Annotated in this window: 55 protein-coding genes, 1 other RNA gene and 1 riboswitch (1 of these 57 running past the window's edge); of the genes, 28 read left to right on the forward strand and 28 right to left on the reverse strand. The window is 61.6% G+C overall.

Annotation, left to right across the window (positions count from 1 at the left end; translation table 11 throughout):
* The 6 genes from VMH22_01525 to VMH22_01550 all read right to left on the reverse strand — a co-directional run.
* The coding region (locus VMH22_01525; GenBank protein ID HTW90376.1) for a hypothetical protein at positions 1-223 on the reverse strand (223 nt) is incomplete at its 3' end.
* 96 nt (positions 224-319) lie between these two features.
* Positions 320-2197: a 1-deoxy-D-xylulose-5-phosphate synthase gene (gene dxs, locus VMH22_01530; GenBank protein ID HTW90377.1), complete on the reverse strand. Its 1878-nt coding sequence runs from the start codon at positions 2195-2197 to the stop codon at positions 320-322.
* Positions 2194-3057 carry a polyprenyl synthetase family protein gene (locus VMH22_01535; GenBank protein ID HTW90378.1) on the reverse strand — a complete coding sequence of 288 codons (864 nt, stop codon included), beginning with the start codon at positions 3055-3057 and terminating at the stop codon, positions 2194-2196. Before VMH22_01535 ends, dxs begins: the two co-directional genes overlap by 4 nt.
* Positions 3054-3935 (reverse strand): bifunctional 5,10-methylenetetrahydrofolate dehydrogenase/5,10-methenyltetrahydrofolate cyclohydrolase, encoded by an 882-nt coding sequence (locus tag VMH22_01540; GenBank protein ID HTW90379.1) that lies wholly within the window; start codon positions 3933-3935, stop codon positions 3054-3056. The genes VMH22_01535 and VMH22_01540 overlap by 4 nt, the downstream gene beginning before the upstream one ends.
* Before the next feature lie 297 nt (positions 3936-4232).
* Complete coding sequence (locus VMH22_01545; protein HTW90380.1) at positions 4233-5735, reverse strand: Do family serine endopeptidase; 1503 nt, start codon at positions 5733-5735, stop codon at positions 4233-4235.
* Positions 5736-5871: 136 nt separating this feature from the next.
* Positions 5872-6531: a hypothetical protein gene (locus tag VMH22_01550; GenBank protein ID HTW90381.1), complete on the reverse strand. Its 660-nt coding sequence runs from the start codon at positions 6529-6531 to the stop codon at positions 5872-5874.
* 69 nt (positions 6532-6600) lie between these two features.
* Between VMH22_01550 and xerC the strand changes: the two genes are divergently transcribed.
* Positions 6601-7542, forward strand: a complete 942-nt coding sequence (gene xerC, locus VMH22_01555; GenBank protein ID HTW90382.1) for a tyrosine recombinase XerC — start codon at positions 6601-6603, stop codon at positions 7540-7542.
* Positions 7543-7547: 5 nt separating this feature from the next.
* Here the strand turns inward: xerC and VMH22_01560 are convergent, their stop codons facing one another.
* From VMH22_01560 to VMH22_01575, 4 genes are all read right to left on the reverse strand, one after another.
* Positions 7548-8420 (reverse strand): 2-oxoacid:ferredoxin oxidoreductase subunit beta, encoded by an 873-nt coding sequence (locus tag VMH22_01560; GenBank protein HTW90383.1) that lies wholly within the window; start codon positions 8418-8420, stop codon positions 7548-7550.
* 166 nt (positions 8421-8586) lie between these two features.
* Positions 8587-10350: a 2-oxoacid:acceptor oxidoreductase subunit alpha gene (locus tag VMH22_01565; protein HTW90384.1), complete on the reverse strand. Its 1764-nt coding sequence runs from the start codon at positions 10348-10350 to the stop codon at positions 8587-8589.
* The gene (locus tag VMH22_01570; GenBank protein ID HTW90385.1) at positions 10347-11309 is read right to left on the reverse strand and encodes a thiamine pyrophosphate-dependent enzyme; all 963 of its coding nucleotides are present in this window, start codon (positions 11307-11309) and stop codon (positions 10347-10349) included. Before VMH22_01570 ends, VMH22_01565 begins: the two co-directional genes overlap by 4 nt.
* A gap of 153 nt (positions 11310-11462) precedes the next feature.
* Entirely contained in the window at positions 11463-13235 is a 1773-nt protein-coding gene (locus VMH22_01575) for a 2-oxoacid:acceptor oxidoreductase subunit alpha (protein HTW90386.1), read from the reverse strand.
* Positions 13236-13545: 310 nt separating this feature from the next.
* On the opposite strand from VMH22_01575, the gene VMH22_01580 reads away from it, so the two are divergent.
* The 8 genes from VMH22_01580 to VMH22_01615 all read left to right on the forward strand — a co-directional run bounded on the left by VMH22_01580 (position 13546) and on the right by VMH22_01615 (position 19181).
* Positions 13546-13890, forward strand: a complete 345-nt coding sequence (locus tag VMH22_01580; protein ID HTW90387.1) for a hypothetical protein — start codon at positions 13546-13548, stop codon at positions 13888-13890.
* Between the two features lie 174 nt (positions 13891-14064).
* Complete coding sequence (locus VMH22_01585; protein ID HTW90388.1) at positions 14065-15516, forward strand: hypothetical protein; 1452 nt, start codon at positions 14065-14067, stop codon at positions 15514-15516.
* A 75-nt stretch (positions 15517-15591) separates the two neighbouring features.
* Positions 15592-16188, forward strand: a complete 597-nt coding sequence (locus tag VMH22_01590; GenBank protein ID HTW90389.1) for a hypothetical protein — start codon at positions 15592-15594, stop codon at positions 16186-16188.
* A 150-nt stretch (positions 16189-16338) separates the two neighbouring features.
* Complete coding sequence (locus VMH22_01595) at positions 16339-17577, forward strand: cysteine desulfurase family protein (GenBank protein HTW90390.1); 1239 nt, start codon at positions 16339-16341, stop codon at positions 17575-17577.
* A gap of 26 nt (positions 17578-17603) precedes the next feature.
* On the forward strand, positions 17604-18065 hold the full coding sequence (gene nifU / locus VMH22_01600) for a Fe-S cluster assembly scaffold protein NifU (GenBank protein HTW90391.1): 462 nt from the start codon (positions 17604-17606) through the stop codon (positions 18063-18065).
* Positions 18066-18081: 16 nt separating this feature from the next.
* A complete protein-coding gene (locus tag VMH22_01605; protein HTW90392.1) occupies positions 18082-18363 on the forward strand; it encodes a glutaredoxin family protein in 282 nt (93 codons plus the stop codon).
* Positions 18360-18878 carry a DUF1868 domain-containing protein gene (locus tag VMH22_01610; GenBank protein ID HTW90393.1) on the forward strand — a complete coding sequence of 173 codons (519 nt, stop codon included), beginning with the start codon at positions 18360-18362 and terminating at the stop codon, positions 18876-18878. The genes VMH22_01605 and VMH22_01610 overlap by 4 nt, the downstream gene beginning before the upstream one ends.
* Positions 18879-18887: 9 nt before the next feature.
* A complete protein-coding gene (locus VMH22_01615; GenBank protein HTW90394.1) occupies positions 18888-19181 on the forward strand; it encodes an MTH1187 family thiamine-binding protein in 294 nt (97 codons plus the stop codon).
* Positions 19182-19247: 66 nt separating this feature from the next.
* Here the strand turns inward: VMH22_01615 and VMH22_01620 are convergent, their stop codons facing one another.
* Positions 19248-19733 carry a Crp/Fnr family transcriptional regulator gene (locus tag VMH22_01620; protein ID HTW90395.1) on the reverse strand — a complete coding sequence of 162 codons (486 nt, stop codon included), beginning with the start codon at positions 19731-19733 and terminating at the stop codon, positions 19248-19250.
* A gap of 112 nt (positions 19734-19845) precedes the next feature.
* On the opposite strand from VMH22_01620, the gene VMH22_01625 reads away from it, so the two are divergent.
* Positions 19846-20208, forward strand: a complete 363-nt coding sequence (locus tag VMH22_01625) for a hypothetical protein (protein ID HTW90396.1) — start codon at positions 19846-19848, stop codon at positions 20206-20208.
* 41 nt (positions 20209-20249) lie between these two features.
* On the opposite strand, the gene VMH22_01630 is transcribed toward VMH22_01625, so the two are convergent.
* Complete coding sequence (locus tag VMH22_01630) at positions 20250-20939, reverse strand: hypothetical protein (GenBank protein HTW90397.1); 690 nt, start codon at positions 20937-20939, stop codon at positions 20250-20252.
* Positions 20940-21156: 217 nt separating this feature from the next.
* On the opposite strand from VMH22_01630, the gene VMH22_01635 reads away from it, so the two are divergent.
* The 5 genes from VMH22_01635 to VMH22_01655 are packed head-to-tail and all read left to right on the forward strand — an operon-like array spanning position 21157 to position 26172.
* Entirely contained in the window at positions 21157-22308 is a 1152-nt protein-coding gene (locus tag VMH22_01635) for a trypsin-like peptidase domain-containing protein (GenBank protein ID HTW90398.1), read from the forward strand.
* On the forward strand, positions 22305-23615 hold the full coding sequence (gene purB / locus VMH22_01640) for an adenylosuccinate lyase (protein HTW90399.1): 1311 nt from the start codon (positions 22305-22307) through the stop codon (positions 23613-23615). The genes VMH22_01635 and purB overlap by 4 nt, the downstream gene beginning before the upstream one ends.
* Positions 23616-23619: 4 nt before the next feature.
* Positions 23620-24816: an acyl-CoA dehydrogenase family protein gene (locus tag VMH22_01645; protein ID HTW90400.1), complete on the forward strand. Its 1197-nt coding sequence runs from the start codon at positions 23620-23622 to the stop codon at positions 24814-24816.
* A gap of 12 nt (positions 24817-24828) precedes the next feature.
* On the forward strand, positions 24829-25020 hold the full coding sequence (locus VMH22_01650) for a hypothetical protein (protein ID HTW90401.1): 192 nt from the start codon (positions 24829-24831) through the stop codon (positions 25018-25020).
* A gap of 42 nt (positions 25021-25062) precedes the next feature.
* Entirely contained in the window at positions 25063-26172 is a 1110-nt protein-coding gene (locus tag VMH22_01655) for a DUF362 domain-containing protein (GenBank protein HTW90402.1), read from the forward strand.
* On the opposite strand, the gene VMH22_01660 is transcribed toward VMH22_01655, so the two are convergent.
* From VMH22_01660 to VMH22_01690, 7 genes are all read right to left on the reverse strand, one after another.
* Positions 26111-26791, reverse strand: coding sequence for a uracil-DNA glycosylase family protein (locus VMH22_01660; protein ID HTW90403.1), 681 nt, complete (start codon positions 26789-26791; stop codon positions 26111-26113). The two genes, VMH22_01655 and VMH22_01660, sit on opposite strands and share 62 nt — an antisense overlap.
* Before the next feature lie 181 nt (positions 26792-26972).
* Positions 26973-29012 (reverse strand): excinuclease ABC subunit UvrB, encoded by a 2040-nt coding sequence (gene uvrB / locus VMH22_01665; protein ID HTW90404.1) that lies wholly within the window; start codon positions 29010-29012, stop codon positions 26973-26975.
* A 289-nt stretch (positions 29013-29301) separates the two neighbouring features.
* Entirely contained in the window at positions 29302-30993 is a 1692-nt protein-coding gene (locus VMH22_01670; protein HTW90405.1) for a TIR domain-containing protein, read from the reverse strand.
* 182 nt (positions 30994-31175) lie between these two features.
* Positions 31176-32180, reverse strand: coding sequence for a hypothetical protein (locus VMH22_01675; protein ID HTW90406.1), 1005 nt, complete (start codon positions 32178-32180; stop codon positions 31176-31178).
* A gap of 262 nt (positions 32181-32442) precedes the next feature.
* Positions 32443-33174, reverse strand: coding sequence for a helix-turn-helix domain-containing protein (locus VMH22_01680; GenBank protein ID HTW90407.1), 732 nt, complete (start codon positions 33172-33174; stop codon positions 32443-32445).
* A gap of 79 nt (positions 33175-33253) precedes the next feature.
* Positions 33254-33634, reverse strand: a complete 381-nt coding sequence (locus tag VMH22_01685; protein HTW90408.1) for a hypothetical protein — start codon at positions 33632-33634, stop codon at positions 33254-33256.
* 68 nt (positions 33635-33702) lie between these two features.
* Entirely contained in the window at positions 33703-33855 is a 153-nt protein-coding gene (locus VMH22_01690; protein HTW90409.1) for a hypothetical protein, read from the reverse strand.
* Positions 33856-33864: 9 nt separating this feature from the next.
* On the opposite strand from VMH22_01690, the gene VMH22_01695 reads away from it, so the two are divergent.
* The gene (locus VMH22_01695; protein HTW90410.1) at positions 33865-34176 is read left to right on the forward strand and encodes a type II toxin-antitoxin system RelE/ParE family toxin; all 312 of its coding nucleotides are present in this window, start codon (positions 33865-33867) and stop codon (positions 34174-34176) included.
* Positions 34154-34468, forward strand: coding sequence for a type II toxin-antitoxin system Phd/YefM family antitoxin (locus VMH22_01700; protein ID HTW90411.1), 315 nt, complete (start codon positions 34154-34156; stop codon positions 34466-34468). The genes VMH22_01695 and VMH22_01700 overlap by 23 nt, the downstream gene beginning before the upstream one ends.
* A 14-nt stretch (positions 34469-34482) precedes the next feature.
* On the opposite strand, the gene VMH22_01705 is transcribed toward VMH22_01700, so the two are convergent.
* Positions 34483-37047, reverse strand: a complete 2565-nt coding sequence (locus VMH22_01705; protein HTW90412.1) for a hypothetical protein — start codon at positions 37045-37047, stop codon at positions 34483-34485.
* Positions 37048-37185: 138 nt separating this feature from the next.
* On the opposite strand from VMH22_01705, the gene VMH22_01710 reads away from it, so the two are divergent.
* Together VMH22_01710 and VMH22_01715 are read left to right on the forward strand one after the other, a co-directional pair.
* Entirely contained in the window at positions 37186-38424 is a 1239-nt protein-coding gene (locus VMH22_01710) for an MFS transporter (GenBank protein ID HTW90413.1), read from the forward strand.
* A 12-nt stretch (positions 38425-38436) separates the two neighbouring features.
* A complete protein-coding gene (locus tag VMH22_01715) occupies positions 38437-39072 on the forward strand; it encodes a hypothetical protein (protein ID HTW90414.1) in 636 nt (211 codons plus the stop codon).
* 133 nt (positions 39073-39205) lie between these two features.
* Here VMH22_01715 and VMH22_01720 read toward each other — a convergent pair whose 3' ends face one another.
* Complete coding sequence (locus VMH22_01720; protein HTW90415.1) at positions 39206-39865, reverse strand: DUF559 domain-containing protein; 660 nt, start codon at positions 39863-39865, stop codon at positions 39206-39208.
* A gap of 288 nt (positions 39866-40153) precedes the next feature.
* Between VMH22_01720 and VMH22_01725 the strand changes: the two genes are divergently transcribed.
* From VMH22_01725 to VMH22_01750, 6 genes are read left to right on the forward strand one after another with little or no spacing between them, the layout of a single operon-like run.
* Entirely contained in the window at positions 40154-41113 is a 960-nt protein-coding gene (locus VMH22_01725; protein HTW90416.1) for an ABC transporter ATP-binding protein, read from the forward strand.
* Positions 41110-42039, forward strand: coding sequence for an ABC transporter ATP-binding protein (locus VMH22_01730; GenBank protein ID HTW90417.1), 930 nt, complete (start codon positions 41110-41112; stop codon positions 42037-42039). Before VMH22_01725 ends, VMH22_01730 begins: the two co-directional genes overlap by 4 nt.
* On the forward strand, positions 42032-43216 hold the full coding sequence (locus tag VMH22_01735; protein ID HTW90418.1) for an ABC transporter permease: 1185 nt from the start codon (positions 42032-42034) through the stop codon (positions 43214-43216). The genes VMH22_01730 and VMH22_01735 overlap by 8 nt, the downstream gene beginning before the upstream one ends.
* The gene (locus VMH22_01740; protein HTW90419.1) at positions 43213-44328 is read left to right on the forward strand and encodes an ABC transporter permease; all 1116 of its coding nucleotides are present in this window, start codon (positions 43213-43215) and stop codon (positions 44326-44328) included. Before VMH22_01735 ends, VMH22_01740 begins: the two co-directional genes overlap by 4 nt.
* 36 nt (positions 44329-44364) lie before the next feature.
* Positions 44365-45234, forward strand: a complete 870-nt coding sequence (locus VMH22_01745; GenBank protein HTW90420.1) for an efflux RND transporter periplasmic adaptor subunit — start codon at positions 44365-44367, stop codon at positions 45232-45234.
* 2 nt (positions 45235-45236) lie between these two features.
* Positions 45237-46343: a DegT/DnrJ/EryC1/StrS family aminotransferase gene (locus VMH22_01750; GenBank protein ID HTW90421.1), complete on the forward strand. Its 1107-nt coding sequence runs from the start codon at positions 45237-45239 to the stop codon at positions 46341-46343.
* An 8-nt stretch (positions 46344-46351) separates the two neighbouring features.
* On the opposite strand, the gene VMH22_01755 is transcribed toward VMH22_01750, so the two are convergent.
* The 4 genes from VMH22_01755 to arcC all read right to left on the reverse strand — a co-directional run bounded on the left by VMH22_01755 (position 46352) and on the right by arcC (position 49334).
* Positions 46352-46615 carry a HypC/HybG/HupF family hydrogenase formation chaperone gene (locus VMH22_01755; GenBank protein HTW90422.1) on the reverse strand — a complete coding sequence of 88 codons (264 nt, stop codon included), beginning with the start codon at positions 46613-46615 and terminating at the stop codon, positions 46352-46354.
* 39 nt (positions 46616-46654) lie between these two features.
* Positions 46655-47026, reverse strand: coding sequence for a four helix bundle protein (locus VMH22_01760; GenBank protein ID HTW90423.1), 372 nt, complete (start codon positions 47024-47026; stop codon positions 46655-46657).
* A 70-nt stretch (positions 47027-47096) separates the two neighbouring features.
* Complete coding sequence (locus tag VMH22_01765) at positions 47097-48332, reverse strand: asparagine synthetase B (protein ID HTW90424.1); 1236 nt, start codon at positions 48330-48332, stop codon at positions 47097-47099.
* A 63-nt stretch (positions 48333-48395) separates the two neighbouring features.
* Positions 48396-49334, reverse strand: coding sequence for a carbamate kinase (gene arcC / locus VMH22_01770; protein HTW90425.1), 939 nt, complete (start codon positions 49332-49334; stop codon positions 48396-48398).
* 211 nt (positions 49335-49545) lie between these two features.
* Here arcC and rnpB point away from each other — a divergent pair.
* Together rnpB and VMH22_01780 are read left to right on the forward strand one after the other, a co-directional pair.
* Positions 49546-49985, forward strand: an RNA gene (gene rnpB / locus VMH22_01775) — RNase P RNA component class A.
* A gap of 478 nt (positions 49986-50463) precedes the next feature.
* Positions 50464-51147 (forward strand): transposase, encoded by a 684-nt coding sequence (locus tag VMH22_01780; GenBank protein ID HTW90426.1) that lies wholly within the window; start codon positions 50464-50466, stop codon positions 51145-51147.
* A gap of 126 nt (positions 51148-51273) precedes the next feature.
* On the opposite strand, the gene VMH22_01785 is transcribed toward VMH22_01780, so the two are convergent.
* Together VMH22_01785 and VMH22_01790 are read right to left on the reverse strand one after the other, a co-directional pair.
* Positions 51274-53181 carry a hypothetical protein gene (locus VMH22_01785; GenBank protein ID HTW90427.1) on the reverse strand — a complete coding sequence of 636 codons (1908 nt, stop codon included), beginning with the start codon at positions 53179-53181 and terminating at the stop codon, positions 51274-51276.
* A 101-nt stretch (positions 53182-53282) separates the two neighbouring features.
* Positions 53283-54437, reverse strand: coding sequence for a kelch repeat-containing protein (locus VMH22_01790; GenBank protein ID HTW90428.1), 1155 nt, complete (start codon positions 54435-54437; stop codon positions 53283-53285).
* Positions 54438-54846: 409 nt separating this feature from the next.
* Positions 54847-55109: riboswitch (cobalamin riboswitch) on the forward strand.
* 26 nt (positions 55110-55135) lie between these two features.
* Between VMH22_01790 and VMH22_01795 the strand changes: the two genes are divergently transcribed.
* A complete protein-coding gene (locus VMH22_01795) occupies positions 55136-57289 on the forward strand; it encodes a TonB-dependent receptor (GenBank protein ID HTW90429.1) in 2154 nt (717 codons plus the stop codon).
* Here VMH22_01795 and VMH22_01800 read toward each other — a convergent pair.
* Positions 57286-57671, reverse strand: partial view of a M23 family metallopeptidase gene (locus VMH22_01800; protein HTW90430.1) — the end only. Its footprint extends 940 nt past the window's final position; the window shows 386 of its 1326 coding nt (coding positions 941-1326); the start codon falls outside the window, past its right edge; the stop codon is at positions 57286-57288. The genes VMH22_01795 and VMH22_01800 overlap by 4 nt on opposite strands.

A 57671-nucleotide genomic window follows, 5' to 3' on the forward strand; every position in this document is an offset into this window, starting at 1 on the left:
GCACCTGATCCTGACAGGCGTCGCGGACCGACTGAGCAAGCTGGTAGTCGAGATACTCGCTTATTGGCAGCACCTGCTCCACGCCGATGAGATAGTCCCCCCGCCAACGCTCAAGATAAACGAGACCCAGCGAGTAGTCCACGCGAGGCTCTATTCGCGGCGGGTCATAAAGCGAGTAGGCGGACGCAAGCGACGAGGCCAGCAGCAGTACGCCAATTCCCACCCCCAGGTGAGCAATCGGTCCGCAATCGGCCGAGCAACGACGACCCGCGGACTTCGGTGACTCGCTGCTAGCCGGACGCCGGGACTTGGTCAATGGTCATTTCCTGCTGAAGCACTCTTGCAGCCTTTCGGCGAGCTTGCCGGGCGACAGCCCGGCCTGGTCAAGGAGCCAACCCCTCGGGCCCTGTTCGTAGAAGCGGTCGTCAAGTCCAAATGAGGTGACGTGAACGTTATCGCCTGACTGCTCTATCAGCTCGCGAACGCGAGTACCGAATCCGCCGGCGAGCACATTCTCTTCGACCGTGACGATGGCGCGGTGCCGGCGTGCGAGCGACAGAATCAAGTCCTGGTCCAGAGGCTTGACGAATCGGGAGTTGACCAGGGTCACGCTCAGCCCCTTTGCGCTCAGGATATCGACAGCGCGGGCGGCAACGCTGGACATGTACCCGACCGCCAGCACGCAGCCGTCGTCTCCCTCACGCAGGACCTCGGCCCTGCCCAGCTCGACCGGCGCCAGGCCCGGCCGCGGCTGTGAGCCCGATCCTCCGCGCGGGTAGCGGATGGCCACCGGACCGTCCACGTACCCGATGGCGAACTCAAGCATCGCACCGAGTTCGGCTTCGTCCATCGGCGCCGCCAGCACCAGGCTCGGCACCATGCCAAGGTAGGACAGGTCGAAAACTCCATGATGGGTTGGACCGTCTTCACCTACCAGCCCGGCCCGGTCGACTGCCAACACAACAGGCAACTTTTGCAGACTAACGTCCTGGACCACCTGGTCCAGACCGCGCGTCAGGAAGGTGGAGTATATCGCGACCACCGGCCGCACACCGCTCATCGCCAGTCCCGCTCCAAGAGTAACCGCATGCTGCTCACAGATGCCGACGTCGAACAGCCGGTCCGGGAACTTCTCGCGAAATTGCGAGAGCCCGGTCCCGAGGCACATCCCGGCCGTCACGGCGACCACACGCTCGTCTTTACCGGCGAGTTCGGCCATCTTGGTTCCGAATGCATCGGTGAACGTCGGTCCGGCCGACGCTAGCGGCAGACCGGTGGCGACGTCGAACGGGCCCGTGCCGTGAAACATCTCCGGGCGCCGCATCGCCGGATCGTAACCTTTGCCTTTGCGCGTCACCGCGTGCACTATGACCGGCCCGTGCAGTCTGCGCACCCGTCTAAACGTATCAATCAGCTCGGCGAGATTGTGCCCGTCTACCGGTCCGATGTACCGGAATCCCAGCTCTTCGAACAGGATGCTCGGAACGACCAGATTCTTCAGCCCTTCCTGGAGTTTGTGCGCAGCAACGCGCGACTTGCCGCTCAAGTCATCAGGCAACAGCCCGAGCAGATTCCACGTGTCGGCGCGCAACCGGTTGTACATCTTGCCGGTTATCATGCGGTTCAGGTAGCCGGCCATCGCGCCGGTGCTGCGAGCGATGGACATCTCGTTGTCATTCAGAACGACGACGACGTCCTGCTTGAGGCAGCCGGCGTTGTTCAGGGCTTCGAATGCCATACCGGACGTTATCGACCCGTCGCCGATGACCGCGACCGAGCGCCGGTTCGAGCCTCTGAGCCGGTCCCCAATCGCGGCCCCCAGGGCGACGCCGATCGAGTCACCGGAGTGGCCGGTGTCGAACGTGTCGTACTCGCTCTCCGACTTCTTGGGAAACCCGGAGATGCCGTCCTTCTGGCGCAGCGTCTCGAATCGGTCTCGCCGGCCGGTGATTATCTTGTGCGCGTAGCACTGATGACCGACATCCCAGACGATCTGGTCACTGGGTGTGTCGTACACGTAGTGGAGAGCAAGCGTCAGCTCCACGACACCGAGACTCGGAGCCGTGTGCCCGCCGTTCCTCGCCGTCGTGCTCACTATCAGATCACGTATTTCGCCAGCCAGATCGTGCAACTGATCGAGTGACATCCTGCGGATGTCTGCGGGCGAACGGACACTATCGAGCAGAGCCATAGTCATGATCTCCTATGCAGAACCAGCTCGGGGAACGCAGCCAGCAGATGGTACTTCGTACCCAAAGTCCGAAACCCACGTTCGGCCTTGCGGGCCTGGAACTCAGCCAGCCCCCTGGCCCGAGTCGTACCGCAGGTTGAGACAGTAGTGACCCGCCCGGCATCGCTGGTCTGCTCCGCGTCAAGCAAGTCATCGGTCATCTGGAACAGCATTCCGAGTGCAAGCCCCGCCTGCCGCAGCCGGCGCTGAGCCGCCGGTTTCGCGCCGCCCAGGATCGCACCCGCGACCACTGCCGCAGCTATGAACTCCGCCGTCTTCTTCCGATGGGTCACGAGGACGCTATCTGTCGTGCCTCGGACTTTCGCGCCTCGCACCTCACCGATGATGTCCAGCATCTGGCCGCCGGTCATTCCCGCTGGCCCCACTGCACGGCATATCACGTTCGTGGCTGCGAGCTTCGGTTCGGCCTCACCGGGCACACCGGCGAACAGCTCAAATGCGAAAGCGAACAGCCCGTCGGCGGCCAATATGGCGGTCGCCTCGTCGAACTTACGGTGAAGGCTTGGCCGTCCCCGTCTGAAATCATCGTCGTCCATGCTGGGCAGATCGTCGTGTATCAGCGAAAACGTATGGATGAGCTCGATCCCTGTGCAAAAAGGCAGTACGGCTGCGACGTGACGGCCGCCGGAAGCCCTGAAAGCCTCAAGGGCCAGGATCGGCCTTATCCGTTTCCCCGGGCCCAGCACGGCGTAGCGCATCGCCGCGGCCAGCCGTGGCGGGACTTCGCGGCCGAACCTGAGGGATCTGCGCAGTTCGGCCTCGACCAGCTTCCGGTCCGCGCCAATGACCTGACTGAGACCGTTCATCCCGGCTCCATACTCCCGGCCGCCAACTCCGCGGCTCTGACAACGTTTGCCAGAAGCATCGCAACCGTCATCGGCCCGACGCCACCCGGAACCGGCGTGATCGCCGACGCCTTGGCGGCGACGGACTCGAAATCGACGTCGCCGACAAGCCTGCCGCCGACGCTGTTCGTGCCCGCGTCGACGACGACAACTCCCTGGCTCACCATGTCGCCCGTGACCAACCTGGGACGCCCCACTGCCACCACCAGGATCTCAGCCGCACGACAAACTGCTCCCAGGTCCTCGGTGCAGGAGTGACAGACGGTAACGGTCGCGTTCCCTCGCTCGCTCCGCAGCAACAGCATGCTGGCGAGCGGCCTGCCCACCAACTCGCCGCGACCGACTATGACTACTCTCTTGCCGGGGATGGTGATACCGTTCCGCAGTAGCAGTTCGATGATGCCGGAAGGTGTCGCCGGCGTGAAGCCCGGCCGTCCAGCGGCAAGCAGACCCAGACTTGCGGGACTGAGGCCATCCACGTCCTTCCCCGGGCTTATCCGCCCCATGACGGCACACGCGTCAATGCCGCAGGGCAACGGCAACTGAACTATGAAGCCATGGACCGCCGGGTCTCGATTCCACGTCTCCACCACGTGGACGATTGAGGCCAGGCCGGCGCTCTCGGACAACCGCTCCACCGCCGCGTCGATGCCAATCTCGGCTGATGCCTTCACCTTGCTGTTGACGTAGATGGTAGACGCAGGGTCGCCGCCGACCTGCAGGATACGCAGACAGGGACGTAGGCCCCGCCCCTGAAGCGCGAGGACGCGCTGACAGAGCTCGGTTCGTATTGCCTTTGACGCGGCCTTGCCGTCAAGCAGGATTGGTTGTGTCAGCATTGTCGGGAAGGTTAATGTAGCAGCATAGTCGGAAGCATAGACTTCCGACTATCTCGTTGAACATGCACCTGAGGAGCGGCGGAACCGCTGTCCTTGGTGCGCAGTCTGCATCAAGCAACATTCAGAACAGAATGCTCGCTAGGCGCTCCTTTCAAAGTACATCATTCTGACATAAAACCCCACCCCGGTCAATAGGTGAATTCGACTGGATAGCGGTTGGGACTCCCGACGCAAGTTCCTGATATCAGAACCCTTGCCGGGAGTCCCGCGACCCGAGTCTCCTGGTTGTCTTCGACCCTACTGCCCCGGCTCGACCGCGATGTAAAGCATTGAACCGCCACGGTTGATTCGGAACAGGACCGGGCTGGTGCTGTTCTTGAACTGGCGTGCCGCGTGGTTGTAGTCATTCATGCCGTTGATCCGGTTCTTGCCGACTTCAAGCACTATGTCCCCGCGCTCAATGCCGGCATCGTCGGCGTTGCTCCCAGGTTCGACGCTGTCGACCAGCACACCACCCGAGACCTTGGCCTCCGCTCGCTCATCCGAGGTCAGGCTCCGTACTGTGAGGCCCAGCCATGCAGTCGGCTGCTCCTCACCGGAAACGGACGCCTGCTGCGCGTTTTCCGGGAAGGTCACCAATGTGACGCTCTTGGTCATCGGTTTTCCGTCACGGACAATCCCGACCGAAATCGTAGTCCCCGGGGCAAACTCAGCGACCTGGTTCCGGAACTGCTCGACGCCGTCGGTCTTCACGCCGTTCACTGCTACTATCACGTCTCCGGATTCGATACCAGCCTTGTCGGCGGGCTGTGCGGCAATGACATCCGCGACCAGCACGCCCTTGCTGTCATCAAGCCGCATCGCCTTCCGGATGGCGTCCGTAACCGGCTGAGGCCTGATTCCCATATACCCGCGGACGACTTTGCCGGTCTTGATGAGCTGGTCAGTGACCGACTTCACGATACTGACCGGAACGGCGAATCCGATACCAACGCTGCCGCCGTTCGAGACCGGGGTCCGGATTGCGGCGTTGATACCCATGAGTTCACCCTTGATGTTCACAAGCGCACCACCCGAATTACCCGGGTTTATGGAAGCGTCGGTTTGGATATAGTCCTGATAGCTCGGTCCCTCAGGCAGCGGCAGACCCGATCGCCCCTTGGCGGAAACTACGCCGACCGTCACTGTCCCGTTCAGGCCGAAAGGATTCCCCACCGCAATCGCCCAGTCACCGACCTCGATATCGTCTGCATTGGCCAGCGCAATCGACGGCAGCGACTTCTTGGTGTCCACCTTGAGCACAGCCAGGTCGCTCTGCGGGTCGCGACCGACGACCTTCACGGCGCTGCCCTTGAACTCGGTGTTATCCGAAAGCATTATGTCGATCTTATCGAATCCGGCCACAATATGGTTGTTGGTCACTATGTACCCGTCCGGGCTGATGATGACGCCCGAGCCGAGCGCGTTCTCCGGCAGTTCCATCGGCAATCCCGGCATCCCGCCCCCGAATTGACGCAGGAACTGCTCGAGCGGACTTCCCTGCAGCGGTGACTGCGATATCTTCACCGTCTTCTCGGCCGATATGTTTACGACCGCGGGCTGCACCTCTTTGGCGACCTCCACGAACGGGCTATGATCTCCGACAGTTAGTCCTTGACCCGTGCGTGGAAGCGCGTTGGGCTGAGCGCCGGCCGGCCGCAGGTCCAGCACCCCGGCCAACACTAACCCGATAACGAACGCAATCAGAACTGCCGGCGCCAGTATCACGCCGACCAACTTAAGCGATATCCGATGGCTCACTTATCCTCCATGGTACTACTACAATGTCCTTTGACCCCGACTGTTGCTACCAACGCTTCTAACTTGTTAAGACGCCGGAATATCGGCTGGGGTTCGCAGTCAGCTCATGCCGTCTGCTGCGCCCGGCACCAGAGTCTCACGGTTCGGTGTTGCCACCGACCAGACCTTCCGGTTCACGCAGCAGAAACTCCCGGGTAACGGTCTGGGCGAACAGGTCGAGTAGCAACGTAGCACCCCGCGCCTGGGACGCGGCTGCCGCAGCCTGCTTCTCCAGGTATTTCAGGCACTGCATCAGGGTCGCCACATCAGTCTTCGTCATCCCCTTCTCTCCTCGCTCGTGCAGGGAGGCAACAGACAGCAACTCATCGACCATCACCTGTACCCGGGGGTCGGCCGACCGGAACTCATAGATGAGCCCGCTTGACTTGGTCCGCATCGTCTCGGACAGGTTCGCGAACGCCTGACGCGCCTCGCCGTCTCTCAGGTCAGGCAGCCGGGTCCGGCGGATCCGCGTCGCCGCCAGACGCAGATTGTGAAGCACCTCACCCTGGCGGATCTCCATCTCCGGATTCCCTCCCAACTCCGCGAGCTTTATCAGCGCGGCACGGCCCCCGGCCCGGAAATGCGGACAGGCATCCGGGCAGTCGATTGTCCGCCGCCGGCTCTTTCCGCAGCACTGAGAACAGATGCGTCGAGTGGCGGCCTCTCCTGCCGGCTCACGACCCGGTTCGAGCATCGACCCGGCCGGGCACTCGCGCGTAGCCTTCCGGCCGCAGACAAAACAGGCTTGGCTCATCGCCTAATCATACTCGCCGCCTCGCCGTTCCGCAAGTTGACGCTTCCGAACCGCGCTGTATCCTGACCTGTGACCGAATCTGAAAAGCTGCTCTCCGCACGCGGCGGCCGGCTCCAAAGCGCTGCCTACGAACCGGCGAGGAACGACTTCCTTGCCTGGCTGGAGAGAGAGAAGCAGTATTCGGATCACACTCTCCGCTCCTACGCGAGCGACCTGGACCAGTTCTTCGAGTTCTGCTCCGACCGACTCGGTACCAAATCGCTCGGTGCGCTGACGCACGCCGATGTGCGCGACTTCCTCGGCGCGCTGCTTCGCTACGGATACGAGAAGCGTTCCGCCGCGCGCAAGCTCTCTTCCGTGAAATCATTCCTGCGTTTCCTGGTTAGGAAGGGTACGCTCGCGAGCAACCCGGCGACCGCGGTCAAGGGCCCGCGGCTCGAGCAGCGTCTGCCCGGCTTTCTATCTCAGTACCAGGTACGCGAAGCCCTCGAAATCAAAGGTGACGCCGAAACCGTGGTACGCGAGAGAGCGATACTCGAGACTCTCTATGGTTCCGGCCTTCGCGCCGCGGAACTGGTTGGATTGAACCTTGCCGACGTCGACTTCGTCGCCGAGACGATTAGAGTACGCGGCAAGGGGGGGAAGGAGAGAATCGTACCACTGGGCCGCGCCGAAAAACACGCCCTCGACGAATGGCTCGCCCGCCGCGCCCACCGGGCGGCAGAACCGATATTCACGAACAGCCGGGGTGACCGCCTCACGACGCGCAGCATCCAGAACATAGTCCGCAAGGCGCTCTCCCGCGTGGCGGATGCGACGGCAACGAACCCGCATTCCCTGCGCCACGCATTTGCCACGCACCTGCTGGAGCGCGGTGCCGACCTCCGCGCGGTCCAGGAACTGCTCGGACACGCCTCGCTCTCGACGACGCAGATCTACTCGCACGTCACCATGGAGCGGCTCAAACAGGTATACAACCGCGCCCATCCGCGGTCCGGTTTCCAGAAGTAGGGAATCTAGCGGAACTGGTCGAGCAGCCGGTCGAGCACGGCCGGGGCCCGATCCGGGTCGGTGTTGCGTGACGCGAGACCATCCCCCAGCAGTTCGTCGTAGCTCTTGCGGCTTGACGTGTAGATAACACCGAGCGGAATCCGGTCTCCCCACTCCAGTGCCTTGTGATAGGCCTTCTCGCGGTCAGCCGGGTCGTGCTTCTCCTCGGCCAGGTCGTAGACGCGGTGGCTGTACCACTTGGCCGTATTGACATGATTGAAGCTGACGCAGTTCTGCAGAATCTCGACCAGCGCGAACCCGCGGTGCTGGACTGCCAGCTTGATGATGTCGGCAAGCTGACGCGGCTTTGCGCAGAACCCTCGCGCCACGAACCCGGCATCCATCATTACCGCCAGGGCCAAAGGTCTGAAAGCAGGCTCAATCGCACCGCAGGGCGTAGTCCTGGTCTTCATCCCGCCTTCGCTGGTCGGCGAAGTCTGTCCCTTGGTCAGTCCGTAAATCTGGTTGTCGTGAACAAGATAGGTCATGTCCAGATTCCGGCGCAGGGCGTGCAGGAAGTGATTCCCGCCCTCTGCGTAGCCGTCACCGTCACCACCCTCGGCGAACACGACAAGGCCAGGGTTCGCAAGCTTGATCCCGGTCGCGACCGGCAGGGTCCGACCGTGCAGGCCGTTGAACAGGTTGCAGCGGATGTAGTGCGGAGCCTTGGCCGCCTGCCCGATGCCCGACACAAAACAGGTCTGCTCCGGCCTCAGGCCAAGCTCGGACAGAGCGAGTTTCGTCGCCTCCCGGATGCCAAAGTTCCCGCAGCCCGGGCACCAGGCGATTGGGTCCTTGCTCTCGAAATCTCTAGGCTCCAGAGGCTTCTCGTCAGGCATATCTTCGCACTCCAGCGCGCAAATGACCAATGACCAGTTCCCAGTGACCAGTCAAATCCCAATGTCGCAAGACCCAATCTGGAATTGGGGCTTTGTTCCTTCGACATTGATTGGTCATTGACGCTTGGTCATTGGTGCTTGTCGCCACCTGATATCCCATCTTGACTCAGCTAGCTTCCTCGGCAATCATGCTCTCCAGCCCGGCCTCGACTTCGGCAACCGTGAACTGCCTGCCGTCATACCGCCGAACCGTCCCGGCGGTTTGCACCCCGCACTCCTGCGACAGAAGCTGAGCCAGTTGACCCGAGTAGTTCTCTTCCACAGTCACGACCTTGCGATCCTTACTCACCATCGAGGCAACGGCCTCGGCCGGGAACGGCCAGACGTGGTCGAGGTACACCATGGCGACACTGACGCCTTTGGCGCGCAGGCGGCCAAGCGCCTCAGCCACCACCCCACGACTCGACCCGAAGCAGAACACGAGTGTCTCAGCCTCAGCCTCAACCTTGACCTTCCGTTCCTCAACCTCCTGCCTGATACCCTCAATCTTCGAGTTGCGTTTGTTCACCATCAGGACACGCATCGCGGCATCCTCGGTTATGTGCCCTTCCTCGGTGTGCTCGTCCGAATCGGCATAGACAAGCTGTTGCTCGGTTCCCGGCAGCACGACCGGCGATACCCCGTTCTCCGTGACCTGATAGTGCCGATATGTGTACGGCTCGGATCCGTCCGCCACTTGGCGCTCTTGGCGTCCTTGGCGGTTATCCAGTTTCAGGTCGCTCCGCTCAATGGTCCACAGCGCGTCGGCCATGACCTGGTCAAACAGTATGATGACCGGCGTCTGGTACTTCTCGGCAATCCGGAACGCGTCCTGCGCTGCTCGGAATGCCTGCTCTGCGTCTGCCGGTGTCAGCACCGCACGCGGGAACTCGCCGTGTCCGGCGTTGATGGCAAACAGAAGGTCGGCCTGCGCCGTCCGAGTAGCCAGACCGGTTGCCGGGCCCGGCCGCATGCCCACGCACATTACCAGCGGGACCTCGGTCATGCCGGCCAGGCTCAGGGCCTCGTTCATCAGGCAGAACCCGCCGCCGGCAGTGCAGACCATAGCCCGCTCTCCGGCGAACGCTGCGCCGATAGCGAGGTTGGCTGCCGACACCTCATCCTCGGTTTGCTCCACAATCAGGCCTGCCTCCTCCGCGTTGCGGAAGCAGTATTCGACAATCGGGGTGGCCGGTGACATCGGATACCCGGTAACCACGCGCACATTAGCGGCAATTGCGCCCAGCGCCAGCGCCTCTGCGCCGGAAATCAGAAGCCGTTCTCTCGGTACACGATCCGTTTCCTCGGCGGAAACGGTCATGTCCCTCGACGCCTGCAGCCGGTGCGGGCAGCATCGTTTATGGTCATCCAGCACAGCATTGTACCCGGCCTTGGCTGCAGCCACATTGCGCTCAACTACCTCTTTGCCCTTGTGTCCGAACTGGCTCTCGAACACTCCATCGAGACCGGCCGGCTCCAGCCCGACCAGAGCCAGTGCCGCACCAGTGGCAACCGAGTTAATCATGACCGGGTCCTTCCCGTGCTCCAGCGCGAGGTCTGCAAGCGGAAGTCGAACTACATTCAGTCCTTCGGGCAGATCGCCGACCGCCTCGGTCAACACGACGGCGTCCTCAGCCAGGTCGGGAACGTGCCGCTCTACCAGCGTGTGGTCCAGCGCGACGAGGATCTGGGCTTTGTCGCCGTCCGCAGCCACCGGCACATCGCTGACCCGCACCCGCGCGAAGTTATGCCCTCCCCGTATCCGCGACATCACGTCCTGCGAAACGAACACGTAGCGGCCGGCCCTGACCAGCAACCGGCCAAGCGTGCGCGAGATGACCTGGAGTCCCTGCCCTGCCTGCCCGGCGACAATCAGGTTGAGCTCTCTCACACGAATTCTTCCAGTGCCCGCTTCACCACATCCACAGCGTCCGCCTGCAAATCCCGGTGCTGCGAGAGCGCCTGTCGCAGCCACCCCCTCCCTTCTGTTCCCTCCCCCTTGAGGGGGAGGGAAGGGTGAGGGTGGTCCGGACTGACCGCCGCAGGTTGTTCGGACGCCCCGCAGGCCTCATAGGCCTGACGGTGCGACCGGTAGAAGATACCGATAGGAATCTGTTTGGCTTCCCCCTCACATGGCCATTCCAGCACCCTTGCCCGGGCCTTATCCTCATCCGACGCGTCGTGCGCCTCCAGGGCGAGATCGTAGACTCGCGTCCGGTACCAGTCGAACGTATTGACAAGGTTGTAGGTCACGCACGGCTGCAGGATATCGATGAACCCGAAGCCCTTGTGCTTCAGTGCCTCGCCTATCAACCGCGAGAGGTGCTTCACGTCCCCGGCAAAACCCCTGGCGACGAAACTGCCGCCCAGCGCCAGCCCGGCCGCCAAAGGGTTGAACGCGGGTAATACCGTACCGGTTGGGCGGTTCTTCGTGGCAAAGCCGTAGCCGCTGGTCGGCGCTGCCTGGCCCTTGGTCAGGCCGTAGACACCATTATTGTGTACGAGGCAGACGATATCCGGATTGCGCCGGAACGCGTGCAGCAGGTGGTTCCCACCCTCGCCGTACATGTCGCCGTCACCACCGACCGCGATGACCTTGAGCGCGGGGTTGGCCAGCTTCACGCCCAGCGCGTGCGGCAACGCCCGGCCGTGCAGGCCGTGCAGGAAGTTGGCGCCCACATACTGCGCCACCTTTCCTGACTGGCCGATGCCACCCACGACAACGACCTGCCACGGCTCGAGTCCGGACTCGGTCAGCGCCTGCCTGAGTGCGTTCAGAATGCCAAAGTTCCCGCAACCCGGGCACCAGGTCACTTCAGCGCTTGAGGTCCAGACCTTGTCTTCCGCCAAACTACGCTCCTCCGGGTGAAGGACAAAGTCGTAAGGACAAAGGACTAAGCAAGCACGAATGGCGGAAAGTCCGAATCGGACTTTGGCCTTTGTACTTTCCTTCTTGCTTTGTCCTTTGTACTTTGTCCTTTGTACTTCGAGTCCTTGCGCCGCTCATCTGCATACGCTCCGCAGCTCTTCCGCCAGCTCCTGTGCGACAAACGGCCTGCCGTCATACTTCAGCACCTGCGCGTCCGCCTTGATTCCGGTCTCGCGCCTCAGCAGGGCGGCAAGTTGTCCGGTCGAATTACCCTCGACCGTGATGACCCGGCGCGCCGAGGAAAGCAACGCCGCCACGCGCTCACGCGGGAAGGGCGCAACCTCACAGAGATGGAGCATCGCCACGCTCACCCGCTGCTCGCGTAGTATGTCAACCGCCTCGCGCGCCGCCCCGTACGTGGAGCCGAAGCAGACCACGACACAGTCGGCGGTCTTCTCCGGGTGGCAGGTGGGATCCTCTATCGTTGTCGACATCGCCGCAAGCTTCCTCATCCGTTTCTCGTGCATCCGCACGCGCACGCCGGCATCCTCGGTCTGCATGCCGCTCTCGTCGCGTTCTGCCCCGAGCATGTGGACCAGTTGGCCCGCGAAGCCCGGCCGCAGCCGCGGCGACACCCCGTCCCTGGTCACCGCGTAGCGACGATAGCTGAACGCGGGCCGCCCCTGCCACTCCAGATCGTCAAGGTCGTCGCTCGCCTTGACACGAGCCAGATTGAATCCCGGTACGGTCCACAGTGAGTCGGAGAGGAACTGGTCAGAGAGGATGATGGCCGGCACCTGAAACCTGCCCGCCAGCTCGAACGCCCGATTGGTGGCGTAGAAAGCCTCCTCCGCGGTCCCGGGCGCGAATACGAAGCGGGGAAACTCGTCCTGCGAGGCGTTGATGGCAAAGAGCAGCTCGGCCTGCTCGGTCCGCGTCGGGAATCCGGTCGCCGGTCCCGGCCGCATCGCAATCACAATCACGACCGGAAGCTCGGCCATACCGGCCATACCGAGCCCCTCGACCATCAGCGAAAAGCCGCCGCCCGAAGTCGCGGTCATCGCGCGGGCACCGGCATAGGCCGCGCCGATAACCATGTTGATGGCCGCAATCTCGTCCTCGGCCTGCTCCATAACCAGACTGGCATCGGCCTGCTTCGCGGCGAGGTACTCCATTATCGGCGTTGACGGCGACATCGGATACCCGGCGTAGAAGCGCACGCCTGAGGCCAGCGCCCCGAGAGCAATAGCATGATTGCCGGTCAGGAGCATTCGCTTCGCCCGTGCGGACTGCTTCGGCAGAGTGCAATCGCAGGTCCCGCCCCAGCTCTGCCTCACATAGTCAGCCCCGGCTCTCAGACACTCCACGTTCTGCTTCACCACCTGCTCACCCTTGGCGATGAACCGCTCCTTGAGCAAGCCCTGCAGTCTATCCAGCGGGTGCCCGGTAAGGGCAAGCAGCGCGCCCAACCCGACCACATTCGCCATCGTCTTCGTACCGCCGTGCTTCTCCGCAATCTCCGCCATCGGAACACGGAAGGTCGTCTTGTCGTCGGCTCGTCCTTGGTCTGTCGTCCCCTGCCCCTCGCCCCTCGTCCCCCGTCCCCCGTCCCTGGTCCTGGTCGGCTCGGCTATGATGACTCCGCCTTCCACCATGTCCTGCCCGTGTTCGCTCACCGACAACTCATCCAGCGCCAGCAGAGCGTTGAACCTGCCCGGCGGCGAATAGACCGGCCGCTCCGAGACCCGCACCGCGGTAAAGTTGTGCCCACCGCGGATGCGGGACATCAGATTGGGATAGGAAAACGTGTAATAGCCGCTCCGCACCAGGGCGCGGGCAAGCAACTCCGATGCGGTGTCGATGCCCTGCCCGGCTTGGCCGGCGATGGTGAGAGCGATGTCGGTCACTGCAGTATGTTAGAATACCACAACGGCAAACGCAAGCGAATTCGACAGCCGAGGGTCAACCTTGGATGAACGGGCGCAGCATGGCCATCCGCAGACTACTCAGCCGAGCTGAACCACGAAAGCACGAAGACATGACCCACCACGGAAGCACCGCCGGGCAGATGCGCCGGTGAGCGAAGCTTCGTCCTCATATAGTAATAACCCGGTTTCCGCGTTTTTGTACAAGAGAGAGTTGAGCTAAGTGCTGATTTCCCGCCCAGGGGTCGTAGGGGGGAGGTCTCCCCCAGACCCTATCCCGGCGCTTAGGGGAGTGCTTATCCCGACGCTTAGGACGGTGCTTATCCCAGCGCTTGTGGGGACGCTTGTCCCGACGCTTGTGAGGGTGCTTGCCCCGACGCTTGTGAGGGTGCTTGTCCCGACGCTTATGGAGGTGCTTATCCCAGCGCTTGTGGGGACGCTTGTCCCGACGCTTGTGAGGGTGCTTATCCCGGCGCTTGTGACGGTGCTTGTCCCGACGCTTGTGACGGTGCTTGTCCCGGCACTTGTGACGGTGCTTATCCCGGCGCTTATTACGGCTCCTATCCCGGCGCTGGGTTTCAGCCGCACCGCCGATGCGGCCATTGGCTTGACCGGGACAGGACCGGGATTACAATAGACGCGACATGGTACTGGGATTGCTGCCGTTCCAGGCGGTTCGCAGTGCGGGATATCCGTGCCCTGTCAGCAGGACGAATGCCGAGTGACGGCTAATGTCTGAAGCTCGGTTGACTTCTCTGCACCCGGCTCGACCTCGAGACGATGTCGAGCCACAGACGTTGAAGGGGGAAACGTGACCAAGAGCGTCTGCGCTCCTCGTCTGATTGCGCTGCTGTCAGCTATCTGCCTCACTTCAATTGCATCTGCCCAGACAAGATGGTGGAGAACCTACGGCGGGGCAAATGAAGATGTGGGCAACTCAGTCCAACAGACCTCGGACGGCGGTTACATCGTCGTAGGCTACACTCAATCCTTCAGTGCGGGGGACAGTGACGTCTATCTCATCAAGACCGATGCCCACGGTGTCATCCTCTGGACCAAGCTCTACGGCGGAACGGGCGACGATGAGGGCGCCTCGGTCCGGCAGACTACTGATGGAGGCTACATCATTGCAGGCACAACGTCCTCGTTTGGTGCAGGCGATGACAATGTCTACCTGATCAAGACTAACGCCTCGGGTGATACGCTCTGGACCAGAACCTACGGTGGGAAGGACGAGGACTTCGGATATTCGGTCCGACAGACCTCGGATGGCGGTTACGTCATCGCGGGCAGGACCGCGTCATTCGGTCCTGGGACACCCGGCTACGACAACGTCTATCTCATCAAGACCAACGCCTCGGGCGATACTCTCTGGACCAGAGTCTATGGAGGAGACAACGAGGATTTCGGTTATTCTATACAACAGACCACTGACGGTGGTTACGTCGCCGTAGGTCTTACCCAGTCCTTTGGTGCAGGGGGGCTCGATGTCTACCTCATCAAGACCAATGCCGCTGGCGATACGCTCTGGACCAGGACGTACGGCGGGACTCATATTGATGCGGGCTACTCGGTCCGACAGACTTCGGATGGAGGCTACGTGATTGCGGGCTGGACTCAGTCCTTTGGTCTCACCAATTACCACGTCTACCTCATCAAGACCAACGCTACCGGCGATACGCTCTGGACAAGGACCTATGGCGGGTCGGGCGGTGACTACGGCGTTTCAGCGCAACAGACCTCGGACGGCGGCTACGTCATGGTCGGCTATACGGGGTCTTTCGGCGCAGGGGGCTACGATGTCTACCTCATCAAGACCAATGGTTCCGGCGATACACTCTGGACGAGAACATACGGTGACACAAGCGACGATGAGGGCTTTTCAGTCCAGCAGACTTCTGACGGCGGTTATGTAATCGCTGGCCTTACGTATTCCTACGGCATAGGGACACCCGACTACAGCAATGTCTACCTCATAAAGACCGACTCGCTGGGGAACGCCGGCGTAGAAGAACCTGCGACTCGGCATCCTGCGAAACCAACCAGTCTGCTGGTTCAGCCCAATCCGTTCACCTCCGTTGCCCGGGTTCCGGGGCATGAGACCGAGCTCTTCACTCTCTCTGACGTGACCGGACGGCAGGTCGCTGTCTGCAAGGGCGACAGAATCGGCGCGGGCCTCCGGCCCGGAGTCTACTTTCTGTCGCCGGCTGGCACCAAAACAGGCAGGACAGCAACAGTGCGCGTCATCAAGGCAGCGAAATGAATCAGCACTGCCCGCGTGTTCAGGAATCCCTCAGTGACCGAGGCACGGCAGACCTAAGGGCGTGAGAATGATGTGATGACACGGAAGACACTCCTGGCTCTGATTGTGCTCTCCGCATCCGTAGCTTCGGCGCAGGACTTGTTGCTGGATCGGCCGCGTGCTGTTGACTATCTTGGTGAGTCAGGCGGGGCGCTGCTGGGCGGCAGTTTGGTCGGAGGCGCGGCAGTGGCCGCGCTTGGTTGGGCCGGATACGCTCTGACTATTCACGATGGAAGCGATTTCCAGGGCGAAGATGGAGCATGGCTCGGCTTCATGGTTGGCGCGGGCCTTGGGTATCCGTCCGGCTGCGGATTGGGCGCCACGATTGCAGGCGGAGTTCTGCACGTGGATGGCAATAGCGGTGCTGCCTATGGCGGCGCATTCCTCGGCATGGGTGTGGGGGCGCTTGGTTTCTTCGTCCCCGACAAACCCGGATACGGCCTGCTGGGCATGGCGGCGCTCACGCCGGCCGGCGCAGCTATCGGCTACTGCATCGGCGCCACGAGGGGAACGGGTGAGCCTTCATTCGGCAGTCGGTTCTATCCGCCGGCGTTAGCGTTGAGTGCGCGACCGAGCCTCGACCATCAACCGCACACGGTTGTCGATTGCCGCCTTGTGACAATGAGGTTCTGATTGCCAGTCCCGGCCGACGTCTGCACAAGCCCGCGTCCTCACTCTTCACTCTCTTCCCTTGGTTGACTTGGGCTGATGCACTTCTAGACTTATGGCGATGACAAATAACGAGCACAGAACCCTGCCCAAGTCCAAGGCCGTCTAAGCCTTATGGTATCTGGGTATTTCGACCACGCCGCCGCAGCACCGCTACTGCCCGAAGCGCGCGAGGCGATGCTGACCTTCCTTGGTGATGAATTCGGTAACCCGTCCAGCCTACACCGTTATGGCAACAAACCCAGGGAGGCGATCGAGAACGCCCGCGCACAGGTGGCCGCGCTCATCAATTCCCGGCCGGATGACATAGTTTTCACCGCATCCGCCTCCGAATCCAACAACCTTGCCGTCAAGGGTCTTGCCCTCGCCCGCCGGGACAAGGGCAGGCACGTCATTATCTCCGCCATTGAGCACGTATCGGTGCTGGAGGCGGCAAAGTCGCTCACCCTGAGCGGCTTCGAGGTCACTCAGGTGCCGGTCAGCCCCGAGGGCGTGGTCGAGCCGGCCAAACTGACCGCCGCCATCAAGACCGACACGGTCCTCGCATCGGTGATGCACGCCAATTACGAAGTCGGCACTATTCAGAACGTCAAGGAGCTGGCCGGAATCGCGCGCCGGTTCCGGGTTTCGTTCCACTCCGACGGCACTGCCGCGGTCGGCCGGATTCCGGTTGACGTGACTGACCTTGGTGTTGACGCATACACGTTCCCGGCCATGTCGGTCTACGGTCCCAAAGGCGCTGCCGCCCTCTACTTGAAACGTGGCACACGAATCCAGTCACTTATCGAAGGTGGTTTCCAGGAGAAGAATCGTCGCGCCGGCACCGAGAACGTAGCCGCCATCGCCGGGTTCGGGGCTGCCGCCGCAATCACGAAGACGAAGTTACCCGAATGGTCGGCGACGATGACGAAGCTGGCACAGCGCATCTTCAGTGAACTGCCACAGAGGCTTGACCACGTCATTTTCACCGGCTCGATGTCGAACCGCATCCCCGGACAGGTCAGCGTCGTGGTCGAGTTCGTCGAGGGCGAATCGATGTTGCTCTTCCTCGACGACGAAGGCATCGCCGCCGCGTCCGGCTCGTCCTGCTCGGCCAAGACCTTGAAGGCATCCCACGTGCTGCTGGCGATGGGACTGCCGCATACGAAAGCCCAGTCTTCGCTGGTCCTGACGCTGGGCAAGGACTCGACCGACGAAGACGTGACCCATTTCCTCGACAAGCTGCCGCCTATGGTCCAGCGACTGAGGCAGATGTCACCTCTCTACGCGAAGTTTCAGAAGGGCGAGGACCCGTACGCAGTGAAGCCCGGCGACTCGTGCGAAGAAGAGCACCACGATGAAGAACACGAATAGGACCTATATGATCTGTAGGAGAGTTGATGTATTCTGAGAAAGTAATGGAGCATTTCCGCAACCCGCGCAACGTCGGTGAGATTGAGAACGCCGACGGCGTGGGAGAAATCGGCAATCCGGTCTGCGGGGACATGATGACGTTCTACGTGAAGATTGAGAACGGCATCCTGACCGACGTGAAGTTCAAGACCTTCGGCTGCGGCGCGGCTATCGCGGTATCCTCAATGGTCAGCGAGATGGCCAAGGGCAAGACCGTCGAGGAGGCGATGAAGATATCGAACGCGGATGTCGCCAAGGAACTGGGCGGCCTGCCCCCGAACAAGCTCCACTGTTCCAACCTCGGCGCGGACGCGCTCCACAAGGCGATTGAGAACTACCAGGCGAAGAAGCCCGGCAACGAGAAGAAGGGCTGCCGCTGCCCGTACTGCGACGCCCCGGTCGAGGGCAGCAGGATATGCGCGCCCTGCAGTGCCCAGGGCCGCAACTAGCTGGAAAGGAGCAGTTGTGAAGTTGACCCATGTACCCGGCAGGAATGCCAAGCACCGTGTAACTCTCTATGCGCTCTCGACCTGCGGCTGGTGCAGCAAGACCAAGGAGTTGCTGAACTCCAACCAGGTTCAGTACGAGTACATCGACGTGGACCAGTGCCAGGGCGATGAACGCACCGAGGTAGCCAACAAGGTGCGCGAGCTGAATCCGCGCGGTTCGTTCCCGACCGTCAGGATCGACGGCGAGGTAGTGGCCGGCTTTGACGAAGACCGCATCCGGGAGCTGCTCGATCTGTGAGCGCCGAGGAACGATTTCCCGACGAGGTCCTCAAGACCTACGAACGCCTGAAACAGGAGGCCGAGTCGACCGGGTATCGCCTCAACCCGGACAAGAGCTTCACCCTTCGCCTCATCCAGGGCCTGCTCGACAACGAGAAACGGTACGGCTATTGGTGCTGCCCCTGCCGGCTCTCGTTCGCGGACAAGGCCAAAGACCTTGATGTCATCTGTCCCTGCTACTACCGGGACTCCGACGTCGAAGAGTTCGGCGCTTGCTACTGCGCTCTTTACGTGTCCGACGACTGGATTGAGGGCAAGAAGAAGCACGGCTCCATCCTCGAGCGCAGGCCGGCCAAGTTCATGCGCGACGGCTATTCCGAATCTGCTCCCCAGCCCCCAGCCCCCGGCCCCCAACCCCTCTCTCTTCCCGTCTGGCGCTGCAAGGTCTGCGGCTACCTGTGCGCCCGGCCCGAGCCGCCGGGCAAGTGTCCAATCTGCAAGGCAGGCAAGGACCGATTTGAACGGTTCGTGTAGGAGGGCCCGATGATCGTCGAAGTGAGCGTGGTCCCGGTCGGAACCGGCAACACCAGTGTCAGCTCCTACGTCAGGGCTGCCGTCAAGATTATCGAGGAAACCGACCTCGATTACGAGATCAACTCCATGGGCACCTGCGTGCAGGGCGAGTGGGATGAGATCTTCTCGACCCTCAAGGCCGTGCACGACGAGCTGGCGAAGCTGGGCTGCAACCGGATAGTCACAACCGTAAAGATCGACGACCGGCGCGACAAGTTCGGCGCCATGGACGCGAAGATCGCCGCGGTCGAAGAAGACCTCTAGCCGAAAGCTACTCAACACAGACGGGGCGCGGTTGCCGCGCCCCGCGTTCATTCTGCCTGACCGGCGTCAGTCCGGTGCCTGTTCAGCCTCGGCTACAGCGCACTGCTGGGCAAGCTGGAGCTGCATCGCCCGCAGCCGCGAAGCGATGGTCTGTGCCACCATCTTCATCATCACGTACCCGAGCCGCGGGTCTTCGTCGAGCGCCGCCTCCAGCTTCGCGACATCGAACTCAAGGAAGGTGCTGTTCACCATTGCCCGGCTGCCCGCGGTGTAGTGCGGGTTGCCCACCACGCCCGAGTATGCGAACATCTGCCCCGGCCCAACCGACGTGACCATGTAGGTCTTCTTCGATACGCCGAAGTCGAGTTCGAGCACGACCCCGAGCCTGCCGCTCACGAGGATGTAGAACTTCGCCGCCGGCTCGCCCTGCACGTCGACCATGCCGCCGGCCTTAACCTCGCCGACCTTCGCCAGTCTTGCCAGCAGTTCGACGCCCGCATCAGGGACGTCCGAGAACTCCGGAATGGTCTTCAGGAACGACTTAACGTCCATCACTATCTCCGTTTCGTTGTGACACTCTGAGCTAAGGTAGCAACGCTCCTGCGCAGAGTCAAGCCTGCCGGAATCTTGACGGGGCGGCAGCAAGGCCTATTATATTGGTGCCATGACTACCCGGCTCGTGTGGGTGATCCTCTTCGCCGTGCTCATCGGGGCAATCGTGCTCTTCTCGCTGAAGAGCCTGCCCGCCGCCCGCGTCACCCGGCAGGTGGCCGAGGCGGAGCAGGTGCGTGCGGTCCTGTCCCGGATGTTCCCCGACAGCCGGTTCCGAGTTCAATTCTCCATCCCCAATCCGCGCATCCACAATCTCGTGGTCACGATTCAGCCGGGCCAGGCCGACTCGACCGCGATTGCGTCTCAGGTGGATTCAGCCGAGGCGGTCATGCGCCGTGGGGTCGACCTCAACGGCTACGATTCCCTGGTCGTCGCCGTCTTCGACCGCGTCTACCGGACCGTTCCCGCCCGCTGACCGGCGGCTCCTCCCGGCCTGATTAGGGTTGTGTCGGAAGACTAGAAGTGGTTGTTCAGCGAAACATCGAGCACGCGGTTCAGGCGCGTCGTCGGAAGGTTGCCGAGTATGTCGCGCAGACCGACAACCATCCTGACCCTGTCCGCCACGGTCCACTCGATGCCGAAGTTGAGGAACCCGCGGTGCCTCAGCGCCTTGTCGTGGTCGTTGAACGCCGGGTCGTACTCCAGCATCAACTCCGCGCTGCCGGGCAGCAACGCATTGAGCGCGAGGAAACCGTCGAACCCGCCCCAGTAGTTGACCCCCAACTGACAATGGGTATCGATGACGTCCAGTGTCTTGCCCACGCAGAGGTATCCGCCCTTCTCGCGCACCGAGTATTTCTGGCTGTCGCAGTCGTCATACCCCTGGCTCTCGAAACCCAGCACCAGATTCGGTACGTAGCCCTGTTCCTGTAGAACGGCGATCCGTGCCTGGACATCCGGGCGGTAGCGGTCGAAGAACTTGGGCTTACCGGCGCCGAGAATGGAGTCCCCGCCGTACGACATGCCGAGCGTGACCCGGTCGAACAACCCGAGCGCAACCCGCATCATGATGCCGCCGCTGCCCCAGACCCGGCCGCCGATGTAGTACTCGGCGTGGGCGAGCGATATCGGCACCGGTTGGTCGATGTTATAGAGAACGCCCGAAGCGGACAGGCAGGCTACAAGCACCAGCAGAACGATCCTCATCTCGTTTCAGAATAGGCCGATTGACGCAGACTGTCAAGCACGGTCGGGCTATGAAGACCACGGGGCGGGCGCGGCCGGGCGCCGGGTTCGCCTGCGCCGGGAAGAAGCTTCCGCCGACCGGCAGTCGTCCGGGGATGGCCGTCGGCCGGGCAGAACAACCTGCCGCCCGCTACCGACCTTGACGCCCCTCAGTCAAACTGCTACACTGGCTCTGGCTATGAAGAAACTGCTTCCCTATGTAATGATTGTAGCACTGTCGACCGCGCTGGTCGTGTCACTCTGGGTCAACTGGGCCGGACATCCCCGTCATCCGATTCCGGGGCCGGTTGTGCCGGTATCGGTCAGTGACGACGTATCGGCCTCACGCACCAACGCCATCGTGCTCGCCGCCCGCAAGATCAGCCCGGCCGTTGTGTCCGTCGTGGTAACCCAGACCCGGGTTGTCACCTACGACCCGTTCGGCGGTCTCGGGCTGGACGATTTCTTCCGCGACTTCGCGCCCCGCCAGACCTATCGCCAGGAGGTCAAGTCGATGGGCTCGGGCGTCATCATATCCAGCGACGGCGACATCGTGACGAACGCGCACGTCGTACTCAATGCGACCCAGATCAAGGTCACGCTGCCGGACAATCGTACGTTCCCGGCCGAGCTTGAGGGCATAGACGAAACCAGGGATCTGGCCCTGCTCAAGCTGAAGGCCGGCGGCCTGCCGTCCGCGACCCTGGGCAACTCCGACGACCTGATGATTGGCGAGTGGTCGATTGCCATCGGCAACCCGTTCGGATTCATGATTGAGGACGCGCAGCCGACGGTCACCGTCGGCGTCATCTCGGCGCTGCATCGGGACATCAAATCCGAGGGCGGCGACCAGGTCTACTCCGACATGGTCCAGACCGACGCGGCCATCAATCCGGGCAACTCGGGCGGCCCGCTGGTCAACGCGGCCGGCGAGGTCATCGGCATCAACACCTTCATCTTCAGCCATTCGGGCGGCTCGGAGGGCATCGGCTTCGCCCGGCCTATCAATGACGTGAAGCAGTTCGTGAAGGAGACACGCAACTCCGGCGGTGCTACCAGCTATGAGCGAGTGAAGACCGGACTCGGAGCGACCGTCGCCGACATCAACCCGACACTCCGAGGCAGCCTCGGGCTCGCCTATCGCCGGGGCGTGGTGGTGGTGGAAGTCGACGGCGGCAGCGTCGGCGAGACCATCGGCATGGCGACCGGCGACGTCATCCTCATGGCGCAGGGCAAGACCATCGGCTCGGCGGCAGCATTCGCCCGACTCTACGAGCACCTTGCCGGAACAATTGACATCGTGATTGACCGCGGAGGGGAGCAAATCAGACTGCTCTACAGACTAAGATGACGACACGCTACGACACCCCGGAAATGGCCGCGCTCTGGAATGAAGAGGCTAAGTTCCGTTCGTGGTTGCTGGTCGAGAAGACAGTCGCCACGGTTGAGGCCGAACTCGGCATCATACCGAAGCTCGCCGCCCGCGCCATACAGCACGCCTCATTCAAGCTGAAGGAAATAGACGAGTTCGAGAAGGTCACCAACCACGACGTCATCGCGTTCACCCGCAGCGTCGCGAAGTCGGTCGGTGCGGCCGGCAAGTACGTCCACTACGGACTGACGTCCTACGACGTCGTCGACACCGCGCTCTCCCTGCGCTGCATCTCTGCTTTCGATATAGTCCTGGCCGCAATGGGCGACCTGCGTGTGGAAACGGCGCGCCTCGCGCTGGAGCACAAACGCACGCCGATGATGGGCCGAACCCACGGTGTCCACGCCGAGCCGATTACATTCGGCCTGAAGTGCCTGTCGTGGTTTGAGGAGACCAACCGCAACATCCGGCGCCTGGCCGCGGCCGCCGACGAGATGCGACACGGCAAGATATCCGGTGTGGTCGGCGGCTACACCCAGATGGGCCCCGAAGTCGAGGCAAAGGTACTCAAGCGTTTGAATCTCCGGCCCGAACCGGTCTCCACTCAAGTAATTCCGCGCGACCGTCATGCCGCGATGCTCGACGCCCTCGCCCTGACCGCCACCGGGCTGGAACGTATCGCCACCGAGATCCGCAACCTGCAGCGCACGGAGATCGGCGAAGTCGGCGAGCCCTTTGCCAAGGGGCAGCGGGGCTCCTCGGCCATGCCCCACAAGAAGAACCCGATAACCTGTGAACGCATCACCAGCCTTGCCCGACTGGTCCGTGCCTACGCACAGGTGGCGCTGGACAACGTCTGCCTCTGGCACGAGCGCGACCTGTCGAACTCGGCCAACGAACGCGTCATCATTCCCGAGGCCTTCACGCTCACACACTACATGATACGCAAGATGACCGGCGTGCTGTCCGACCTGGTCGTGCGGCCGGACCGGATGCTCGCCAACCTCGAATCATCGGGCCAGACGTTCTTCTCCCAAGCTGTGATGCTCGAACTCGTCCACGCCGGAATGGACAAGGACCAGGCGTACAAGCTCGTGCAGGAACTCGCCTTCTCCTGCCAGACTCAAGGTAGTTCGCTCCCCGAACTCTGCGAAGCCAATCCCGAGATATCGAAGCTCCTCGACCGCCGCGCCATGGGTCGCGCGTTTGATCTGAAACGACTCCTGCGCAACGTGGACGCAGTGTACCGACGCGTAGGACTGACCGCCCGAAAGCCCAAGAACTAGGCTCGTGGACTTCTCCTTCACCGAGGATCAACTCCTCGTCGGCAGCCTGGCGCGGGAGTTCGCTAACCGCGAGGCGGCTGCGACCATTAAGGAGTGCGACGAGACCGCGTGCTTCAACCGAGACTTCCTGAAGAAGATGGCCGTTGCCGGTCTCCTCGGCCTTTCGATCCCGCCTCGATACGGCGGCACCGGTAACGACTACATCGCCCTCGGTCTCGCCTGCGAAGAACTGGAATACGTCGACACGTCACTCCGGGTCATCCTGTCGGTACACTTGGGGCTGAACAGTCTCACGCTTCTGACATGGGCAACTGAAGAACAGAAGCAGCGCTGGCTCGTGCCGCAGGCAAAAGGCGACAAGGTCGCCACGTTCGCCATGACCGAGCCCGCGGCCGGCAGCGACGTGGCCGGAATCCAGACCCATGCCCGTCGGGACGGAACTGACTACGTCCTCACCGGCGAGAAGATATGGATATCGCTGGCCGACGTCGCCGACCACTTCGCCGTCCTCGCGTGGACCGACACAGAGAAGAAAAAGGCCCGTGACCACTCGGGCCTGTCGGTGTTTCTCCTCGAACGCGGAATGAAAGGTCTGACCACGGCCACGATTCACGGCAAGCTGGGCGTCCGCGCCGGCAACACCGGCTCGGTTGCCTTCGACGATCTGCGGGTGCCGGAGTCCAACCGGCTTGGTCTGGAAGGCGAAGGCTTCAAGATTGCCATGTCCGCGCTGGACCAGGGACGCTACACCGTGGCGGCCGGCTCGACCGGGCTCATCCGCGCCTGCCTCGATGCCTCGGTTGAGTACGCACAGGCTCGCACGACCTTCGGCAAGCCCATTGCCGAGCACCAACTGGTCAAAGAGATGCTTGCCGAGATGGCCGGCGACTATGAAGCCTGCCGTCTGCTCTGGCTCAAAGCCGGCTGGCTCAAGAACCAGGGCAAACGGAATACACGTGAGACATCGCTCGCCAAGCTCTACGGCTGCGCAGCCGCGGAGAAAGCCGCTTCCAACGCGGTCCAGATTCACGGCGCTTATGGCTACTCCAGCGAGTACAATGTCGAGCGGTTCTACCGGAACGCCAAAGGCGCGCAGATCTACGAGGGCACGCGCGAGATACACAAACTCCTGCAGGCCGACTACGCACTTGGCCTGCGTACGGACAAGCCGACTCGATGTAGTTTGCCCATTCCAGAATAGAAAGGACAGAAGATGCCAGTTATTTTCCTTAAGTCCGGTGGCACCGTCACTTGCACTGCCTACACCCTCAAGGAAGGTATGATTCGGGCTGTCGACGTGAAGTTCAAGGACGTGCCCGGCATCCCGGAAGAGAAGTCGGCACTCAGCAACGCCGACGTCTCCCCTGCCAACATCCTCTACATCATCCCGGGCAAACTGCAGTAGCCGCGGCTATCCTTGCACTCGAATCCTCGACCCCTTGATTCCTTGACTCCTTCTGCCCGCGTCCTTGTACGCAAAGTCACCGACCTGAGCGCCGCCGTCACCGAAGCGCTCGACTTCCTCGAATACGATTTCGCGGGCAAGCGGGTCTGGGTCAAACCCAACCTACTGGGCCCGCACCCGCCGGACCACGGCGTTACCACCGACCCGGAGATAATCCGGCACGTCGTGCGGGGACTCCGTGCCCGCGGCGCCAAGGACATCTTGGTAGCTGACAACCCGGGCGGCGGGCTGCAACGCAACGTCGAGAGCTACATCGCTCCGACCGGCGTGGTCGAGGCCAGCGAAGGCTGCTTTCGAAGCATCTCTGAGACGCCGGTTACCATTCCGACCAAGTCACGCTTCGTCTCCGAGTTCCGGGTCTCCCGCATCATAACTGAGGTCGACGTGATACTGAATCTCCCGGTCTTCAAGACGCACGCGCTCACCATCCTGACCGGCGCAATCAAGAACCTTTTCGGCATTATCCCAGGCGGCCAGAAGTCGTACCTGCACACGCTTGGCAAGTCAACGGATGACTTCAGCGAGATACTGGTCGACATCTACCAGGTCGTCCCGGTCCCGGTACTGACGATCATGGATGCCTTACGTGGTATGGACGGCCAGAATGGCCCGAGCGGCGGCCGCGTGCTCGGCATCGGCAGAATACTGGCCTCAAGCAACCCGGTGGCCCTCGATGCGGTCATGGCCGCGATGGCCGGCACCGAGCCGCGCCGGATACCGACGACGCGCATCGCCGGTGAGCGCGGACTCGGCCCCACGGACCTCAGTGCAGTCGAGATTGTCGGCGACTACGAACCGGTGGCAGGCTTTCGGCTGCCTTCATACCGGCTGGCCAGAGGCTTCACCGGCATCGCTACCGCAGTTGTCTACCCGTTGATGCGGCGCTGGCCGATTCTTGACAAGCAACTCTGCATCAAGTGCGGACGCTGCGCGGACAATTGCCCGGCCGTAGCCATTGACATGTCGCCATTCCCGATTGTCGGCCGGGACAAGTGCATAATGTGCTACTGCTGCGCTGAACTCTGCCCGGTCAAGGCGATGACTGTTCCGAGCCTCTTCCGCGGCGTGATGCAGAACCTGACCGGCCGCTAGCCGCCGCGGCGATCAGCCGAATTGCCCGCCGGATGAGCCTCCGATTCTCCGGTGCGTTTGTCCAAGCCGATGCACCGGAGGGATGCGGCAGCGGGATGACAGTCACCGACGAACCGCCCATCTCGCCCTCGAACCCGCGCCCGACGACGTCAGCCAGCTTCACCTTGCCCAGGAATCGCTCTATCGCGAGCTGTCCGACAGGAATCAGGACGACCGGCCTGACCAGTGCCAGTTCCTGCTCCAGCCAAGGCGCGCAGTTGGCGACCTGTTGACGGCTGGGCTTCAGGTCTCCCCGCTCGCCGCTTCCGGGGAAGCACTTCATCATCGCGGTCACATAGCAGAACGTTCGGAACTGCTCCTCCTCGAATCCGGCCTCGGCCAGCCACTGGAACAGCCTTCGTCCGGCCGCGCCAGCGAACGGCCTGCCCAGTATCACCTCTTTCTTACCCGGCGCCTGCCCGACCAGCATCCAGCGGGGCGAGTCAAAGCGTCCGAATACCGCGCTAACTCCCTCAGGCAATCCGCACTTCCGGCAGCGCTTCATTCGCGCGGCAAGCACGGCGAACCTCGATGCCGTCTGCTCGATGCTATGGGGCTTCCGCCGTTCCGACCTCTGCATTCATGCCTCTAGCTTCTGACTTCGCCCCAGCCGGTCCGTGGAGTCTTGACTTTTGCCTTTTGGCCTTTGGCTTTCGCCTTCTGCCCCAGTCCGGTGTCCTTGTCCGCCACTTCTGACTTCTAGCATCTAGCCTCTAGCTTCTGACTTCGTCCCCTCACTGGACCACTTGACCACTCGACCACTACCTTCTCTTCATCCTCGCCTTCCTCGCCGTCTTCCACTCCTCATCATCAATCTGCTGCCGCGCCTGCTTGATCCTGTCGCGCAGCGCTGCCGCCTTCTCGAACTCAAGCAGCGCCGCGGCCTGTTCCATCTCTCGCTGAAGCCTGGACAGCAAGGCAACCTTGTCCTCTTCCTCGGCACCAAGGTCGTTCGCCTCATCGCCTATCAGCTCACCCTTTGCGTCGGCAACCGATGTCGTCAGACGCACCTGGTCGATTGACTTCTGGATCGAACGCGGTTCGATGCCGTGCGCTGCATTGTAATCGAGCTGCTTCTGCCGCCGCCGGTCGATCTCCTTGAGCGCATTCCGAATGGAGCGCGTCACGACGTCGGCGTAGAGAATCACCTCGCCGCTGAGATGGCGGGCCGCCCGGCCCGAGGTCTGGATGATCGACCGCTCATCACGCAGGAAACCCTCCTTGTCCGCGTCAAGAATCACTACCAGCGACACCTCGGGCAGGTCAAGCCCCTCGCGCAACAGGTTGATGCCCACCAGGACGTCGAACTCACCCAGCCGCAACTGCCGCAGGATTTCTACCCGTTCAATCGCGCCGATCTCCGAGTGAAGGTAGCGCACCTTCAGCCCCATCTCGGTCAGGTACTCGGCAAGGTCCTCGGCCATACGCTTGGTCAGTGTCGTGACCAGCACTCGCTCCTTCAGCTTCACCCGGTTCCTGACCTCGGCAATCAGGTCGTCCACCTGCCCCTTGGTCGGCCTGATGGTCATCTTCGGGTCAACCAGTCCGGTCGGCCTGACTATCAACTCCGCTACGCGACCCTGGCTTACCGTCGCCTCATACGGCCCGGGCGTGGCCGACGTGAACACCGCCTGGTTGACCAGCATGCTGAACTCATCGAACCTCAGCGGTCGGTTATCAAGGCACGACGGCAGCCTGAACCCATAGTCAACCAGCGTCTGCTTGCGTACCCGGTCCCCGTTATACATCCCCTGAACCTGCGGCACAGACGTGTGGGACTCGTCCATCACCATCAGGTAGTCGGCCGGGAAGTAGTCGAGCAACGTGTACGGCCTCTCCCCTGCCTTCTTGCCCAGCAGGTGGCGCGAGTAGTTCTCGATGCCCGGGCAGTACCCGAACTCGCGCATCATCTCAAGGTCGAACTTCGTGCGGGTCTTGATACGCTGGGCTTCAAGCAGCTTACCCTGCGCCTCAAACTCGGCCACCCGCGCAGCCAATTCTTGCTCAATCGTCACCTCGGCGGCGGTAATCTGCTGCTCGGTCGTGATGAACTGCTTGGCCGGGTACATCACCATCCGTGGCTTCCGCTCAATCATGTCCCCGGAGACGACGTCGAATACCGTCAGCCGGCCAATCACGCTGCCGTCGAACTCCACCCGTACGCCGTAGTCGCGATGCGATGGGTGAATGTCCACCACGTCCCCGCGGACGCGGAACGTCGAACGCTTCAGGTCAACGTCGTTCCGCGTGTACTGCAGCTTCACCAGTTCCTCGAGCAACCGCTCCCGGTCCATATCCTTGCCGATTTCAACCGGCAGAATCGAGTTGCGGAACTCCCACGGCTCGCCGAGGTTGTAGATGCACGAAACCGAGGCGACCACGACAACGTCCCGCCGCTCGACCAAAGCCGACGTGGCCCGCAACCGCAGCCGCTCAATCTCCTCGTTGATGGAAGCGTCCTTCTCGATGTACAGGTCGTGCTCGGGCACATACGCCTCTGGCTGGTAGTAGTCGTAGTACGACACGAAGTACTCGACCGCGTTTTCCGGGAAGAACCCCTTGAACTCGCCGTAGAGCTGCGCGGCGAGGGTCTTGTTGTGCGACATGATGATGGTCGGTCGGTTCAGCCGCTCGATGACGTTCGCCATCGTGTACGTCTTCCCCGACCCGGTCACACCCAGCAAAGTTGCATACTTTGCTCCGTCCTGGACGAACCGGCACAACTCCTCTATGGCCTGCGGCTGGTCACCACTGGGTTTGAATGGCGCAACCAGCTTGAATCTGTCTGTCTGCTCAATCACGACGAGATTCTAGGAGTATGCTAGGCTAGGTCAAGCCGCCGGTAACGAACTGGAACCACCGAGAAGAGCGAACGCCCACGCCGAAGTCCTTAACTCAATCCCTTGATCTCTCTATCCCTCTAGCCCTTCCGTTCTTGGCCTTTGCCTTCTGACCTTGACTAGCGCGTCAGACGCGCAGTGTTTTGCTTCACCTTTGAACTCGCCCAGGCGTCGTAAACAATGTCCCACTGCGTCCCGGAAATCGCTCCAAGGAACGTGACCCGTAACCCCACGGCGGATTCTCTTCGAGTTACTCGAATCGGTGCTTGACGAGAAGTCTCAGGTAGGGCAGTTCCTCGCTAAGCGTCCTTATGTTCAGCACGTAGTTCGTGATGCCTCGTTTCGTGTCTCTTGCGATGTAACTCATCCGGATCAGGGCATCCAGGAACGGCCTAGCGAACCGAATCCCCGGTCTCTTTGTTCGAGCCCTGCCGAGGGCCTGTCGTAGGTGCCGTTCGTCGAACCTTCCTCTTGAGTCCGCACATCGCCAAGCGGCGAGCAGGACGTCTGCCATCAAAGGGTCTGTGACTAGGGTAGGTGCAGTCTCATTGGGTTCAAGAGCCATGTGACCTAGTCGAGTACGCTTCAGGTACGCCTCCCCCAGAAGGTAGTCCACAGCTTGATCGAATTGAGCCTCGGAGTGCTGGAAGCGGAGTGCGCTGCGAACGCTGGCTGTGGCTATACCGTTTCGTCTCCTTGAGGAAGGTAATCTCCTCAGTCTGTCGACGATGACATACAGCACTAGGGCTGCGGTTTCATCCATGGCATACTTCCTCGGAGGCACATCTCGTCTAAGAAACTCGAGGTCGGCCCACAAACCGGGCTGGTGTTGGTCAATTAGCCGAACCAAGGCTTCGCCGTCTAGTACATGTGTATTTGCGCGCAAGCTGGGCGCGGCGATGATTTCATCTAGCTTGCCGATCGCGGCTGCGGTGATCTCTGACGTTGTCACAACTACCACTTGGTTCAGGAACACGGTGTCAGTACTGCCGCCGGGCTGGTGCACTCTGGCGAATGCCTCCATTACCTGCTTCGCAACTGTCAATATGCTGTTCGGACCGACCACGGTGCCTACGATGACCCCCGTCCTGGCGATGACCCCGACCCACGCGTGGTGTCCGAACGGGGACGAGGTACGACAGAGCAGATCAACTCCACGTTCGTCGGCTCCATGGACGTCCCACACAGAGTCGCAGAAGCTGCCAAACAGCTTGGCCAGCACGCTCTTTCTGAGCAAGGCTTCGGAGGTGATCGCTAGGAGAGTGGCCAACTTGTCACTGGGAGTGCGCGATCGCGCAGGGAGGGGACTGGAGAAGCCCGGCCCAGCTGCGTCTGCTCGCTCGGACACCAACTGCGCCGATAAGACGGGGGTGTCTGCAAAGTCCCCCTTCCGCGTCAGTGCCTCCAAGGCAACGCGAACGCGTGGCGGCTTGGGTGTGATTGGTCCGAGCGGTGACATCGGCGTCTCAGGCTGATTTGTGATGCGGCGATAGAGGCGGTCATAGCCCTCATGTCTGGTTAGCGAGTACCACTGGGCTCCACTCAGGATATCGGGTATGCACGCGAGGTCTGCGTCTCGGAACACGACTGGCACGAACTTGTCATTCTTGCCCTCAGCGTCATATATCTCCTGCGAGATAATTGCGCCTTCCCACTTCGCGCCCTTGCCGACGCCTGCCTTCTCCCTCAGCTCGAATCTCTCCAGATAATCCCTAGTGCAGATAACAATGACGAAGTCTGCGTCTCGTATCTGACGCTCGCACCACCGAGGCCAGCCCTCCGGGGGGGCCGGTTCGTACTGGTCTATCCGGCAGTCGACTCCCTCACGACGCAGTTGCTCTGAGAGAGCCCACACTAGTTCTAGATGTTCGGGCGAATCATGGCTGTAGCTGACGAAGACGCGTCGCGGCCGCGGGACTGCGCGGGATTCGACTGCCTTCATGCGGTTTTCGTCTGCCCGAGCGTGTTGCCTCGCCAAATCGATAAAGGACTAGATGGACAACGCGCTGTGGGTCGTGACATGTCAAATGGGCAAGCGGAATTGGAACGTGACCCCGAAGCCCCTACCCCACACGCTTCTGACTGGGAACCGAGAGAAGCAGCCCTCCTTCTACCCAAGCGTCGCTACGGGGTTTCTAGGTCACTCTGGGGACTTGCTGGACCCGCTGTCGGGTAGTCGAAGGACACCTTGTCCTCTCCGATTTTGATCTCTGTTCCCGAGCTGACGGCGACCTCGAAATCATCGTATCCTCTCAACATCTGCTGAGCCTGGCCGGTGACAGGGCCTGTGTCGCATTTGTAGGCGACCACAATGCCTATGTGCATTCGTGACATTCTCTGGAGCTTGTCGGTCACGTCCGTAAGCTCCGTTTCTGTGCGTTCGGCCAAGTACGAGCCCTTCCTGTGCTCAGACAGGCCGCGCTTTACGGCTTCCCTCCTACCTTCGAGGTCTAAGCGAGCACGAGAGGCTCGATAGGCAAGTACTGGTATGTCCTCCAAGATGGACGACAGTTGTGAGGCCTTGTCCACTTTCGCGACAAACGCGTATCCCTTCTGATGGACGCCCGAGTCGAAGCCGACAAAGCCCGTATCAGCGATGACGTCGTCTAGGAACCACTGGCTGTCCTTCGGTGTGAATCCGGCCAGCTCCAAGCAGCGCATCACCCTGCGGTCCGACCACTGGTTCTGATCGCCCACTGCTGGCTTGCCTTCGGCTAACCGCATGGCGTCCTTGATCGCCCTGTTCAACTCTGAAGCCATGTTGGCAGGTGTATACTTCACGGTGTCATAGCTCTGGATGTTGAAAGCCAGGGTCAAGTTCTCCTTCTGCAGAGGTATGATGTGCTTGTTCATCGCAGTCATGAGTCCGTACTCGTAGTAGACATTGGGGTTCGGCACAGACGTCGTACCGACGATGTTGTCGTCAAGTATGACGAGGCAGAACCGTGACTCGATGATTCTTCCGCATATCTTGGTGCAGAATATGTCCTGCCCGTAGGCTCGCTCTCTGACGGCGATGACGGGCTCAACGCCCTGTTTTGTCAGCTTCTCAGAGATCAGCTCCAGGAGTGGATCAAGCTCTGGCTCAGAAGGAGAGGCAATGAAACAGGACTTCGATGCGCCATACAACTTGCCGCATGGGTGGTTCTTGCGAATGAAGCACCACGCATTTGGTCCAAAGGAAGGGGGGCTCGGAGACTCCCACGAATAGGCATATCGCCGGTCCCGACTGAAGGACTTCCAACTCACGGCCACCTCCTTGCGGACGATTCTGACGAGATAAATGCACTTCCCAGGCTTCGAACGTACGTCATTGGAGGAAGAGGCTCGGCTTCCACTCGTCTAGGATAGGTCAGTTACAGCCACTGTCAAGCAACGGCGCGGGCAGCGTTCAGTCGAGTTCGCTCTTGCGTTCCATGTCGGCGAACAGGGCGATGACTGCCTGCTTCATTTTGGTGAACGGCTCGGGCAGGAGCCCGTGCTCAGCGGCCCAGTTGTCGAGCTTGGCTATTGCTTTGGCGCGCCAGACCGGCCGGGCTTTGCGCGTGCGGCGCAGGGCGCCGAAGACTCTGCTGCCGTATGCACGGAGGTACGTCGCCAGCGGGTCTTTCCAGCCAAGCCGTGACTCGTTCATAACTTCGTTGAACGTCCGATGTAATCTGCGCTCCCACGCTTCGGCCCTGGCGCGCTTCAGCGCCTGCCGCACTCGCTTCTCGATGTCCTGCTCGGTCCGAACATGCTGACCGGCCTTCAGCCTGAGGCCGATGTCATAGTTCTCTGCCCGATCCTGCTGAAGAGGCGGCAACTCCGCGGTCGCATCCAGCAACGCCTGCTTCGCACGCTGTTCGAGAATCGTCGGCCGCGAGGCGTACTCGTCGAGCACGTCCAGGACTGCGCCGAGGTTCTTGCCACAGACCCGCAGGTAGTCGAGAATGAAGGATAGTGATTGCTGGCCGGCCTTGCCCCGCTCGAACCGGCTCACTGCCTGCTGCCATCCGCGATTGGTGCCGCCCAACCGGGCGGCCAGTTGCACCTGGGTCAGACCGGCCTCACGCCGAATCTGGGCTAGCCTCCGGCCAAGCACCCGGCACAACTCGTCCAGCTCAGAGTCACCGTTTTCCATGGTCTCGCCGATAGGAGAATACTACAAATGGAGCTCTAGCTCATCAAGCCCTTTCGCATCCTAACTTCGTCACTAACAATTAGTTATTAGACCTTACTGAATTTCCCCCATCCCGTCTCACCCACTCTTTGGCAAGCTCTCTCCCAAGCTCTTTGGTAAGGCCTCTGCCAAGCTCTCTGGCAAGGTCTCTGCCAAGCTCTCCGGCAAGGTCTCTGCCAAGCTCTCTACCAAGGTCTTTCCCAAGCTCACTGGTAAGGTCTCTGCCAAGCTCCTTGGCAAGGTCTCTGCGAAGCTCTCTGCCAAGGTCTCTGGCAAGGACTCCCCCAGGCTCTTTGGTAGGGTCTCTGCCAAGCTCCCTGGCAAGGTCTCTCCTAAGCTCTCTGCCAGGCTCTCTGGTAAGGTCTCTCCCAAGCTCTCTGGCAAGCTCATTCCCAAGTTCCCTGCCAAGCTCCTTCCCCAACTCCGTGACAAGCTCTTTCGCTCGCGCTCGGAAGTTGTTGCCTCAGCGCAGCAGAAGGCGGGCGCCGGTCAGCGTCGGCTGTTGATGACTACGACCTTGCCGAGTTCACGGCTGCCGCGGGGACTCGCGACTGAATAGCAGTAGATGCGGCTTGGCAATCCAGCGACGTTCGACCTGCAGGGAGTCGAGGCATTGACCGCACGCGGGAATATGGCTATCATCTGGCCAGAATGAATTACCGCGTCGCTTTCGCGCCGGAGGCGGTCAAGGACTTTCGCAACCTGTCGGCCAACACGCGGGCGGAAGTCAGGGACGCGGTCAACCGACACCTGATGCATGAGCCGACGCGGCTGAGCCGAAGCCGCATCAAGCGACTGCGGGGCACCCGCAAGCCTCAGTATCGCCTGCGCGTCGGCGATGTCCGCGTCTTCTACGACGTACATGCGGACCGCGTGGAAGTGCTGGCTATCGTTGAGAAATCGAAAGCTGCGGAATGGCTTGAGAGAACTGGAGAATTCGATGAGGAAAGTAGCGCTGGCTGAAGTGAGGGATCACCTCTCGGAATACCTGAATGAGGCAGCCGAAGAGGAAGTCGTCATCACTCGGCATGGCCGACCCGCAGGCGTGCTGATTGGCTTTGCCGACGAGGATGATTGGTTCGACTACCGGCTGGAGAATGACCCGCGTTTCGTCGCGCGCATCGCCGAGGCGCGGGCAAGTCTGAGGGCCGGGAAGGCCGTCCCGTGGGAAGACGTGCAGACAGAGGTCGGGACGGAGCCGGCTGAGTTCGTCGTCGCGGACCGGCCGGCTCGACGGCGCTCGCGCCGAAGCTAGCCGCCGAACGGGCCTTAACGGTTCACGACTACGACCTTGCCAAGGTCGCGGTTGCCGTTGGGACTCGCGACCGAGTAGCAGTAGACGCCACTCGGCACATGTGAGACATTCCATCGCCACACGGCAGAATTGACTCGCTTGCTGTCCTGAACCAGACGGCCGGTGTTGTCGCGCACCACGACCCGGCTGCCGGGGACAAGGCGCTCGAAGACCATGTTCTGTCCCTGTCGGAACGCGAGCACACCCGCGTGGCTTCGCCCTGACTTGCGTTCGCTGCTGACGCCGGTCGCGGTCGAGCCTATCCTGAGTCCCGCGCCGAAGCTCGTGACCCACAGAGCACTAGTGTCGTATGGGCTGTAGAAGACCCGTTCCGGATGGCGGAACGGATAGCTATTTGCCAGGCCGAACGTAGGATTCCCGGAACGCAGGTTCTGGCAGTACCAGAGCCCGTTGACCTCGGTTGTCAGATACATCTCATTGGAATCGCGCGGACTCACGGTGCAGGAGCCGACGCGGTCGAGGCTGTTGATGCGGGTCCAGTTCGAGCCGCGGTCAGTGGTTCGGTACAGGCCGCCGAGACCGTTTGGCGGTCCGCCCCAGCCGCTGAACACGCAGCCGTACCAAGTGTTCTGGAGACTGTCATACGGGTCTACGACAAGGTCCATTGTCCAATAGTCCATGCCTGCGGCAGACTTGTCCTGCCAGGTCTGGCCCGAGTCGGTGCTCGCGAAGACGCCGGAACTGGCGGTGAAGTGGGAACTCGAATCGATGCGGCCCGAGTATGAAGCGAGTACGGTGCCGTCGTTGAGCACGCGGATGTTGAACGGATGCCCCTGCGTGCGCGGGGGCGCTGTGCAGTGGGTCCAGCTTGAGGTCGCGCCGTTCTGAAGGTCGTTGGTGACCCAGATGCCGCCCTGCCCGTTGTTGTGGTTGGCAACCGCCGCATACATCCGGTTCGGCCGATTGGGGTCGAGTTCAATCCAGATAACCGGCTTGGCGAAGTTGTGAAGCGTATTCCAGCTCGCGCCGCGGTCGGTCGAGAACTTGACGTTACCGTTGCCACCATCAATCCGCGCGTCAGTCAGGTACGTGCTCTGGTAGAGGTCGTGCACCGAAGAGATGGCCGCATAGAGCACGTGGGTCTGGGGATGCTCGACGAGGCGGTAGACAGAGTTCAGGTTGAGGTTCGGGATGATGGCCCACGTCATGCCTGCGTCGGTGGAGTGGATGCCGTTGATGTCAGTGGACCCGACGAACACGCTATCCTGATTGAGCCAGAGCACGTCCCAGCAGGAAGTGTTCTCAAGGCCTACGCCTTGATAGAACCGGCCGGGCGTGATGTTGCTGCCCTTTGAGTTCTGGGTCGCGGCAGACACGTAGCACTGACGCCAGTTCTGTCCGTCGTCGGACGAAAGGTGGATGAACCCGTAGTCACTGAATGCTAGCAGACTCGGATTGTTGGCCGCAACTGAGAAGCCCATGGCGCACTCGGCGTATCCCCAGCCTCGGTCCCCGCCAGAGCCGCACCAGCCGGTGTAGATATTCTGGTTGCCCGCAGCCAAGAGAGTCTCGACCCAGGTGTCGCCGGCGGTCGTTGTCTTGAAGACAGTCGGGGCACCGGCAGAGCCGCTACCCGCCAGATAGGCCGTGCTCGTGTCGTTCTGAGCCATCGCGACGAAGAACGGATAGTCAGTGCCAATCTGGATGCCCTTCTCCTTCAGGGTCCAAGTGAAGGAAAGGGGTCGAGGATTCAAGGATTCAAGGATTCCAGCGCCCGACACTGGACCACTAGTCCACTGGACCACTTGACCACTCGTTGAGTAGATTCCCTTCGCGATATTCCAGTAGTCACTCCCGAAGATCCCCACATAGATGTTCGCCGTATCGGCCGCCACTCCGTAGAACCTGACCGTCCCGCCCTGTTTCGCTCCGGCGAAGGAAAGCATTCCCTGGCCTGCGGGCAGGCCGGTGTATGACTGCATGTTGAACGTGCTGCCGCCGTCGGTGGAAACCAATAACCCGGCGTTGGTGCCGACGTAGATGTTGGGCAGATCCCAGAACGTGCCCGCGATGTAGGCCCCGCCAAGCATCGGGCTTGTGTACTTCAGGGCGAAGCTGCTGCCACCGTTGGACGAGTAGTAGAGGTGAGTGTAATCGACGACGAGCAGATTGGTCGTGTGGTTCGGGTCGACCGCCATCTCCCAGCACGCGCCACCGGTCGGGTCGCCTATAAGTGCCGACCAAGAAGTGCCGCCGTCGGTCGTCTTGACCGGCGTCATGCCGTCGTTCGTGTAGTCCACGCTGTACCGCACCTGCGGGTCAGATGTGAACTGGACCCCGACGTGATTGCCGCCCTGAATCACGCTGAAGTGCTCGATGTTCCAGGTGTGGCCGGTGTCGACCGAATGGAAAAGCTCGCTCATGTCGCAGCCCGCGTACATCTCCGCGGGATTGGACGGGTTGAATACGGGGTTGTAAAGCGCGCCACCGCCGCCGATACCTCTGGACGCCCAGTTGGCCGGCTGGGCCAGCGCCGCGGCACCAAACGCCAGAACCGTCGCAAGCACTCTCAATCGCATCTCACTTCCTCCTGTCCGTACTGAATGACACGTGCCGGAGATTCTCACCAGAGGGAAGATTCTAAGCCGAGCGCCTTGACGGTCAAGCGCCGGGTGCGCCTGCGTTGACTTCGTTCCAGAGCCGCATATGCTGGCCCCATGGAAAACGCTGGAGCAACGGTCATGGAACAGCAATCGTTCCGGGTCTACGGCTATCGGTGGATCGTTCTGCTGAGCTTCATGTTCATCGTGGGCATGAACCAATTGCTCTGGATAACATTCGCGCCGATAACCGGCGCCGCCGCTCAGTTCTACCATACAACCGACCTCGTCATCGGACTGCTCTCCATGAGCTTCATGGCGGTCTACATTGTGCTTGTCATTCCTTCAGCCTGGATGATAGACACGCTCGGATTCCGCACCGCGGTCGGCATCGGCGCCATCCTGACCGCGATCTTCGCGTTGACGCGCGGCCTTTTCGCGACCAGCTTCCCCCTGGTTCTCGTCTCCCAAATCGGCATCGCGATGGGCCAGCCGCTCGTGGTAGGAGCCGTAACCAAGGTCGCCGCCACGTGGTTTCCGGTCAAGGAACGCGCCACCGCCTCCGGGCTCGGAACTCTCGCTGTCTACCTCGGCGTCCTTGTCGGCATGCTCATCACGCCCGCGCTCGCGGTCAGGTACGGCATGGCGTCGATGCTCCTCATCTACGGAATCGTCACGGTCGTCTCCGCGCTGTGCTTCTTCATCTTCGCCAAAGGGAAGCCGGCAACGCCGCCCTGCCCGGCCGGCCATGACGTCCGAGTGCTGATGTTCGACGGGCTGAAACAGATGCTGCGCCAGCGAGACTTCCTGCTGCTGCTCGCGATTTTCTTCGTCGGCCTGGGGATGTTCAACGGAGTATCGACGTGGATTGAGGACATTGTCCGGCCACGTGGGTTCTCGATTTCGCAGGCTGGTTTGCTGGGCGGTTTAATGCTCATCGGCGGCATCATCGGCGCAGTTATCCTGCCCATCCTCTCGGACAAGGCCCGTCGACGCAAGCCGTACATCATACTGTCGCTCTGCGGCCTGATTCCCGGCCTGGCGGGAATGGCGTTCGCGACCAGCTATTGGCTGCTGCTGATTTCGGGCTTCCTGTTCGGGTTCTTCCTGCTCAGCTCCGGACCGATTGGATTCCAGTTCGGCGCCGAACTTACACACCCGGCGCCGGAAGGCACGTCCAACAGCCTGCTGCTGCTGATGGGTCAGGTCTCAGGCCTGATATTCATCTTCGGCATGGACGCGCTCAAGTCCCCGGCGACCGGCGCGATGACCGGCTCCTTGCTGGCCCTGCTGGGACTGACTGTTCTCTGCGTCCTCCTTGCCACCTTCATCAAAGAACGCCCTTTGACCTGCTAAGGAGCATCGCGCATGAACATGAGTTTGGGACGCGTCACAATCGCAGCCGTGCTCGCGCTCGCGGTTGCCACGTCAGCAATCGGCCAGACCCCCGAAGCCACCAACAGCCACGCAGCACCATGGGTCGCCTATGCCGCAGAGACAGGAGGCAGCTACCTCGGAGCAGCCCTCCTCGGCGGGACGGTTGCCGCTGCGGTCTTACTGCCCTTCTACACCGACAATCCTCCAGAGACGAAGACGGAACCCGCGGTAATGCTGGGCATCGCGGGGGCGCTTGGCTTGGTCGGATGCAGTGGTGGAACCTGGCTCGTGGGAAGTGCATTTGACCAACACGGCCAGTTCCTGTCAGCCCTCGGTGGCGCAACTGCAGTGTCGCTGGTCGGCGTAGGAGTGTACGCCGGCGGCGTGGGATTGCAGCACAACTACTCGCCAGTCCCGTTCCATGTCGGTGAGGTGATGAAGTACATTGGGGCCGGGTTGCTAGTCAGCGCGCCCGTCGCAGCAGTGCTCGGCTACAATCATTCGCGGCCGGCGGACGGCTACAGCAGCAGATTCATTCCCGGTTCGGTCGCGCTAGGCGCAGCGCGAGATGCCAGCGGCGTCGTTCACCCTTCTCTCGATGTGAAACTTCTCTCCGTCAGATTCTGATTCGACCGAGTGTCCTCGTGGCTATTGATTTTCGCGCAAGTAATGGTTCCCGTGTCACCCTCACCCTTCCCTCCCCCTCGAGGGGGAGGAAATAGAAGGGAGGGGGAACAGTGTCGCATTGCTTGTGCGAACGTCAACAGCGCCGGCTCGGCGAGTCAGTGACACCGCCGAGGCGGCGGATGGTTCTCTTGACGGTTTCCACGCACCGGCCCGTGTCGCCAAGAATCCTTCTGCCTGAGAACCGCAGAATGTGCCAGCCCGCGGTTGTAAGCGTGTTGTCGCGCTCGCGGTCCTGTTCGGCCTTGTCGCGGCCCGCATGATAAGCCTCGCCGTCACACTCGATGTCGAGATTGCCGTCCCGACAGAACACGGCCATGTCGAGCATGTAACCGGGCTTGTCTTCCCCGACGAAGAACTGCCGCTCCGCCGATTGGCCCGCGTCCTTGAGGGTGAAGTACAGCTTGTCCTCAATCGGACTCACCTTGAACAGGTCGTTAATCTCTTGTGCACGCAGGAGGCGCTCAAGGCTGGTCGGTATGAATACGATTCTCCGCCACCTCAGACTTGGAATCGGACGCGGTAGGCGCGTCATATCGCCGAGCCTCACCTTGCAGTATTCCGCCTCGGCACGAGCGTGCGTCGGCTCATCCGGCAGCAGTTCGCGCCGCTTTGCCATCTCGATGCTGCGAACCGGCGCGTACCAGTTGACGGCCCACTTCTCGTCGCCGAACAGCCTTGTCTGATAGAATGCGAGATACCGAATAATGTCCAGTCCTTCCGGCGCGGTGCGCACCGGGATTCGGTACCAATGTTCAGACCGTACGAGTTCCCAGTCTTTCCTTCGCGTTGTGACGCCGACGAGCGCGGGCGTTTCCGGGCCAAACACTCTAACACGCCAGACTGGCCTGCGACCACTCACGCGACATTGTAGGTCGGCGGCATCCGGACGCAAGCATCTGACCGACTGAATCAGAACTGGTATCGTGACACTTCAGATGTCCTCGGTGGTCCTTATCATCGACTCGTCCTGCTTTCTCACTCCGCTTGCGCAGACTCTGAGTCCGGCCTAGAATCCACACTCATGACGGCCCTGTCGGTCAGCGGACTCGGCAAGACATATGGCCACGTTGCGGCGCTCAATGATGTATCGTTTGAGGTCGCGCCGGGCGAGCTGTTCTGTATCTCGGGGCCGGATGCCGCCGGCAAGTCCACGCTACTGCGCATCCTCGCCGGCACGCTGAAGCCCGATTCGGGCTCGGTGACAATCCTCGGCAGCGACGGCGTCAGCCGGCCGCCCATCCTTCGCTACTCAATCGGCTACATGCCGCAGCGGTTCGCCATCTATGCCGACCTGACCGCTGAGGAGAACCTCGCCTTCTATTGCGCGTTCTACGGTCTGGGTCGGGCCAGGACCGACATGCGGGTCGAGTACTTGCTCGGATTGACCCGGCTGGCCCGGTTCCGGAAGTTCCGTGCGGGCAACCTGTCCGGTGGCATGAAACAGAAGCTGGTGCTGGCGTGTGCGCTGGTACACGAGCCGGACATGATGCTTCTCGACGAGCCAACGACCGGCATCGACCCGCTGTCCCGCCGCGAGTTCTGGGGAATCCTGACCGACTACCTTGCCCGTGGCAAGACCATCATCTACTCAACGGTCTATCTGGAAGAGGCGCTGCGCTCGAACCGGATAGCTTTGATGGACTCCGGCACCGTTAAGGTCTGCGATACGCCGGAGAACCTTCTGGCCCGGGTCCGGAACCGGCGCTTCACTGTCGCCACAGACGCACACGAACAGGCAGCGGCCGCACTCAGCGCATGTCCTCTGGTTGCTTCAGTGCAGCCACTGGGCTCGGGTGCAGCGTTCCTTATCATGGACACGCACGAGGCTCTGGAAGCCGCAATCGCCGCCCTCGCCGCAGCGGGCGTCACGGCGAAGCCCGAGCCGGCCCAGCCCACGCTGGAGGACGTGCTCATCCTCGCCGCGGGACATGACCGAAATCCTCCCGGGATTTCGGGTCGTGTCCCAAAGCGGCCCCAATGACCACCAACGCCATCGAAGTCCATGACCTTGTCCGTCGATTCGGTAGCTTCACCGCGGTCGATGGCATCTCCTTCGCGGTCGAGCAGGGCGAAGTGTTCGGTTTCCTCGGCCCCAACGGCGCGGGCAAGACCACCGCTATCAAGGTATTGAACGGCATTCTTGCGCCCACGTCAGGAACCTGCCGTGTGCTCGGGTTCGAGTTGCCCCGCGACAACGCCCGGCTTAAGCAGTCCATCGGTTACATGTCCCAGAAGTTCTCGCTCTACGAGGACCTGACCAGCCGCGAGAACCTCCGCTTCTTCGGCTCGGTGTACAGTCTCAAACGCGAAGTCCTCGGCGAGGCAATCGAGTCAATGGTCGCGCGGTTCGGACTTGAGCGGTTCGCGGCTATGCAAGCCAAAGAACTCCCGTCCGGCGCGCGCCAGCGTCTCGCCCTGGCCTGTGCCCTGCTTCACGACCCGGGCGTGCTGTTCCTCGACGAACCGACCTCGGGCATGGACCCGACCTCTCGCCGGCAGTTCTGGGAACACGTCCACCGGCTTGCATCCGCCGGCAAGACTGTGCTGGTGACGACCCACTATCTTGACGAGGCCGAGTACTGCAACCGGCTCTGCCTCATCAACCAGGGGCGCATCATTGCCGAGGGCACGCCCGCGCAGGTGCGCTCGTTATCCCGGGCTACTGCTCTGACCGTTGTCTGTTCGCCGCTTAACCGCGGCCTCGTCGCGCTGCTCAGCCGGCCGGAGCTTGGCGATACCGCCATCTACGGCGGCAGCCTCCGCCTGGTCACGCCCGACCCCGACTCGGCGCAGCGCGCGATTCCCGGCCTGTTCGAGCAGGCCAACGTGCGCCTGGACTCCGTCGTCCGGGATGCGCCAACCCTGGAAGACGTCTTCGTGCAACTGGTCAGGGAATCCAATGGGTGACGAACTCGCTCCTCACGACGCGTCGAGCGTGCAGCGCCGAACATCAGGTGAAGCGCGTCTGGCGGCGCGCTCGCTTGCCGCGGTCACCAACAAGGAGTTCATCCACATTCTGCGCGACCCGGGCACGCTCGTCATCGCACTCGTGATTCCGGTTGTGCTATTGCTCTTGTTCGGCTACGCACTATCGCTGGACGTCCGCGAAGTACCTTTCTGCCTCCTGGACCAGAGCCACACTCAAAGCTCGCAGGACTTCGCAGCACGATTCACCGCGTCCGGCTACTTCAAACTGGTCGGCACAGTTGGAAAAGAGGCCGACGCGCATCACCTGATTGACCAGGGCCGCGCCCGGATGGCCCTACTCATCCCGATCGACTTCGCGCGCGACCAGACTTCGGACCGGGTCAGTCCGGTCGGGCTTCTAATCGACGGCTCCAATTCGCTGACCGCGTCGGTCATCCTTGCCTACACGGAGGCACTGATGCAGAGGATCGGAACGCTGCCCGCGGCAGCCACCGGTCCGGCGGTGTCTCTAAATAACCTGAGCCTGCGACCACGCATACTCTTCAATCCGACCCAGCGCAGCACCGACTTCCTGGTGCCCGGCATCCTTGCTATTATCACCATGTTCATGACCATCCTGCTGCCGTCCATGGCGGTCGTGCGCGAAAAGGAGCACGGTACTATTGAAATCCTGCGATCCGGTCCGATTCGGCCGGCCGCCTTCATCGTCGGCAAGCTTCTCCCCTACGCTCTCATCTGCATCCTCGACCTGCTCATGGTCATCATCGTCGGCGCGCTCGTCTTCGGCGTCAGGATTCAAGGCAGCTTCCTGCTGCTGATTGCTCTATCGGTCCCGTTCCTCGTGACCGGCCTTGCGTTCGGCCTGCTCATCTCGACGCTGGTCGAAAGCCTGCAGGTCGCCATGTACTCGGCTTTCCTGGTGTCGGTGCTGCCGACAATTCTGCTCTCGGGATTCGTGTTCCCGATTGCGTCAATGCCCAGGTTCGTCCAGTTCATCTCGCTTCTGGTTCCGGCCCGCTACTTCCTGACCGTGGTCCGCGGCATCTACCTGCGCGGGGCCGGGTTCGGCTCGCTCTATCCGCCGCTCCTGGTTATCCTCTTGTTCGGCACGGTGCTCATCGCCGTCTCGGTGGAACGGCTGCGGAGAAGCCTGTGATACAGCACATCCTGGCCGTGGCCCGCAAGGAATTCCTCCAGTTGCGCCGCGACCGCCGCACCCTGCCCCTGATACTGATCGCCCCGGTGCTCCAACTCCTGCTCTTCGGATATGCCGCGACCCAGGATATCCGCAACGTACGCCTCGCCCTCGTCGACCAGTCCCAGTCGCCGGTGAGTCGTGAGATCGGACGGGCGCTATCCTCCTCCGGCACGTTCCGCGTCTTCACTGTCACGGACCGTGCGGAACTGCAGGCGGCAATGCTGCGCGGTGACGCGACCATCGGCCTGGTGATCAGGCCTGACTTCGAGCGCCTGTTGCTCCAGCGGAGCAGCGCCGGCCTCGAGGTCTTTGCCGACGGCTCAGACCCGAACACGGCCACGGTAGCGGCCGCCTATGCGGAGCGGATTGTCGCTGGTGTCATCACCAACCTGATCACGGCCCGGTTTCCTGCTCTAATCTCCGCACTCAGCGTAGACCTAGTACCGCGTGTACTCTACAACCCGAATCTGGCAAGCCGTAACTACATGGTGCCGGGCGTGCTGGCCATGGTGCTATTGATCATGACGACCATAATGACCTCGGTGGCAATCGTGCGTGAATACGAGCGCGGGACCATCGAGCAACTCGTGGTCACCCCTCTGCGGCCGACCGAACTGCTTGCCGGCAAGCTCATCCCCTACGTCATCATCGGCTACGCAGACGTGCTTCTTGTCACGACCGTCGCCACCGCCTGGTTCCGAGTCCCGATTCACGGTTCCGTCTTGCTGCTGTTCGTACTGGCCGGTCCGTTCCTGCTGGCCACGCTCGGATTCGGCATTCTCAGCTCGACCATAGCGCGGTCCCAGCAGCAGTCGATGCTCATCTCCTTCCTGTTCATGATGCCCAACACCCTGCTATCCGGGTTCATGTTTCCCATCGAGAGCATGCCCAAACCGGCCCAGTACTTCACGTACCTGATTCCCGGCCGTTACTTCCTGGTCATCGTCCGAGCCATCTTCCTCAAAGGTGTCGGGCTCGAGGTGCTATGGCCCGAAACCCTGGCCCTGCTGCTGCTCGGCTCGCTCATCCTTGCGGTCGCTGTCGCTCGCTATCGCTCTCGACGCACTTGACCCCTTGACTACTTGCTTGCTAGACTTCTCGACGTCATGAGGAATCGCTTCCCGCTCATCGCGGTCGTCGTGGTCGTCCTGGCGCTGGTAATCGCGCTCGTCGTATCGCAGAGTTCCGGCCGCCGGAGCGACTCGGAATCATCCGGTACTATCGAGTCGTACGAAGTCCAGGTCGCCTCCAAGGTCAGCGCGCGAGTCGTGGCCGTGCGCTGCGAAGAAGGTCAGACGGTGAAATCCGGAGACACGCTGTTGATACTGGACGACGCCGACTATCGCAACGCGGCTCTGGCGGCACGGGCCCAGTTGCTGGCGACACAGGCCAACCTCTCAGCCGTGCAGTCGCGCGCGAGCCTGGCTGATTCCAGCCTGGCCCGGCTGCGCCGGTTGTTCGCGGCGGGCAACCTGTCGCGCCAGGAGATGGACAAGACCGAGTCCGACGCCAGGGCTGCTGACGACGCGCTGGCGGCGGCCCGCACGGCGGTCGACGCCGCCAGGGCGCAGGCTGACATCGCGGCTGAGAGATTGAGCGACTGCACCGTCACTGCCCCGATCGCGGGCACGGCCTCAGTCGTCGCATTCCGGGTCGGCGAAACCGTGATTGCGGGCTCGACACCGGTGACCATCATCGACCTCAACCAAACCTGGCTGACTGTCTACCTTGCGGAAAGACTCCTGGGTCGCGTAAAACTCGGCGACTCCTGCCGGGTGCGCGTTGACGCCTACCCGAAGCGCGACTTCAAAGGCGTTCTGTCCTTCATCGCCGACAAAGCCGAGTTCACGCCCAAGGATATCCAGACCAAAGAGGAACGCATCAACCAGGTCTATCGGGTGAAGATAACGCTCCCGAATCCCGACCGCATCCTCAAACCCGGCATGCCCGCAGACGCCTACCTGAGCCTGCACTAGTCTTGTCCATCCGCATTCCGCTCTACGACACCGTCACCGAGAACCGGCAGTTCGCGGGCGACTTCCACGAAGCACTCGAGCGGGTTCTCGCTTCCGGTCGATTCGCGCTCGGAAACGAGTTGGCGACCTACGAATCCTCGCTGGCAGAGTATTGCGGAACGGCTCAAGCCGTAGGAGTCAAAAGTGGGACTGATGCCCTGGTACTGACGTTGAAGGCGCTTGGCGTCGGCAAAGGGGACGAAGTCATTACCACCTCCTTCACATTCTTTGCCAGCGTTGAGGCCATCATGCAGGTCGGCGCGAAGCCGGTCTTCGCCGACATCGAACCCGGCACTCTCTGCCTCTCGCCCGACGCCTGCGCTGCGGCCATGACGCCCGCGACCAGGGCGGTAATGCTGGTCCACGTATTCGGACACTGTGCCAACATCGAGTGCTTCACTTCCCTCTGTCAGGAGAACAACATCGCCCTCATCGAGGATGCGGCACAGGCACTCGGGGCCACCTGGAAAGAACGCAAGCTCGGCTCATTCGGCGCAACCGGGACTTTCAGCTTCTACCCGACCAAGAACCTCGGCGCGTTGGGCGATGCGGGCGCAATCGTCACATCGGACGAGGAGCTTGCGGAAAGGCTGAGACAACTCCGTTCCCATGGCCGGGCCGAAAACGGACGGCATGTCTCCCTGGGATACAACTCGCACCTGGACGAACTGCAGGCCGCCTTCCTGCAGATCAAACTCACGCGACTCGACGCCGAGCTGGCCCGGAGGCGTGAGCTTGCAGCTCGCTACGATGCGGACCTGCCGCCTGAGGCCATGCCGGTACGCGGTGCAAACGGCTGCCGGTCAAACTACCACCAATACGCGATTAGAACCGACCGCCGTGATGCGCTCAGACAGTCCCTCTTGGAACAGGGCATCGGAACCGGCGACTACTATCCCGTACCTGCCCACTCGGAACCGGCGGCGGCGGCGGCCGGCCCGTTCCGGCCGCTACCCGAGTCGGAACGTGCCTGCAAGGAAGTGCTCACTCTGCCGATCCGGCCGAGCCTGACCGACGAGCAGCAGAAGACAGTTATTGATGCGGTTCGGCGGTTCTTCGCCGGAGTCTAAGAGCCAGCCTACTTGCCGGCTTTGCGCCGGCTACGGACTTCTTCCTGCTTCGCTTCAGCAATATCGCCGATCTGCCTGAGCAGCTCCAGGTTCTCCTCCGCCTCTTTCTGGTCGAGTATCTGGATAGCGAACCCGGCGTGGACAATGACGTAGTCCCCGACCTTCGCGTCGGGCGTCATCATGATTGACACTTCCCGCTGAATGCCGCCGACCTCGCCGACCGCATCGGTGCCGTTGACGGAGACTAGTCTAAGAGGAACTGCGAGACACATATCAACGAAGAGGGTTCAAGGATTCTAGGGTTCGAGGGTTCAAGTGGCGGAACGCCTTTGCTGCAACGACCTTATAAGCGCCTTGAGTAGTCGCTCGACGTCGCCAATATCGCCTTTGGCTCGCATCGACTGATCAAGCTTCAGAAAACCGAGGTCAGCAGCCAGCAGAATCTGGGTCTCTAGTTCACAGAGTGACGCATATGCGATGTGTAACGACTGAAGATACTCGCCCGTTGACCTTCTGCCGTACCCCTCGGCGATGTTGGATGGTACCGATACGGCAGCCCGCCTGATTTGCGACACCAGGCCGTACCGCTCCTCTGCGGGGAGACCTGAGGTCAGGCGGTACGTCTCAAGACATAGCTGATAAGCCCGCTGCCATACCGTCAAGTCCTTGTAGCTCCTCAGCATCCTTCTGCCCGCCCACTCGTCCGATCCTTCACCCTGGACCCCTTGAACCCTCGACCACTGGAACCCGTTCTCATGTCTTCAGCGGCTTCTTCTCCGCCGCCGGGAACAGAACGTTGTTCAGTATCAACCGGTAGCCCGGCGAATTCTTGTGCAGGGAGAGGTCGGTCGGCGGGTCGTGCACCCGGTGCGCGTAGTCTTCAGGGTCGTGCCCGCCAAAGAACGTGAACGTGCCCTTGCCGTAGTTGCCATGGATGTACTGCACTTCCTCGGTATTCGCTACCTCACCCAGGTTGAGCACGTCTTTCTTGATGAGGGTGCGTCGGAATCCGCAGGTCTGACCCAGAAACTCCTTCACCAGCCCGACGTGGTCCTGCACAAGCATGCAGGGCACCGGGTCGTACTTGGCTGAAAAGTCGAACAGCGAGATGTAGACGTTCGGCCCGCGGGCGGTGGCTTCGATATAGGTGTTGATGTCCGAGTGGTCGTAGAGCATCGCGTCGGTGTACACGTGGAAGTTCTCAAACGCGAGGCAGCCATTGTAGTCCAGCTTGGACGCGTAGCCCGGGTCAATGCCGTCGCCGTCGAATACCGCGTCGCAGATGTCCGTGTTACGCGCGGCCCAGCCTACATCAATCGTCTCGGTGGCTGAACACATCGCGAACAGCATGCCGCCGTTTTCCACGTACTTGTGTATCATGTCCACGACTGCCAGGTCCATCTGGCTGACCTTCTTGTACCCAAGCTCGGCCGCGGTCTTGACGTTCAGGGCGACGTCGCGCTGGTACCAGTTCTCCTGCCGGTATGAACCGTAGAACTTGCCGTACTGGCCGGTGAAGTCCTCATGGTGCAGGTGCAGCCAGTCGTAGCCCGTGAGCTTGCCCTGCAGGACCTCCTTGTCCCAGAGCACGTCGTACTTGATGCCGGCATAATCCAGAGCCAGCCGGACCGCGTCGTCCCAGGGTTCCTCAGTCGGCGGCGCATAGACCGCAATCTTGGTTGCCCGCTCCAGCTTTATCGATTCCATGTTGCTCTTCTCGATAGTCGAACGAATCTGCACGACCTCATCCGGCCCGACCGTCTGATACGCCACACCATTGAGCTGGCATTCTCGCTCCGCCTGCTGCTCAGGCGGGAGCAGAAAAGACCCGCCACGATAGTTGAGAAGCCACTCTGCCTTCTGGCCGCGCTGCAGCAGACGGTAGACGACTCCATAAGCCTTCAGATGGTCGGTCTGAGTCAGGTCCATCGGTATCAGCACCATTGTCTGCGCCGACAGAGCCGTGAACAAGGCCAACGCAACGAGCAAGAGCGACGCCTTTCGTCGCAACCCGGGCATTCTGAATTCTGGATTCTGCACTCTGGATTCTCTCTAGACCGTGATATGCGTCCCGGCCCTGCCGGCCAGCGCTTCGGCCAGATGGTCCGGATCGGTGACTATGACCTCTTTGCCACCGTGTTCGAGGAAATCGAGCGCCGCCTCGACCTTGGGGCCCATGCTGCCGGAGGGAAACTGCTTGGCGGCCAGATACTCTCGCATCTCAGCAACTGAGACGTGGCCCAACGGGCTTTGGTTTGCCTGCCCGTAGTTCACATAGACCTGCTCTACCGCGGTCGATATCACCAGCCGCTCGGCCCCGAGCTCCGCCGCCAGCAGACTCGAAGCGAGGTCCTTGTCTATCACGGCCGCCACACCCTTCAGCATCCCATTGTCTCGGACCACCGGTATCCCTCCTCCGCCGCACGCAATCACGACCGCGCCGGACTGAAGGAGCGACTCGACCTCCGGCTTCTCCACGACATCCACCGGACGCGGCGACGCCACCAACCTCCTGAAACCGCGGCCTGCGTCTTCGCGCAGGACCCAACCGAGCTCACGCTCAAGCCTTGCCGCCTCGCCTTTGGTGTAGAAAGGTCCGACCGGCTTCGACGGATGCTGGAACGCCGGATCAGCCGCGTTGACGACCACCTGCGTGACGACGGTCACGACCGGCTTCGCGATGCCGCGCTGCCGGAACTCGTTGTCCAGCGACTGCTGAATCATGTACCCGATTTCCGCCTGCGTCTGGGCGTTGCAGGCATCAAGCGGGACCTCGGGCAGGCGGTTGCGGGCAAGGTGCGACCGAATGAGGATGAACCCGACCTGAGGCCCGTTGCCGTGCGTGACGACGACGCCGTGACCGGCCTCGACGATGTCGGCAACATGCCGGCACGTAAGCGCGGTGGTCGCGAGCTGGTCGGTGAACGAGCTGCGGCTCTCCGACCGAATCAGGGAGTTGCCGCCGATAGCCAGCACAGTCATGGGATTCATCAGACCTATAGGTTATCACAACGGCCAGAGGAATCAAGACCACCAACGGGCTAAACCCGAATGACGAAGCACGAAGACCGAATGAAACTCGAATGCAGGCAAACGGTGAATTCAGGCATTCGGGCTTCAATCGTCATTCGGACTTCGAGCTTCGGGATTCTGCCTCGGCCGCCTGCTTGCTATCGCAGGGAGTCGGGCTAGAATTGAGCCGGAGGCGGGTCGGACGGTCGCCCCCAACCAACGCCGAACGCCAAACGCCGATGTCCGAAGTTCTGAAATCGGAGTTCGGAGTTTGCACTTCGGAGTTGCCACGGGGGAGGAAAGTCCGAGCACCGCGGGCGAGGCACTCGTTAAGAGCGAGGCTGCGGGTCGGAAACGGCCCGTGGACGGACAGTGTCACAGAAACCACACCGCCGCGTGCTTGCACGCGGCAAGGGTGAAAAAGTGCGGTAAGAGCGCACTATTCCGAATGGCGACATCCGGAATGGAAAAACCCTGCCCGGTGCAAGACCAACATGAGAACCGGACTGGCCCGGTCCATTCAAGTTCTCGGGTAGGTCGCTTGAGACGTGCGGGCAACCGCGCGCCCAGATAAATGACCGTCACCCGGCTTGCCGGGGACAGAACTCGGCTTACAGACCCGCCTCCAATCTGCTTTGTGTCCCATGCCGTGAGATGCCGGAGGCCGGTTCGCGTCCCGAGCCGGCCGCACGAGTCGCAGCGGGAGTCGCGGTCGGAGTCGCCCTCAGAGTCCCCCCGCAAGTCCTCACCCATTTCACCTCAGGAGTCGCCTCCGCAATCGCCTTCCACACGACGAGGCAAGTGACCTTCCGAATCGGACGGCGAGTCCCAGCCGGAATCGCACACAGACTCACCATCGCAATCGCCGCCAGAACCAACCCAAGAATTACCGTCCTTGTCGCTTTGCATGTCGCCGTCCGAATCACCCCGGGAACCGTTCCCGGAACGGTTCCCAAGGCGACTCGCAATGCCGTCGCTCTTGTGATGCTCACGACCACCAACTCCGCTTCTTGCAATCACTTAGCCGACCCGCACGCCTCCCCGACACCTAATTAGGGACAGTCACCCTATTTCTTGACATCAATCGATCTGTCGGTAGCATCTGCGCGTGCCGAGAATAGCGCGGATCGTGGTTCCCGGTGTTCTGCACCACGTTACGCAACGCGGGAACAACCGGCAGGACGTATTCCTCACGGATGGTGACCGTGAGTTCTATCTCGGGCTACTGCGCAAGCGTTCCGCACAATACGGATTGGAAGTGCTTGGATATTGCCTGATGACAAACCACGTCCATCTGCTCGTCAGGCCGCAGACGGCTGATGCCATAGCTCGGGCATTGGGGCGCACTCACTTCATCTACGCACAGCGATTCAATACGGAGCACTCCCGCAGCGGTCACTTGTGGCAGGCTCGTTTTTATTCCTGCCCTGCAGAGGAAACTACCCTCCTCGCCATCATGCGCTATATCGAGCAGAACCCGGTGCGTGCGCGTATCGTCACCCACGCCTGGGAGTACCCATGGTCAAGCGCTGCTTTGCACGTCGGCAGGCGGAAGGACTCGGGCATGATCGACGCAGCATCGTGGGCTAATCAGATTGCACCGGCCGAATGGCGCACGCTATTGCAGGAAGCTGAGGACGAGGGGCGCGTAACGGAGATCCGCCGCCGCACCATGATTGGCCGGCCGCTGGGCAGCCCTGAGTTTGTCAGCGAAGTCGAGGCGAAGTTAGACCGGCAGCTCGCCTATCGACGACCAGGCCGGCCGCGCAAGGCCGAGCCAGAGCAGCAGTAGCGCTCGTACCCAGGGCGCCCGGGGTGGGACCCAGAGCCGAAACTGGTTTGGCCCTATGGTAATCAATCGTCCCCGAAATCCCCGTCGGCAAATCCGCTCTGGCAAGCCCTGCGGATGAACCCGGGTCTACCGCGCGACTACTACCGGCACAGTACCAGCACCTGCGGCTGACAAATAGTACACTCCCGGCCGCAGGTTGCGCAGGTCGAGCGTGGTCTGCGGGCTGCCTGCCGGCACGACCGTTCGCGCGACCAGCCTCCCACAGACGTCATGGACTCGTAGCTCGCGAGCGCCTGCCCACGACGGGAGACCGATTTGCAGCCGACCACGGCAGGGACTTGGAAAGGCCCGCAGAGTAGCTGCCGGGCCGACGGCGCGGCGTTCGGTAGCACCGCTGGGAACAAGGCCGGCCAGTTGGTGCAGGTAGATTATGGCGCGGACTTCGTTCTGAACTTCCTGTGTCTCCGGAATCCAGACCGGCGGGTACGACACGGCGTACACTTTGTTCGCCGGGTTCATGACCGAGTCATTCACCTGGGTCCACACGCTCATTCCCGCCCCGCCATAGGCAACGGCTGTGGCGCTGTCAACTAACTGGATGGCGTGTCGGTTGTCCGGAATCCTCGGGTTGCTGTCAACCTGCGGCTGCATCCGCAGGTAGGCGCCCGGGACATGCTTCATGAACCGGGCTGCCTCACGCTCCTGCCAGAACGCCACGGAATCGACCGACTTCGGCACCGGGCCGCCTGAATCCGTGCTGGACTGATACCGGTCCGCCGGACCCTCGAAATCGAGCAGGAATCTTATCCGCGGCTCGGGATACCGCGCGATCATGCCCGACCCCATCGTAATGCCGTAGCCCGTGGTGTAAACCACCAGCCGGCTTGTGTCCACATAGTCTCGACTCGCCAGAAGCGACTCACAGGCGTGCATCCCGTCCTGCTGCACGTACCCGTCGTAGTTCTCCGTGTATGCCCCGCTCCGGCCTCTGCCGTCCGGGTCAAAGTGCATGAACGCGAAGCCGTCCGACGCGATGTCGTCGGGTGTCGTGGTCGAATCGAGCTGGCTGCCGTACCCTTTGCCGCCCGGCACAAAGATCACGCCGGGCACGCGATTCGAGGGCCCGGCATAGGCCGGCCGGTGGATGTGCACGTACAGGCTGCAGCCGGAGGAAGGGTTGACTACCCAAAGAGTCTCGACCACTTCCGGCGCGGTGTTCGGATACTGCCAAACGATGCTGTCCGCCGTGTTCAGTTCCACCACCCGCTCAAACTCAGAGACAAGCGTGTTGCCGGTATTCAGCCGCACCGCGGTACACGGCATCGTCAGACCGGCGGCGCTCCAGACGATCGCCCCCGAAGAGTCTACCTCGATGACCCGGTTATGGCCGGGGTCAACTATCAGCGTGTTGCCGTTCAAAAGGCGCTGAGCGCATGAGGGCATGGTGATGCCGGTGGCATAATGCCAGACTACCGTGCCGGTCGAGTCGACCTCTATTACCTGACTGCTGTCCGAGTTGCAGATAAGCGTGTTGCCGTTCGCCAACCGGCTGCCGTTGTGCGGTGCGACGAGATTCGAGCAGCTCCAGACAATCGAGAGGTCGGGCGTGACCTCGATGACCCGGTTGTCGTCACGGTCGGTAATAAGCGTGCGGCCGTTTGCCAAACGGTAGGCTTCGTTCGGGTAGTGCAGTCCTGATGAATCCAGCCACACACGGTCGCCGTCGAGGTTCACCTCGAGGACCTTGTTTCCGCCGCTCGAAGACATCAGCGTGTTGGAATCCGCCAGTCGGCGCGCGGTGTGAAGAAACGGCACGTCGCCCTTGATATACGCCCAGACCAGCCGGCCCAGGCTGTCCACTTCGAGCGCACGGGAATCATTGCCGGTGAGGACGGTGCCGTCGGCAATCAGCGTGTTGCCGTTAGGCAGACGCTGGACACCAAGCGGCGCAATCTGCACCGAGGCCGAAGCAAGCGACAGGCAGCCCGCCACGGCGACGAGAATAACGGACAACGGTAACCAACGGTGATTCAAGCACACCTCCTGTATTTTAACCATGGGGAGAATACGTCATAGGGTAGTGACCGAATGACTCGGCGTCACGCACTCGCGTCCCATGAAGGCTGCCGGGCCTGTCAGCGCGCTACCCCCCGCATTGCGTTCCGCCAGCCGCTGTGTGTGGTATCCGGAACCCCGCGCCAATGCTCCGTCGAATAGCCGGGGCCGTCTTTCCCGCCTACGTGGTTGAGACCTTCAACCGGACCCGGCCACTCCGCAATCGGTCCATAGAACGCACCGGTAACTCCCACGGGGATAGTACCTTCCTCAGTCCAGACATTGGTGCCGGGATTCCACCAGGCTACGCCGTTCCTGGGCGTCCAACAATCGGCGCCGCCCCAGCAGTAGAGTCGTTCGAGAATACCGGAGCCCCACGGCGCGAAGTTAGGCGAATTGCCGCCGACGCAAGCTGGCGGAGCGGCTTCGGTCGTCCATGTGTGAGAAATCGGATCGTAGACCTGAAAGGAGCCATTAGTATAGAAACCACCGATTTCGTAGATCTTGCCTTGGCTGGCGGCCATAGCGCCGAAGTAGCAGTTTCCGTGAAATGGAGCGGTGCGCACCGACCACGTGCCCTGCCTGATGCTGTACACGTACATGCTGTTACCGAAGTTGCAGATGCAGAAGATGGAGTCGCCGAGGGTCGCGCCCATGTTGCCATAGGAGCTGACGGGTAGGGACGCCATCTCGGTCCAGGCGTTGTCTGCCTTGGTCCAGTGGTAAACGCTGCGACCGTAGGTGCCGTTATAGAAGCCGAGTGTGTACACGCCGGATGAGTCGGTACCGCCGCCATCATCCTGCCAGTACACTGCGCTCTGGTTGCTGGAGGGCACCGGCAGGTCAGCTATCTTGGTCCAGGTGTTGGTTCGCGAATTGTACCGATAGCACGATTGCAGGTAGCTACTGTCTTGTCCGCCGATTCCGCCGATAGCGTACAGAAAGCTGCTGTCGGCCTGCCGCTCCCACGCGCCCGCCATCCCACGGAAGACGCCCTTGGCACCCGGATAGCTGGCCCTAGTGCTCCAGTTTGTCGCTTCCTGCTGGTAGGACTCGCTGGGCGGCAGGACACCGTTGCGCGGGGGCGCGCACGCCGGGTCGAGGGCCGCCTGCGAAGCAAGCGCGGTATTTGATGGCGCGGCGTATCTGACTGGACAAACGCCGCCGTTCTGCAGCGCGACGAGGCTGCCTGCAAGCAGCAGGCAAAGTATCGCGGCTTGACCAGCTTTAGACATGTCTACCTCCAGTTGACTGTCGCTAACCCGTTACCTAAGTCTGAGAATCCACACAATATTAACCCCACGTCTGTGGTTGTCAAGTAGGGGGAAAAGCGGAGGTTAACCAGACTCACCCTATTTCGGGAAGCTTTGCGACATCAAACGAGCCTACAGCTAACAGCCTTCAGCTAGCAGCTTCCGGCAGGCCGGCAAGACCATTGTAGATTTCAGATTGTCGATTGTAGATTGGCGGGTGGCCGCGGCTTCGCCGCAAGCCGTGCAGTTCCTGGTCCATAGTCCTACGCCCGTCCGATTCGTTTCCGTCTTGCATCGCCGGCCCGCGATGATACTCTTATCCCAACAATCTGGAAGAGCGGTGGAAGACCGGGTGCGTGTCCACGCACGAACGGTTGCGCAAGCTTGGGACACGATCCCAAATCTCGGAGATTTGGGTCATGTCCCGCGCACAGGGAAAGCCGTGTGAATCGGCTGCGGTCCCACCCACTGTGAGCGGTTCCTCGCTCTGTCACACTGACGACTCGGATAGTCAGAATGCAGGGCCAGTAGGTTCTGACTTCTGGTTTCTGAATTCTGAATTGTCCGGTTCGGTGTACTGCCACTGGCCTTGGCCGGGAAGGCGACAGAGTCATGCCGCAAGCCAGGAGACCTGTCCGCCGCCTCCAATAGGTTCAACTTGTGAGGAAAGGAGAATCGTGATGCAGACGAAGTCAAAGGGCAAAGGTCAAAGGGGAAGTGTCAAAGGACCCGGAGCGACCCGGCTTGCCCTGCTGGTTGCGCTCGCCGGGGTGGCCGCAGCGGGAACGCTGCGAGGTGTGGTGCTGGATGCCGAAACCCGGCAGCCGGTAGGCTATGCAGCAGTCAATGTCCCAGACTTGGAACTCAGCACGACGGCCGACTCAACCGGCTCATTTGCGCTTGAGCTTGGGTCCGCTCCCAGTCGCATAACCGTCGTGATCTCTCGCGTCGGGTATGAAGAGCGTCGCTGGGACGATGTCAGCGTCCAACGAGCCGCGGCTTTCTACCTGCGACCCAGCGCGGTCCGAATGAAGGGAATCTCCGTAACCGCATTTCGCACTCCGACTGATATCAATCGCTCCGGCCCGGTCTCGGTAATCGAGCCCGGCGACTCAGCCGTCAGCGGCGGCACCAACGTAGCAGACCTGCTGCAGGATATGCCATCAGTCATGCTGAAGGACTATGGCAACCTGACGACCATCGGTCTGCGCGGCGCCAACGCGGAACAAACCCTCATACTCTTCGATGGAGTCAGGCTAAATTCCGCCCAGGACAACCTATTCGACCTGACTTTGCTGCCCTTGTCGCAGGCCCAGCGGTTAGAAGTCGTCAGGGGCAATAACTCAGCCCTGTATGGCGCCAACTCCATCGGCGGGCTGGTCAACGTACTCACGCCTGACCCGGAATCGCTCGGCGCGAAGGCGGTCGCTGGCCTCGGCTCGTTCGGTCGGCGCTATCTAGAGGCTACGCACACCAACTGGTCGGCCCCGCTTGGTTACGTCGTTACCGGCAGCCTGAGCCGAACCGGTGACAAGTTCACGTACCGGGACACGATGGACTCGCTGCATGAGCGCATCAACTCCGGCATTAACTCCGAGGACGTGATGGCCAAGGGCGTCTACGCGCAAGGCCCGCACCGTGTGTCATTGCTAGGCGAATACGGCATCACCCGGCGCGGCGAGCCAGGTCCGACTTCCTGGCCGGCGGACAGCGCCCGCATGGAGGAGTACCGCGGTATCGCGCACCTTGCCTACGACCTGCAGGAGACCGACAACTCCAGGCTCGAATCGCGACTCTACTATCACCAGTCTTGGCTGCACTATTGGGACCCGGATACGCTGGCGTGGGCCAATGACACGCACGTTACGACTATGGCCGGGCTCAACGCGCAGCAGACGACGCATCTTGCCGAATGGGCCACAGCGATTGTCGGACTTGAGGGCGCGCGCGAGCAGTTCCGAAGTTCGGCCATCGGCACCCCCCAGCGTCTGACCGGCTCAGGCTGGGCCGAGGCGCGTTTGAATTGGCTGGGCTTCGACATTGTGCCGATGGCGCGATACGACTGGCTGGATGATTCGAGGCAGGAGCCGGACTCCATGCTCACCCGCTCCAGAACCCGTGTCATCAATCCCAAACTCTCACTGAGCTACTCAGCTTCTTCCTGGCTCAACCTCTACGCCTCGGTCGGACGGTCCTTTCGCGCCCCGACCTTCAATGAACTCTACTGGCCTGCGGACCCATGGACCAAAGGCAACCCAAACCTGAAACCGGAATGGGCGACCAGCGTGGACCTTGGCGTGTCGGCCCGGTACGAGTCACTACTTTCCGGGCGGCTCGGGCTCTGGCACTCATCCCTGACCGACCTCATCGAGTGGCAGCCGGACTCGGCCTATGTCTACAGGCCGGTGAATCTCGACACCGCAACCATCACCGGAGCTGAAGTCGAGTTCTGCCTTGGTGCCAGGCACGCCGGCCTTGACGGCAACGCCACTTACATGCTCGCCCGCTCACACGGCATGGACCTCATCTACCGACCTCGACTCAGCTTCGGCGTGTCGCCATGGGCCGGCTGGGGCATAGCAGAGATGACCTGCGACGTCCGCTACACTGGTTCGAGGTACACGACACCGGACACGTTGCCGCCGAGCGGAGCGAACTCGCTGCCCAGCTACCTATTGGTCGATGTCGGCCTGGCAGTTAGTCCGACATTCGGCCACATAGGGACCGCGCTGCGCGGCGGAGTCCGCAATCTGTTTGACCGGCAGTACGAAGTGATGAGAGACTATCCGGTTCCGGGTCGCAACTGGTACGCTGAAATCGAGCTGAAACTCTAGTGCGCCGACGCTTTGGACTGCGGGAGAGGAAGCTCCCGCTTTTCCTGAGCTGAATCAGGTACGGTCACCGGCCCTGGCGGCCTGGCCAGGTCGGCGAGGTAGGACGCTTTGAGCGCGTTGAACTCGGGCATGTTCTTCGATGCCACCGGCTCGGCCCGCGGCGGTATCACTTTCAATGGATTCACCGGCTTGCCGCCCTGCCTCACCTCGAAGTGCAAGTGCGGCCCGGTTGCCAGGCCGGTCATCCCGACGTAGCCGATTGTCTGTCCCTGCCGCACGCTACGTCCTGCACTTATGCCCGCTCCGTAGCGAGACAGATGTCCGTAGCAGGACACGAGCCCGCCCGAGTGGCGGATTTCCACGAAGTTGCCGTACCCGTCGT

This window comes from bacterium, assembly GCA_035505375.1.
GTDB lineage: Bacteria > Hydrothermota > Tepidihabitantia > Tepidihabitantales > Tepidihabitantaceae > UBA2258.

What these genes read in the sequence shown, in the direction of transcription:
- VMH22_01760 (HTW90423.1), bottom strand. Translation starts at nt 47,026, where the DNA reads ATGCTGAGGAGCTACAAGGACTTGACGGTATGGCAGCGGGCTTATCAG.
- VMH22_01590 (HTW90389.1), top strand. Translation starts at nt 15,592, where the DNA reads ATGACACGGAAGACACTCCTGGCTCTGATTGTGCTCTCCGCATCCGTA.
- VMH22_01535 (HTW90378.1), bottom strand. Translation starts at nt 3,057, where the DNA reads ATGAACGGTCTCAGTCAGGTCATTGGCGCGGACCGGAAGCTGGTCGAG.
- VMH22_01710 (HTW90413.1), top strand. Translation starts at nt 37,186, where the DNA reads ATGGAAAACGCTGGAGCAACGGTCATGGAACAGCAATCGTTCCGGGTC.
- VMH22_01695 (HTW90410.1), top strand. Translation starts at nt 33,865, where the DNA reads ATGAATTACCGCGTCGCTTTCGCGCCGGAGGCGGTCAAGGACTTTCGC.
- VMH22_01680 (HTW90407.1), bottom strand. Translation starts at nt 33,174, where the DNA reads ATGGAAAACGGTGACTCTGAGCTGGACGAGTTGTGCCGGGTGCTTGGC.
- VMH22_01700 (HTW90411.1), top strand. Translation starts at nt 34,154, where the DNA reads ATGAGGAAAGTAGCGCTGGCTGAAGTGAGGGATCACCTCTCGGAATAC.
- VMH22_01650 (HTW90401.1), top strand. Translation starts at nt 24,829, where the DNA reads ATGCCAGTTATTTTCCTTAAGTCCGGTGGCACCGTCACTTGCACTGCC.
- VMH22_01620 (HTW90395.1), bottom strand. Translation starts at nt 19,733, where the DNA reads ATGGACGTTAAGTCGTTCCTGAAGACCATTCCGGAGTTCTCGGACGTC.
- VMH22_01560 (HTW90383.1), bottom strand. Translation starts at nt 8,420, where the DNA reads ATGCCTGACGAGAAGCCTCTGGAGCCTAGAGATTTCGAGAGCAAGGAC.
- VMH22_01735 (HTW90418.1), top strand. Translation starts at nt 42,032, where the DNA reads ATGGGTGACGAACTCGCTCCTCACGACGCGTCGAGCGTGCAGCGCCGA.
- nifU (HTW90391.1), top strand. Translation starts at nt 17,604, where the DNA reads ATGTATTCTGAGAAAGTAATGGAGCATTTCCGCAACCCGCGCAACGTC.
- VMH22_01790 (HTW90428.1), bottom strand. Translation starts at nt 54,437, where the DNA reads ATGTCTAAAGCTGGTCAAGCCGCGATACTTTGCCTGCTGCTTGCAGGC.
- VMH22_01660 (HTW90403.1), bottom strand. Translation starts at nt 26,791, where the DNA reads ATGCAGAGGTCGGAACGGCGGAAGCCCCATAGCATCGAGCAGACGGCA.
- VMH22_01745 (HTW90420.1), top strand. Translation starts at nt 44,365, where the DNA reads ATGAGGAATCGCTTCCCGCTCATCGCGGTCGTCGTGGTCGTCCTGGCG.
- VMH22_01755 (HTW90422.1), bottom strand. Translation starts at nt 46,615, where the DNA reads ATGTGTCTCGCAGTTCCTCTTAGACTAGTCTCCGTCAACGGCACCGAT.
- VMH22_01540 (HTW90379.1), bottom strand. Translation starts at nt 3,935, where the DNA reads ATGCTGACACAACCAATCCTGCTTGACGGCAAGGCCGCGTCAAAGGCA.
- VMH22_01635 (HTW90398.1), top strand. Translation starts at nt 21,157, where the DNA reads ATGAAGAAACTGCTTCCCTATGTAATGATTGTAGCACTGTCGACCGCG.
- VMH22_01630 (HTW90397.1), bottom strand. Translation starts at nt 20,939, where the DNA reads ATGAGGATCGTTCTGCTGGTGCTTGTAGCCTGCCTGTCCGCTTCGGGC.
- VMH22_01615 (HTW90394.1), top strand. Translation starts at nt 18,888, where the DNA reads ATGATCGTCGAAGTGAGCGTGGTCCCGGTCGGAACCGGCAACACCAGT.
- VMH22_01690 (HTW90409.1), bottom strand. Translation starts at nt 33,855, where the DNA reads ATGATAGCCATATTCCCGCGTGCGGTCAATGCCTCGACTCCCTGCAGG.
- VMH22_01725 (HTW90416.1), top strand. Translation starts at nt 40,154, where the DNA reads ATGACGGCCCTGTCGGTCAGCGGACTCGGCAAGACATATGGCCACGTT.
- VMH22_01670 (HTW90405.1), bottom strand. Translation starts at nt 30,993, where the DNA reads ATGAAGGCAGTCGAATCCCGCGCAGTCCCGCGGCCGCGACGCGTCTTC.
- VMH22_01595 (HTW90390.1), top strand. Translation starts at nt 16,339, where the DNA reads ATGGTATCTGGGTATTTCGACCACGCCGCCGCAGCACCGCTACTGCCC.
- VMH22_01625 (HTW90396.1), top strand. Translation starts at nt 19,846, where the DNA reads ATGACTACCCGGCTCGTGTGGGTGATCCTCTTCGCCGTGCTCATCGGG.
- VMH22_01715 (HTW90414.1), top strand. Translation starts at nt 38,437, where the DNA reads ATGAACATGAGTTTGGGACGCGTCACAATCGCAGCCGTGCTCGCGCTC.
- purB (HTW90399.1), top strand. Translation starts at nt 22,305, where the DNA reads ATGACGACACGCTACGACACCCCGGAAATGGCCGCGCTCTGGAATGAA.
- dxs (HTW90377.1), bottom strand. Translation starts at nt 2,197, where the DNA reads ATGACTATGGCTCTGCTCGATAGTGTCCGTTCGCCCGCAGACATCCGC.
- VMH22_01705 (HTW90412.1), bottom strand. Translation starts at nt 37,047, where the DNA reads ATGCGATTGAGAGTGCTTGCGACGGTTCTGGCGTTTGGTGCCGCGGCG.
- VMH22_01730 (HTW90417.1), top strand. Translation starts at nt 41,110, where the DNA reads ATGACCACCAACGCCATCGAAGTCCATGACCTTGTCCGTCGATTCGGT.
- VMH22_01550 (HTW90381.1), bottom strand. Translation starts at nt 6,531, where the DNA reads ATGAGCCAAGCCTGTTTTGTCTGCGGCCGGAAGGCTACGCGCGAGTGC.
- arcC (HTW90425.1), bottom strand. Translation starts at nt 49,334, where the DNA reads ATGAATCCCATGACTGTGCTGGCTATCGGCGGCAACTCCCTGATTCGG.
- VMH22_01795 (HTW90429.1), top strand. Translation starts at nt 55,136, where the DNA reads ATGCAGACGAAGTCAAAGGGCAAAGGTCAAAGGGGAAGTGTCAAAGGA.